The 57,671-nt window shown below is 74.1% G+C and carries 40 protein-coding genes and 2 pseudogenes (2 of these 42 cut by a window edge); 23 read left to right on the forward strand and 19 right to left on the reverse strand.

The window, feature by feature from the left end:
- The 3 genes from LPA54_RS06240 to LPA54_RS06250 form a co-directional block, all read left to right on the forward strand.
- A protein-coding gene (locus LPA54_RS06240) for a type I polyketide synthase (RefSeq protein ID WP_228974596.1) crosses the window boundary here: on the forward strand, window positions 1-7,052 show its 3' portion. 430 nt of this gene lie to the left of the window's left edge; only the last 7,052 of its 7,482 coding nucleotides appear in the window; its start codon lies off the left edge, out of view; it ends in the stop codon at window positions 7,050-7,052.
- A gap of 218 nt (window positions 7,053-7,270) precedes the next feature.
- Window positions 7,271-9,472 carry a DUF4139 domain-containing protein gene (locus tag LPA54_RS06245; RefSeq protein ID WP_228974599.1) on the forward strand — a complete coding sequence of 734 codons (2,202 nt, stop codon included), beginning with the start codon at window positions 7,271-7,273 and terminating at the stop codon, window positions 9,470-9,472.
- 6 nt (window positions 9,473-9,478) lie between these two features.
- Entirely contained in the window at window positions 9,479-11,047 is a 1,569-nt protein-coding gene (locus tag LPA54_RS06250) for a mucoidy inhibitor MuiA family protein (RefSeq protein ID WP_228974601.1), read from the forward strand.
- Between the two features lie 51 nt (window positions 11,048-11,098).
- On the opposite strand, the gene LPA54_RS06255 is transcribed toward LPA54_RS06250, so the two are convergent.
- The 4 genes from LPA54_RS06255 to LPA54_RS06265 form a co-directional block, all read right to left on the reverse strand.
- Window positions 11,099-11,434: a hypothetical protein gene (locus tag LPA54_RS06255; protein ID WP_228974602.1), complete on the reverse strand. Its 336-nt coding sequence runs from the start codon at window positions 11,432-11,434 to the stop codon at window positions 11,099-11,101.
- A 258-nt stretch (window positions 11,435-11,692) separates the two neighbouring features.
- Complete coding sequence (locus LPA54_RS06260; RefSeq protein WP_306806462.1) at window positions 11,693-12,541, reverse strand: DNA alkylation repair protein; 849 nt, start codon at window positions 12,539-12,541, stop codon at window positions 11,693-11,695.
- A 57-nt stretch (window positions 12,542-12,598) separates the two neighbouring features.
- Entirely contained in the window at window positions 12,599-12,784 is a 186-nt protein-coding gene (locus LPA54_RS42605; protein WP_306806463.1) for a hypothetical protein, read from the reverse strand.
- A 376-nt stretch (window positions 12,785-13,160) separates the two neighbouring features.
- Window positions 13,161-14,159, reverse strand: a complete 999-nt coding sequence (locus LPA54_RS06265) for an acetylserotonin O-methyltransferase (protein WP_228974808.1) — start codon at window positions 14,157-14,159, stop codon at window positions 13,161-13,163.
- Between the two features lie 1,433 nt (window positions 14,160-15,592).
- Here LPA54_RS06265 and LPA54_RS06275 point away from each other — a divergent pair.
- Complete coding sequence (locus tag LPA54_RS06275; protein WP_228974604.1) at window positions 15,593-15,787, forward strand: antitoxin; 195 nt, start codon at window positions 15,593-15,595, stop codon at window positions 15,785-15,787.
- Window positions 15,788-15,877: 90 nt separating this feature from the next.
- Here LPA54_RS06275 and LPA54_RS06280 read toward each other — a convergent pair whose 3' ends face one another.
- Both LPA54_RS06280 and LPA54_RS06285 read right to left on the reverse strand, forming a co-directional pair.
- Window positions 15,878-18,223, reverse strand: a complete 2,346-nt coding sequence (locus LPA54_RS06280; RefSeq protein WP_228974606.1) for a sensor histidine kinase — start codon at window positions 18,221-18,223, stop codon at window positions 15,878-15,880.
- Between the two features lie 26 nt (window positions 18,224-18,249).
- Complete coding sequence (locus tag LPA54_RS06285) at window positions 18,250-19,026, reverse strand: response regulator (RefSeq protein ID WP_228974608.1); 777 nt, start codon at window positions 19,024-19,026, stop codon at window positions 18,250-18,252.
- Between the two features lie 233 nt (window positions 19,027-19,259).
- Here LPA54_RS06285 and LPA54_RS06290 point away from each other — a divergent pair, with 233 nt between their 5' ends.
- From LPA54_RS06290 to LPA54_RS06300, 3 genes are all read left to right on the forward strand, one after another.
- Entirely contained in the window at window positions 19,260-19,643 is a 384-nt protein-coding gene (locus tag LPA54_RS06290; RefSeq protein WP_228974610.1) for a hypothetical protein, read from the forward strand.
- 19 nt (window positions 19,644-19,662) lie between these two features.
- Window positions 19,663-19,950, forward strand: a complete 288-nt coding sequence (locus LPA54_RS06295; RefSeq protein ID WP_228974612.1) for a hypothetical protein — start codon at window positions 19,663-19,665, stop codon at window positions 19,948-19,950.
- A gap of 325 nt (window positions 19,951-20,275) precedes the next feature.
- On the forward strand, window positions 20,276-20,560 hold the full coding sequence (locus LPA54_RS06300; RefSeq protein ID WP_228974614.1) for a hypothetical protein: 285 nt from the start codon (window positions 20,276-20,278) through the stop codon (window positions 20,558-20,560).
- Window positions 20,561-20,608: 48 nt separating this feature from the next.
- Here the strand turns inward: LPA54_RS06300 and LPA54_RS06305 are convergent, their stop codons facing one another.
- Entirely contained in the window at window positions 20,609-21,994 is a 1,386-nt protein-coding gene (locus tag LPA54_RS06305; protein ID WP_228974616.1) for an SMI1/KNR4 family protein, read from the reverse strand.
- Between the two features lie 209 nt (window positions 21,995-22,203).
- Here LPA54_RS06305 and LPA54_RS06310 point away from each other — a divergent pair, with 209 nt between their 5' ends.
- From LPA54_RS06310 to LPA54_RS06325, 4 genes are all read left to right on the forward strand, one after another.
- Window positions 22,204-22,707 (forward strand): GNAT family N-acetyltransferase, encoded by a 504-nt coding sequence (locus LPA54_RS06310; RefSeq protein ID WP_228974617.1) that lies wholly within the window; start codon window positions 22,204-22,206, stop codon window positions 22,705-22,707.
- A 239-nt stretch (window positions 22,708-22,946) separates the two neighbouring features.
- Window positions 22,947-26,504: a polymorphic toxin type 17 domain-containing protein gene (locus LPA54_RS06315; RefSeq protein ID WP_228974619.1), complete on the forward strand. Its 3,558-nt coding sequence runs from the start codon at window positions 22,947-22,949 to the stop codon at window positions 26,502-26,504.
- On the forward strand, window positions 26,504-26,956 hold the full coding sequence (locus LPA54_RS06320) for a hypothetical protein (RefSeq protein ID WP_228974621.1): 453 nt from the start codon (window positions 26,504-26,506) through the stop codon (window positions 26,954-26,956). The genes LPA54_RS06315 and LPA54_RS06320 overlap by 1 nt, the downstream gene beginning before the upstream one ends.
- Before the next feature lie 146 nt (window positions 26,957-27,102).
- Window positions 27,103-27,381 carry a hypothetical protein gene (locus LPA54_RS06325; RefSeq protein ID WP_228974623.1) on the forward strand — a complete coding sequence of 93 codons (279 nt, stop codon included), beginning with the start codon at window positions 27,103-27,105 and terminating at the stop codon, window positions 27,379-27,381.
- Between the two features lie 407 nt (window positions 27,382-27,788).
- Here the strand turns inward: LPA54_RS06325 and LPA54_RS06330 are convergent, their stop codons facing one another.
- The 4 genes from LPA54_RS06330 to LPA54_RS06345 all read right to left on the reverse strand — a co-directional run bounded on the left by LPA54_RS06330 (window position 27,789) and on the right by LPA54_RS06345 (window position 33,110).
- Window positions 27,789-28,940, reverse strand: a complete 1,152-nt coding sequence (locus LPA54_RS06330; RefSeq protein WP_228974625.1) for an SMI1/KNR4 family protein — start codon at window positions 28,938-28,940, stop codon at window positions 27,789-27,791.
- A gap of 213 nt (window positions 28,941-29,153) precedes the next feature.
- Entirely contained in the window at window positions 29,154-29,711 is a 558-nt protein-coding gene (locus LPA54_RS06335) for an XRE family transcriptional regulator (RefSeq protein ID WP_228974627.1), read from the reverse strand.
- Between the two features lie 6 nt (window positions 29,712-29,717).
- Window positions 29,718-31,955 (reverse strand): helix-turn-helix transcriptional regulator, encoded by a 2,238-nt coding sequence (locus LPA54_RS06340; protein WP_228974629.1) that lies wholly within the window; start codon window positions 31,953-31,955, stop codon window positions 29,718-29,720.
- A gap of 201 nt (window positions 31,956-32,156) precedes the next feature.
- The gene (locus LPA54_RS06345) at window positions 32,157-33,110 is read right to left on the reverse strand and encodes a helix-turn-helix domain-containing protein (protein WP_228974631.1); all 954 of its coding nucleotides are present in this window, start codon (window positions 33,108-33,110) and stop codon (window positions 32,157-32,159) included.
- Window positions 33,111-33,217: 107 nt separating this feature from the next.
- On the opposite strand from LPA54_RS06345, the pseudogene LPA54_RS06350 reads away from it, so the two are divergent.
- A pseudogene (locus LPA54_RS06350) lies at window positions 33,218-33,712 on the forward strand (DJ-1/PfpI family protein); the annotation flags it as partial.
- Window positions 33,713-33,897: 185 nt separating this feature from the next.
- Here the strand turns inward: LPA54_RS06350 and LPA54_RS06355 are convergent.
- Window positions 33,898-34,152 carry a hypothetical protein gene (locus LPA54_RS06355; RefSeq protein ID WP_228974809.1) on the reverse strand — a complete coding sequence of 85 codons (255 nt, stop codon included), beginning with the start codon at window positions 34,150-34,152 and terminating at the stop codon, window positions 33,898-33,900.
- Between the two features lie 309 nt (window positions 34,153-34,461).
- Here LPA54_RS06355 and LPA54_RS06360 point away from each other — a divergent pair, with 309 nt between their 5' ends.
- From LPA54_RS06360 to LPA54_RS06370, 3 genes are all read left to right on the forward strand, one after another.
- Window positions 34,462-34,857, forward strand: coding sequence for an excalibur calcium-binding protein (locus tag LPA54_RS06360; protein WP_228974633.1), 396 nt, complete (start codon window positions 34,462-34,464; stop codon window positions 34,855-34,857).
- A gap of 174 nt (window positions 34,858-35,031) precedes the next feature.
- Window positions 35,032-35,619, forward strand: coding sequence for a TetR/AcrR family transcriptional regulator (locus LPA54_RS06365; protein WP_228974635.1), 588 nt, complete (start codon window positions 35,032-35,034; stop codon window positions 35,617-35,619).
- On the forward strand, window positions 35,616-35,990 hold the full coding sequence (locus tag LPA54_RS06370; RefSeq protein WP_228974636.1) for a hypothetical protein: 375 nt from the start codon (window positions 35,616-35,618) through the stop codon (window positions 35,988-35,990). The genes LPA54_RS06365 and LPA54_RS06370 overlap by 4 nt, the downstream gene beginning before the upstream one ends.
- 179 nt (window positions 35,991-36,169) lie before the next feature.
- On the opposite strand, the gene LPA54_RS06375 is transcribed toward LPA54_RS06370, so the two are convergent.
- Window positions 36,170-37,000 carry a glycoside hydrolase domain-containing protein gene (locus LPA54_RS06375; protein ID WP_228974638.1) on the reverse strand — a complete coding sequence of 277 codons (831 nt, stop codon included), beginning with the start codon at window positions 36,998-37,000 and terminating at the stop codon, window positions 36,170-36,172.
- A 738-nt stretch (window positions 37,001-37,738) separates the two neighbouring features.
- On the opposite strand from LPA54_RS06375, the gene LPA54_RS06380 reads away from it, so the two are divergent.
- The gene (locus LPA54_RS06380; RefSeq protein ID WP_228974640.1) at window positions 37,739-39,367 is read left to right on the forward strand and encodes a M4 family metallopeptidase; all 1,629 of its coding nucleotides are present in this window, start codon (window positions 37,739-37,741) and stop codon (window positions 39,365-39,367) included.
- A gap of 391 nt (window positions 39,368-39,758) precedes the next feature.
- On the opposite strand, the gene LPA54_RS06385 is transcribed toward LPA54_RS06380, so the two are convergent.
- Window positions 39,759-41,147 (reverse strand): cytochrome P450, encoded by a 1,389-nt coding sequence (locus tag LPA54_RS06385; protein WP_228974643.1) that lies wholly within the window; start codon window positions 41,145-41,147, stop codon window positions 39,759-39,761.
- Between the two features lie 459 nt (window positions 41,148-41,606).
- Between LPA54_RS06385 and LPA54_RS06390 the strand changes: the two genes are divergently transcribed.
- Window positions 41,607-42,941 (forward strand): cytochrome P450, encoded by a 1,335-nt coding sequence (locus LPA54_RS06390; RefSeq protein WP_308112805.1) that lies wholly within the window; start codon window positions 41,607-41,609, stop codon window positions 42,939-42,941.
- A 139-nt stretch (window positions 42,942-43,080) separates the two neighbouring features.
- Window positions 43,081-43,375: pseudogene (locus LPA54_RS06395) on the forward strand (MerR family transcriptional regulator); the annotation flags it as partial.
- Window positions 43,376-43,505: 130 nt separating this feature from the next.
- Here LPA54_RS06395 and LPA54_RS06400 read toward each other — a convergent pair.
- Window positions 43,506-43,892, reverse strand: a complete 387-nt coding sequence (locus tag LPA54_RS06400) for a helix-turn-helix transcriptional regulator (RefSeq protein WP_228974646.1) — start codon at window positions 43,890-43,892, stop codon at window positions 43,506-43,508.
- A 94-nt stretch (window positions 43,893-43,986) separates the two neighbouring features.
- Between LPA54_RS06400 and LPA54_RS06405 the strand changes: the two genes are divergently transcribed.
- Both LPA54_RS06405 and LPA54_RS06410 read left to right on the forward strand, forming a co-directional pair.
- Window positions 43,987-45,963, forward strand: a complete 1,977-nt coding sequence (locus LPA54_RS06405) for a heavy metal translocating P-type ATPase (protein WP_228974649.1) — start codon at window positions 43,987-43,989, stop codon at window positions 45,961-45,963.
- Window positions 45,964-46,403: 440 nt separating this feature from the next.
- A complete protein-coding gene (locus tag LPA54_RS06410) occupies window positions 46,404-47,999 on the forward strand; it encodes a trypsin-like serine protease (RefSeq protein ID WP_228974650.1) in 1,596 nt (531 codons plus the stop codon).
- Between the two features lie 252 nt (window positions 48,000-48,251).
- Here LPA54_RS06410 and gap read toward each other — a convergent pair whose 3' ends face one another.
- The 4 genes from gap to uppS form a co-directional block, all read right to left on the reverse strand.
- The gene (gene gap / locus LPA54_RS06415) at window positions 48,252-49,250 is read right to left on the reverse strand and encodes a type I glyceraldehyde-3-phosphate dehydrogenase (RefSeq protein WP_228974652.1); all 999 of its coding nucleotides are present in this window, start codon (window positions 49,248-49,250) and stop codon (window positions 48,252-48,254) included.
- Between the two features lie 176 nt (window positions 49,251-49,426).
- On the reverse strand, window positions 49,427-50,383 hold the full coding sequence (locus LPA54_RS06420; protein ID WP_228974655.1) for a GlxA family transcriptional regulator: 957 nt from the start codon (window positions 50,381-50,383) through the stop codon (window positions 49,427-49,429).
- Between the two features lie 297 nt (window positions 50,384-50,680).
- On the reverse strand, window positions 50,681-52,150 hold the full coding sequence (locus LPA54_RS06425; protein WP_228974657.1) for an oxygenase MpaB family protein: 1,470 nt from the start codon (window positions 52,148-52,150) through the stop codon (window positions 50,681-50,683).
- Window positions 52,147-52,857 carry a polyprenyl diphosphate synthase gene (uppS, locus tag LPA54_RS06430; protein ID WP_308112811.1) on the reverse strand — a complete coding sequence of 237 codons (711 nt, stop codon included), beginning with the start codon at window positions 52,855-52,857 and terminating at the stop codon, window positions 52,147-52,149. The genes LPA54_RS06425 and uppS overlap by 4 nt, the downstream gene beginning before the upstream one ends.
- A 527-nt stretch (window positions 52,858-53,384) precedes the next feature.
- Between uppS and LPA54_RS06435 the strand changes: the two genes are divergently transcribed.
- The 3 genes in view from LPA54_RS06435 to LPA54_RS06445 are tightly spaced (each overlapping or abutting the next) and all read left to right on the forward strand, a layout consistent with a single transcriptional unit that may run on beyond the window.
- Window positions 53,385-54,461 (forward strand): LacI family DNA-binding transcriptional regulator, encoded by a 1,077-nt coding sequence (locus LPA54_RS06435; RefSeq protein WP_228974658.1) that lies wholly within the window; start codon window positions 53,385-53,387, stop codon window positions 54,459-54,461.
- On the forward strand, window positions 54,458-55,990 hold the full coding sequence (locus LPA54_RS06440; protein WP_228974660.1) for a sugar ABC transporter ATP-binding protein: 1,533 nt from the start codon (window positions 54,458-54,460) through the stop codon (window positions 55,988-55,990). The genes LPA54_RS06435 and LPA54_RS06440 overlap by 4 nt, the downstream gene beginning before the upstream one ends.
- A protein-coding gene (locus LPA54_RS06445) for a substrate-binding domain-containing protein (protein ID WP_228974662.1) crosses the window boundary here: on the forward strand, window positions 55,980-57,671 show its 5' portion. 258 nt of this gene lie beyond the right edge of the window; 1,692 of the gene's 1,950 nt are visible here — the first part of the coding sequence; it begins with the start codon at window positions 55,980-55,982; its stop codon lies beyond the right edge, outside the window. The genes LPA54_RS06440 and LPA54_RS06445 overlap by 11 nt, the downstream gene beginning before the upstream one ends.

Genomic DNA, 57,671 nt, shown 5'->3' on the forward strand with positions numbered 1-57,671 from the left:
TCCCGGAATCGGGCAACGCCTACACGGTCACCGGCATGGCCGGGGCCATCGCCGCCAACCGGCTGTCGCACTTCTTCGACTGGCGCGGGCAGTCCGTCATGGTCGACACCGCCTGCTCCTCCGCCCTGACCGCGGTTCATCAGGCGTGCGAGCACCTGCGCGCGGGGCGGGCCGGGGCCGCTGTCGCGGGAGGCGTCAACATCCTGCTCAACCCGCAGGGCTTCGCGGGGTTCTCGGCGGCGTCCATGCTGTCGCCGACCGGTCGCTGCCGGGCCTTCTCGGCGCGCGCCGACGGGTTCGTGCGGGCCGAGGGAGGCGGGCTGGTGCTGCTCAAGCGGCTGTCCGACGCCCGCGCGGACGGGGACCGCGTCCACGGGGTGATCGTGGCGAGCGGCACCAACAACGACGGCCGCACCCCCGGCCTCGCCCTTCCCAGCAGCGAGGCCCAGGAGGCGCTGCTGCGCGAGGTGTACGACCGGGCCGGGCTGTCTCCCGACGACGTGTCCTACCTGGAGGCGCACGGTACGGGTACTCCCGTCGGCGATCCTCTGGAGGCCCTGGCCATCGGTCGTGCCCTGGGCACCGGACGCCGACGGGGAGCACTGCCGATCGGCACGGTCAAGACCAACATCGGCCACCTGGAGGCCGCGTCCGGCATCGCGGGCCTGCTGAAGGCACTCCTCGTGCTGCGCCACCGACAGGTGCCCGCCCTGCTGCACGCGGACGAACTCAACCCGGCCATCGACTTCGACGGACTCAACCTGCGGCCGGTGACCCGCCCGCAGGCGCTGGAAGGCGGCGGTCCGCTCGTCGCTGGTGTGAACTCCTTCGGGTTCGGCGGCGCCAACGCCCACGTCGTGCTGGCAGCCGCGGACCTTGACGCCCCCAGCCGTACCCGGCCCGATCACCAGGGTGACGGCACCCGACGGGCCCTGCCCGTCGTCGTCTCGGCCCGCACACCCGCGGCACTGCGGGCGTCGTGCGAACGGCTGGCCCAGCACCTCCAGTTCACCGAGGACACAGACTTCCCGGACGTCGCCTACACCGCCACGGCACGGCGGCGGCGACACGAACACCGCGCCGCCGTCCTGGCCGCCACTCCGGGGGAGGCGGCGGACGCCCTGTTCGCCCTGGCCGCGGGGGAGGAGAGCGACCGTGCCGTCACCGACGTGGTGGCCCGGTCGGGGAAGGTGGCCTTCGTCTTCAGCGGCAACGGCGCCCAGTGGCCGGGCATGGCCGTGGACCTGCTGCGCGACGAGCCCGTCTTCGCCGCGGCGGCACAGCGGGTCGACGCGGAGATGGCACCGCTGCTGGGCTGGTCGGTGATCGACGAACTCGCCGCCGGTGCGCCCCGGCTCGATCTGACCGAGGTGGCTCAGCCGCTGTTGTTCACGGTGCAGGCGGCACTGGTCCGGTTGCTGGCGTCGTACGGCATCGAGCCGGACGCTGTGACGGGCCACAGTGTCGGTGAGATCGCGGCGGCGTACGCGAGCGGTTGCCTGGACTTGGCCCAGGCGTGCCGGGTGGTGGTGGCCCGCAGCGAGGTCCAGGCACTCACCAAGGGGACGGGACGCATGGCCGCCGTCGGCCTCGGGCTGGAGGACGCCCGGAAGGAGCTGGCTTCCCGGGACGGACGTATCGAACTCGCCGGCGTCAACAGCGGCCACGACGTCACGCTCGCCGGAGACGCCGCGGCCCTCGCCGAGCTCGGACGGGAATTGGCGGGGCGGGAGGTCTTCTTCCGTGAGCTCGACCTCGACTACGCCTTCCACAGCCGGGCCATGGACACGGTGCGACAGGACCTGGCAGACCGCCTCGGCCGGCTCCGCCCCGCCCCGCACCGCTGCGACTTCGTCTCCACCGTCACCGGCGGTCCCGCGGAGGGCGAGCTGCTCGACGCCGCGTACTGGTGGCGCAACGTGCGCGAGCCGGTGCTGTTCGCCGACGCCGTACGTGCACTGGCCGACGACGGTTGCACCCGGTTCGTGGAGATCGGACCGCACACCGTACTGTCCGGCTACCTGCGTCGACTCGTGGGCGCCGACGCGACGGTGGCGCTGTGCCGTCGTGACCGGCCCGCCACCGCCTCGGTGCGGCGCGGAGCCACCCGCCTGATCGCCGCCGGAGACCGGCCCGGCGGACAGGCCGCCGGCAAGGGCCGCGTCGTGTCGCTGCCGCCCTACCCCTTCCAGCGCGAGCGCTGCTACAACGGCGGTCCCGACTGGTGGGTGTCCGTTCCCCAGGACAAGACCCTCGTGCACCCCCTGCTCGGTCGGCGTGCCGCCGTCGCCGAGCCGTCCTGGCACCAGAACCTCGGTACCAGCCGCCTCGCCTGGCTGGCCGACCACCAGGTGGACGGCAGTGTCGTCGTGCCCGGGGCCTGCTACGTCGAAGCGTTCCTCGCCGCCGGCCGGAGTGGGCTGGGGACCGGCTGCGAGGTCACCGACCTCATGATCCTGCGCCCCCTGACGCTGCCCGGTGCCGACGACCCGAGCAGCGTCACGGTGCAGACGTCGCTGTCCCCGGAGGACGGCATCGCCTGGTTCGCCTCACGAAGGACGGCAACCGACGACTGGACAGCGCACGCCCGCGGACGGGTCCGGCGCTGCGTGGCACCGGCCCCCGCCCCGCTCGACGTCGCCGCGGTGCGTGCGCGCCTGTCCGGACCGGCGGTCGATGCCGCCACCCACTACGACGGTACGGCCCGGGCGGGGCTCGCCTACGGCGCCCGTTTCCGGGTCCTCACCCGGCTGCACCTGGGTGAGGCCGAAGTTCTCGCCGGATTCCGACTGGCTCCGGGCGACGACCGCTCCGCCTTCGAGGCGCATCCGGTGGTCCTGGACGGCGCGCTGCAGGCTCTGGCGCCCCTGCTGGCCGCGACGGCGGGCGAGCGGATGTTCCTCCCGACCGGCTTCTCGACCGTCCGGGTCTGGCACCAGCTGCCCGCGGAAGGGTTCGTACACGCCCGGCTCCGCGAGCTGGCCGGGCCGGACGTGCTCGCCGACATCAGCGTCACGGCCGAGGACGGTACCGTCTGCGCCGAGCTGACCGGCTGCCGACTGCGCGGGGTCGAGGCGGCAGGCGCGAGCCCGGCCCACCTCCAGGAGCTGACGCAGGTGCTGCGCGCCGCCGGACACCACGAGCCCCGTGGCGACCGCTGCCCCTGGCCCGCGCCGGGGGACGCCGTGGCCGCGACCGAGGAGCAGCGCACCCGCGTGGAGGCGGAGCACACCGACGGCTACTCCGCCTTCGCCCCCGAGGTGAAGCTCACCGCGGGTCACTGGGCGGCGGCCGCCTTCGCGCGCCTGCTGCCGCACGGCGGGGACTTCGGCGCTCCCGAGCTGCTGGCCGCCGGCGTGCGGCCGCACCACCTGCCGTACACCCGGATGCTGGCCCGGCTGGCCGAACGGGCCGGCCTGCTGGAACCGGTCCGCGCGCCGGATGCCCTTGAGCCGAGGTGGCGACCGGCCGGGAGGCCCGAACCGCAGGCGCTGACCCAGCGCCTGGCCGACCGGTTCCCCGACTGGATCACGGCCATCGCCGTCTACGCCCGGTGCGGCGTCCACCTCACCGACGTGCTCACCGGCCGGACCGACGCGCGCGAGCTGCTGTTCGGCGAAGCCGACCGCCACTTGGCGGAAGCCTTCTACACGGACAGCCCGCAACTGCGCCTGCACGGCCGTCTCGCAGCGATCCAGCTCGACCACATGCTCCGCGACTGGCCCCGAGGGCGGCCCTTGCGGATCCTCGAGGTCGGCGCCGGGACCGGCGGCCTCACCGGCCACCTGCTGCCGCTGCTGCCCGCTCACCTCACCGAGTACGTCTACAGTGACGTCTCGGCCGGCTACTTCCCGCGGGCCCAGGCCCGCTTCGCCGCCTACGACTTCGTCACCTACCGCGCCCTCGACCTCGACGCCGACCCGACCGACCAGGGCTTCGGCGCCGGCGAGTTCGACCTGGTGGTGGCGGCCAACGTGCTCCATGCCACCCGGGACGTGCGTGCCGCGTGCACCCGTCTCGCCCGCCTGCTGGCTCCCGGCGGGCACCTGATGGCCCTCGAAAGCCACGACGGGGACATCCTCGGCCCGTGCTTCGGCCTGCTGGAGCAGTTCTGGTCCTTCACCGACACCGAATCGCGCACCACGGGACCGCTCCTGTCCCGGGAGGCCTGGCCCGCCGTGCTGACCGCCTCCGGGTTCGAGGCCGTCACCCGCACGGGGACCCGGCAGGCCGAGGCCGACGAGGACTACTCCTTGCTGCTGGCCCGACGGGCCGCCACCGCGCAGCAGACGCCTGTACCGAGGCCCACCCCCGCGCCCGCCGGCGCCGATGGCGGTACGTGGCTGCTCATCACCGGCGTCGGCGGCCACCCGGCGGCCCGCCACATCCAGGAAACGCTGGAAGGTGCCGGCGCCCGGTCCCTGCTGCTGTCGGCGGCCGACGTGGAAACCAGCGACCTGGAGGCAGCGCAAGGCTGTCCCGGGCCGCTACGGGCTGTCGTCATGCTGCCGGAGCTCGCGGGCGGTGAGGTACCGAACGCCACCGATACGATCGCGCGATCCGCCGACCTGATCAAAACGGCTGCGGGTCTGTGCACCCCGGCATCCGACGGACGGTCCGCCCTCTGGGTGGTCACCGGCCCGACCGGCCTCTTCCCGGCGCCCGAGACCAGCACCACGGCTTCCCCGCTCCACGCCGCAGCATGGGGAATCGGCCGCGTCCTGGCCAACGAACGCCCCCTCCTCACCGTGCGTCGAGTCGCCCTCCACCCGACGGGCACCCCCGACGAGGACGCCGGCCGGCTCGTGCGCGAACTCCTGCGCGCCGACGAGGAGGACGAGGTGGTGCTGGCAGAGCACGGCCGCTTCGTGCCCCGGGTGACCGCCTGTCCGCCACCGGCGTCCCCCGCCCGTCCAGGTGAGCATTACCGTCTGCGCCTCGCACGGGCCGGCCGCACACCCCGCCTGGTCTGGGAACCCGCGCAGGAACGCACCCCCGGAGCAGGGGAGATCGTGGTACGGGTGCGGGCCGCCGCCCTGAACTACCGCGACGTGATGCTCGCCCAGGGCCTGCTCCCGCCCGGCGCCGAACCGGCGACCGCCGGCGGACCGCAGCTCGGTCTGGAGTGCGCCGGCGACGTCGTCGCGGTCGGACCGGGAGTGACGTCCCGGTCCGTCGGCGACCGCGTCTACGCCTTCGGGCACGGCACACTGGCCTCCCACGTCACCGTCGACGCCCGACAGACCGGGCTGATCCCCGGCACCATGAGCTACGCGCAGGCCGCGACGCTGCCCGCCGTCTACCTCACCGTCCTGCACTCTCTGGAGCGGTGCGCACACCTGCTGCCGGGGCAGACCGTGCTGGTACACGGCGGGGCCGGCGGCATCGGACTGGCCGCACTGCGCCACGCGCAGCACATCGGCGCCCGCGTCATCGCCACAGCGGGCAGCCCCGCAAAGCGGGACCTGCTGCACGCCCTCGGCGTCGAGCACGTCTTCGACTCCCGCAGCGTGTCGTTCGCCCACGACGTCACCGCGCACACCGATGGAGGCGTGGACGTCGTCCTCAACTCCCTCGCGGGCGAGGCCGTCGGCCGCAGCCTGGAATGCCTGCGGCCCGGAGGCCGCTTCGTCGAGCTCGGCAAGCGCGACATCTACGCCAACAGCCCGCTGCTGCTCTCCCCCTTCCGCAACAACCTCGCCTACTTCGCAGTCGACGTCACCCGCCTCCTGGCCGACACCCCTGACACGGCATCCGAAGCCTTCGCCGAGGTCACCGACCGCATCACGAGCGGCGTGTACCGGCCCCTGCCCCACCAGACCCACCCGGCCGGCCGCATCGACGACGCCCTGTCCGCGCTGCGCCACTCCCGGCACCTCGGCAAGGTCGTCATCACGTTCCCGGACACGGAACCGGTCGTCCTCACCCGTCCCGCCGACATCCCACCACCGCATGCGGAGGCCACCTACCTGATCAGCGGCGGACTCAGCGGTCTGGGCGCCGCGACCGCCCGCCACCTCGCCGCCCGTGGGGCTCGCTCCCTCGCCCTGGTCGGCCGGCGCGGGGCCGCCTCCCCCGAAGCCGCCCCCCTGCTGGACGGACTCAGGGCACAGGGCGTGGACGTCACCCCGTATGCGGCCGACATCACCGACCGCGAGGCCGTCGCCGCCGTGTTCGAGCAGGCCGCGCGGAAGGGACGACCGGTGCGCGGCATCGTGCACGCCGCCATGCAACTGGACGACGCACCACTGGACGAACTCGACACCTCCCGGGTCGGCGACGTCCTGGCGGCCAAGGTGCGAGGCGCGGAAGTCCTCGATGAACTCAGCCGGGACAGTGAGCTGGACTTCTTCGTCGTCTACTCCTCCGTCGCCGCGCTGGTGGGCAACATCCACCAAGCGCCCTACGCCGCCGCCAACCTCCACCTGGAAAGCCTGATGCGAACCCGACGCGCACAAGGGCGACCGGGCCTGGCACTGGCCTGGGGCGGTATCAGCGACACCGGCTACGTCGCCCGTAGGCTGCTCGCCGACACCATCAACCGTTCAGGCATCGGACTGATCGACCCCCGGACAGCGTTGGCGGCGCTCGACCGCCACCTCAGCCGGAACGAAGAGGCATCGGTCACCGTCGGCGTCATGGAGTGGGAACGCCTCAGCGACATCCTGCCCGCCCTGGGCGGCCCCCGGTTCGGCGCGCTCCTACGGCGCACCACAGGCGCCCGCGATCCACAAGCCTCGGCCGACCTGCGTCAGCGACTCGCAGCGGCGGAAAGCGACACCGCGCGGCTCGCTCTCATCATGGAGACACTGCGCGAACTGACGGCCGCCACACTCCACACCACGCCGGAACGAGTGAACCCCTCAGCCGGGCTGTCGGACCTCGGACTGGACTCCCTCATGGCAGCCGAGCTCAAGGTCCACCTCCAGCAGACCTTCGGCTGCGAACTGCCCCTCATGGAGTTCATGGCCGCCGGCCATCTGAACGGCGTCGCCGAACGCCTGCACCGTGCCCTGTCCCGCCAAGAGAGGGCAGCGGCCCTGACGCACTGAGACCGTCGCGTCCGGCGCGGACCCGGGTCGGATCCCGCTGCCTGGCCGTGGGCCGTGCCGAGGCCGGCAGCGCTTCGGGGTCGTGGGTGCGGGCCTTGACCACGACGCCGATGACCCCCGCGTTCGGACGGGCCCGCATTCCGACAGGCGGGGACGAGCGGACGGACCTCGTCGTAGGCTTCGCCCAGCACGGGACACGGTGGTGGGGGGCGGGGCGCATGACGGCTGGTACGGCTTCGGGGTGGACTTCGGTCCTCGACTCGGTCGTGGTGTACGCGCACGGCGCGGTCTGCCGCCGTCTGGCACGTGGCAGTGTGCCGCCGGACGGCCGGGTGCGGGTGACCGGACTGCCGCGCGCCCTGGACCCGGGCTCGCTGCGGGCCCGGGTGGTGGACGCTTCCGGAGCGCGCGTCACCGAGGCCCGGGTGGAGGTCCACGCCGAACCGTCCCACCCCGCCACCGGTACCGGTACGGGGACGCCCGAGGCCCTGCGGCGGGAGGTGGAGCGGCTGCGTGACGCGTATACGGCCGCGCGCGGGCGCCGGGACCGGCAGGCGGGCCTGATCGAGGAGGTCGCGGCTCTGCGCCCGGTACCGCCGGCCCGCAGGCGCGACGACCCCCATCGGCGGACCCCGGTCGACGCCTGGCTGGAGCTCGCCGACTTCGTGGACGAGCGGCTGACCCGACTGCACACCGGACTCGCCGAGTCGGAGGAGGACCTGCGCCGCGTCGAGCACGAACTCGGCGTCGCCGAGGACCGCCTCGCACGCGCCTCCACCGACGCGCCGGACGCGCACGTGGACACCACCGTCCAGGCGCTGCTCACCCTCACCCACCCCACCGGCCCGCCCCCCGCCGACGCGGACACCGACGCCGAAGCCACCCACTGCGAGGTGGAGGTGGAGGTGGAGGTGGAGTACGGCGTGCCCGGAGCCGTCTGGGTGCCGACGTACCGCCTCGCGTACCGCCAGGGCGACAGCGACGGCCTCCTGCTGCTGCGGGCGGCCGTCGCCCAGCGCACCGGAGAGGACTGGACCGGCGTGCGCGTCGCCCTGGCCACCGCCGACCTGCGGCGCGGCACCGACCTGCCGCGGCTCCGCTCGATCCGCGTCGGACGCCGCCAGCCGGCTCCCGCGCCGTCCGGCTGGCGCGAACCGCCGGCCGGGCTCGCCGACCTGTTCGCCGGGTACGACGCGGTGGGCCCGCGCCCTGCCGCGGTGAGCGCCGCCGTACCAGGCGCCGCCGAGGCGGGCGCGGCGGCGAGGCGTTCGGCGACCACCGGCGTGGTGACCACGGGGCCGTTCGCCGCGGCCGTCCCCGCTCCCGCGACCTCGACCGCCGGCCCCGCGCCCGGCCCGCCGCCGCCTCCGGCGCCGCAGGGGTACGGCGCGCCGCCCGCCGCCTTCGCGATGCCCGCCGGGGCCGTGCCGCAGCCCTTCGCCGGCGCGGCCCCGACCCCCGCCCCCGCGGCCCGCAGCGGGCCCGGCCCGGACGTCAGGCCGCGCACCGGCGGCAGGACGCCCGCGGCCCCCGGCGCTCCCGGATGGGCCGCGCCGCCCCCGCCCCCCGCCCCGGCGGCGGGGCCGCCCCGGCCGAGCGGTGCCGAACTCGACTACGCCGCGCTCGTCCTGTGCGGCCCCGACGAGCAGCCGAACCGCCGCGGGCGGCTGTTCCCCGACCCGACCCCCGACCCGGTGGCGGCCGAGTACCGCCGCCGCGCCGAAGCGGTCTGCGCACTGCCGCTCCCCGGCCACGCCGTGCGGCCCCGAGAATCGGCGGGCTCCTTCGACCACCGCTACGACTGCGCCGCCCGAGCCGAAGTCCCCTCCGACGGCACCTGGCACACCGTCACCGTCGGGGAGATCCCCGTGGGCCTGCGCACCGAGTACCTGTGCGTGCCGTCCGTGGAACCCACCGTGTACGCGACGCTGGTCCTCTCCAACGCCACCGACCAGGCCCTGCTGGCCGGCCCGGTGGACGTCACCCTCGACGACGAGTTCCTGCTCACCGCGGCGCTGCCCACGCTCGCCCCCGGCGGCGTCCGGCGTCTGGGGCTCGGCCCCGCCCAGGGCGTCCGGGTCACCCGCACGGCCCACCTCCACGAGTCGACGCCCCGCCTGCGCGGCAACACCACCGTGCTCGACCACCGCGTCCGCGTGGAGCTGGCCAACAACCTCCCGAGGCCCGTCACCGTCGAGGTCCGCGAACGCGTACCCGTCACCTCCGATCCGGACGTCCGGATCGAGGAGCGGGCCGACTGGACCGCGCCCGACGACGGCACGGGGCCCGACCGCCACGCCCCGGGCACCCGCGTTCGGCGGGTGGACCTCCCCGCGGGCGGCACCGCCGCCCTCGACGGCGGCTACGAGATCCGCATCCCGGCCGGCAAGGCCCTGGTCGGCGGCAACCGCAGGAGCTGACCCACCATGTCCCCATCCACGGGCACCGAACCGATCCCCCTCCCCGTCACCGCCGTGACCTGCCTGGAGGACCGCGCCCACGTCGAGCGCGCCGCCGTTGTGGACCTGCGCGCCGGGGTCCAGCGGCTGCGCCTCGGACCGGTCGCCGCGCCGGTCGTCGACCGCACCCTCCACGCCGAGCTGACCGCCGACCGGCCCGCGACCGTGCTCGACGTACGGATCGTCCGCACCTGGACGCCGCGCGGGCCGGTGCCGACCGCCGCCGACGACTCCGCCCTGCGCCTGCGCGAGCACACCCTGGGGGAGGAGCGGCGCGAGCTGGAGCGCGGGCGCGACCGGCTGCACGCCCGTCTCGACGCGCTCGGCGGCCTCGCCGCCGACCTCCTGCGGGACATCCGCGAAGGCGCGGGCGCCGGCGAGACCGACACGGCGCGCTGGAACCGCGAACTGGACCGGGTGGACGGCGAACGCGCCTCGTACGCCGAGCGGCTGCGCACGACGGACGCCCGGCTGACCGTCCTCGACGCCGAACTCGACGCCGTCCGCCAGGCCATGGCGCGCTCCGAGGAGGGCCCCGCGGAACTCGTCGGCCACATCGAGCTGACCGTGGACGCCGAGGCCGCGGGACCGGCCGCGCTGCGCCTGACCCACCTCACCCCGTGCGCGCTGTGGCGGCCGGCCTACCGGGCCGTGCTCGACGGCGACACCCTGACGCTGGAGACCGACGCGATGGTCTGGCAGCGCACCGGCGAGGACTGGTCCGACGTACGGCTGACCCTGTCGACGGCCCGCTCGGCGCTCGCCACCGATCCGCCGCCGCTGACGGAGGACCGGCTGACGCTCACCGACCGACCCGCCGCGGCGCGCCGCACGGTCGACGTCGAGCTGCGCGAGGAGGAGGTCGGAGACCTCGGCCCGACGCCGGTACTCGGGCTGCCGGGCGTGGACGACGGCGGCCGGACACGGGTGCTGCAGGCGCCGGCGCCGGTCTCCGTACGCGCGGACGGGCGGGCCCACCGGGTGCCGCTCTCCTCCTTCACCACGGCGGCGAGCAGCGAGTACGCCTGCTCACCGGAGTTGTCGCCGCTGGTCACGCGCCTGGTGAGGTGCGAGAACCGGTCCGGGCACGCGCTCCTCGCCGGGCCCGTGGACCTGGTCCGGGGCAGCGGGTCGAGCGGCCGCGGCACGCTCGGCTTCACCGCGCCGGGCGCCCCCGTCGAGCTGGCCTTCGGCAGCTGCGACGACCACCGGGTGGTCCGGCACACCGAGGAGTCCCGCGACACCGCCGGCCTCACCCAGCGGACCGTGGTCACCCGTTCGGTGCGCCTGCACCTGTCCCGGTTCTCCGCCCCCGGCGAGCAGGGCGACCGGGTGGTCGTCGTGCGGGAGCGCGTCCCGGTCTCCGAGGTGGCGGCGGTGGAGGTCCGGTTGCGGGGCGAGGCGTGCTCACCGCCACCCGACGAGGTCGACGCCGACGGCATCGTCCGCTGGGACGTCGCCCTCCCGCCCGGCGGGCGACGCACGGTCACCCTGGTGTACGAGCTGTCGGCGAGCGCCAAGGTCACCGGGGTCTGAGCCGGCCCCGCGCGGCACGCCCCGGAGCCGGGGCCGTGGCCCGCCGCCCGATCAGAGGTAGTCGCCCACCAGGGGAACGGTGGTGAGGCGGCGCCCGGTCGTGTAGTCGCGGCGGGGGCGGGTGACCGGGCGGGCCGGGTGGTCGAAGGAGTGGCGGCGCCGCCGGCGCCTCGCCGCCGGGCGGTCCTTTGGCTGTCGCTGTCGCCGGGACCGGCCGCCCGCCGTCTCCGCCGGCCGCGGTGCCGCACCGGCCGCGGCGCCCTCGCCCCACAGGGCGTCCTGGTGCCAGCTGAGACGGATGGCGGTCTGCCCGTCGAGCCGCGCCGGCGGCGCCTCGGACAGTTTCCGCTCCGCGGCCCGCAGCCGCGCCACGGCTGATGACGTCACACACACCCCTCCCACGGCGGTCCACCCGAGATCCGCCTTCCCCCTGTGCCGCCCCTGACGCCGGTGTGCGCGCACCCGGCCCGGGCGGGCCCGGCACGACGGTACCCCGGTCCGCTTCGGCGCCGGCCGGAAGGACCCTCTACCGGTGGGGAGCCCCGAACCACCGCGGCCCGGCCGGGGCGTGCCGCCCTGGCGGGGTGACGCGCCACCCTGCGCTCAGGTCCGGGTCCGGGTTCCGGTTCCGGCCCCCGCTCCCGTTCACGGGCCGGTGAGCGTGAAGTCGACCGGCCCGTAGGGGCGTCCGTTGACCTGGAGCTCCACCCGGTGGAGGCCGGGGTGGTACCTGCGGGTGCTGAGGGGGCGGAAGGAGTGGCGGCGCAGACCGGTCCGGCGTTCCTGCGGCGCCAGGCTGCGGGTGGTCAGCTTGAAGACCTTGCGGGTGAGGGTCCCGTCGGCCTTCCGGTGGTGGATGACGTAGTCGATGGCCAGGTCGGCCGTGCGCGGGCCGGTGTTGCTGACCTCGTAGCCGAAGACGAGGTGGTCCCCGCTCCGTACCCGCGGCGTGTGGACGTCGGGGCCGGTGACGTGGAGCGAGGCGTCCGGGTCGTGGCCGAGGAGGCGCAGGGCCTCCGGGTGACCGGCCTTGACGAGCGTGCGCAGGCCGTGCCGCGCCACGGCCGGTGTGGTGGCGGCGGGAACGGCGAGCCAGCGGGCGGCGGTGGCGACGGCGATGGCCGGGTGGTCGCGGCCGATGTCGTTGAGGTGGTTGGCGACGGACCGCCGGACGTACTCGGACGGGTCGCGGTGCAGCGCGTCCAGGACGGGCAGGGCGGGGGAGGGGTCGGTGACGAGTTCGGGCAGCCGGGGCGCCCAGGGCAGGCGCGGTCGCGTGCCCTCGCTCGCCAGGCGGCGCACGTGCGGATCGGGGTGGTCGGCCCACCGCCGGATCGTCGCCAGTGCCCGGGCGAGGTCGTGACGGAGGAAGGGCCGTACCGCGGACTCCGCCGTGAGGAGCGGGGTCAGTTCCGCGAGGAGGTCCAGGGCGGGCTCGAACACGCCCTCGGCGAGCGCGCGTGCGGCGACCGCCTCGCAGACGGGGTAGGTCATCCACCCGGTGAAGCGGGGCTGCCGCAGAGCCGCGCGGACGACGGCGGCGAAGCGCGGCTAGTCGTCCGGCAGGTCGGCCAGTACCGCCTGTCGCACCGCGGCGACGCGCCCGCTGAACGACAGGCCGTCCAGGCGGGCGCCGGCCTCGCGGAGCGAGGCGGCCGGTGGGGCGCCGGCCGCCGCCATGACGTCGGCCAGTGCTCCGATGGTGCGCGCGTCGAGCAGTTCCTCGGCCGTGGGCACGGCGCCCCCTCTCGTGGATTCCTGCCGTCAGTCTGCTGCACCGGGCCCCACGGGGGGTGGCGCGCCCCCACCCGGCCAGGCCGCTCCGCCCTGCGCCGTACGTCAGCCGTGGACCTCGCCTCCGCCTCCACGTCCCGCTCGGCCCCGCCGTCCACGGCGCGGCAGCGGCGCTGCACCGACCGGGCGGCGCCCGGCGCGTCCTCGCGGCCCTGCGCGCCGCCGACGGCGACCGCGGCGCGCTGCGCGACGCCCCCGTCCCCGTCACGCCGGTGGTCGGCGCGACCGACCCCCTGACCGGCCCGTCCCCCCACCCCGCCCGCACGGTTCCTCACCCACACGCGGCGGCCCGGCCCCCCGTGACCGGGCCGCCGCCGTCTCACTCCCGGGCGGCCACGGCCTCGATCAGTGAGAACGGCGCCGCGTCCGCGAGGGGGGTGACGGACGGGACGACCAGGCCCGCGCGGCGGCACACGTCCTCGAAGTCCTTGCGGGTGCGCTCCCTGCCCCCCACGTTCACCAGCATGTTCAGATCGCTGAGGTAGGTGGTCCCGCCGTCGGTGACCTCCGCCGCGGAACCGGAGTCGACGACTTCGGGCAGTACGGGCTCCACGATCAGGACGAGCCCGTCGGGGGGCAGCACCGACCGGCAGTGGCCGAGGATCGTCACGACCTGGCCGTCCGTCCAGTCGTGCAGGACGCTCTTCACCACGTACACGTCGGAGCCCGCGGGCACCGCGCGGAAGAAGTCCCCCGAGACCAGGGAGCAGCGGTCGCTCACCCCGTGCCGCTCCAGTGTCCCCGCGGCCTCGGCCAGGCCCTGCGCCGTGTCGAAGACGACACCGGTGAGGCCGGGGTGGGCGCCGAGCAGGCCGGCCAGGAGCGTGCCGTCCCCGCCGCCGACGTCCGTGATCCTGCCGAACCGGCTGAAGTCGAACGCGCCCGGCAGCGCGGCGGCGGTCTGCGCCGCGGCCTGGCTCATCGCCGCGTTGAACTCCGCCGACAGCTCCGGGTACCGGGCGAGATGACTGAAGAAGTCGGTGCCGAAGACCCCGTCGAACGCGACCTCGCCGGTACGGACGCTGTCGTCCAGGTGCTCCCAGGCCCGGACGATGGCCGGCTCGGTGAACATCCGCACGAACGAGGTGAGCGAGTCGGGGTGGCCGGGGTCGAGGAGGGCGCCGGACGCGGTCACCGAGAACGAGTCCCCCGCGCGTTCCTCCAGCAGACCGAGGGTGGTCAGGGCGCGCAGCAGCCGTCTCATGGGCTGGGTCGCGGTGCCCGCCCCGGCGGCGACCTCGGCGGCCCGGCGGGGGGAGGCGCCGATCAGCTCCACCACCCTCAGCCGCACGGCCGCGCGGAGCGTCTGGGCCGCCATGCTCCCGAACGCGAGCCGGACGATCCCCTCGGGGTCGGCGACGCGGGGCGCCACGGGTGATCCGGTGTCCGTCACTGGTTCTTCCCTTTCCTTCGTGTGGTGGTGCGTACGTGCGGGGGCCGGCGCGGGCGCTCGTGCCCGCCGCCCGGCCTCGGTCACTCGGCTCCACGGTGGTGCCGTGGACGCGGGGGTGATCAGTCGGTGGACGTGGCCCTGCCCGCCAGGGCGCGCGGCGTGCACCCGGCGAGGGCCAGGACGTCGCGGTGGAGGTGGGACTGGTCGGCGTACCCGCAGGCCGGGGCGACCTCGCCGGGGGTGCCGCCCGCGCCGCGTGGTCGAAGCGGATCAGCATGGCGGCACGCTTCGGGGTGAGGCCGACCTGGGCGGTGAAGCGGGACCACAGCCGCTTGCGGCTCCATCCGCAGGACGCCGCGAGTTCACCGACCCGTACGCGGCCCCGGCGGGCCACGATGGCCTCCCAGACGGCGGCGACCTCCGGCGACATGGGCGGCGCCCCGGCGGAGCGCTCCGCGAGGAACGCGTCGGTCAGCGCGAGGCGTTCCCGCCACGTCGTGGCGTCGGTCAACCGCTCGCGCAGTCGCGCCTCCTGCCGCCCCCACAGGTCACCGAGGCAGGCGAGCGACCCGCTCAGCTCTCGTGGGGGGACGCCCAGAACCGCGTGGGCGGCCCGCGGGGAGAGGCGTAACTCGACACACTCGACGCGTTCACCGCGGATGCGGACCGCACCGGGGGACAGCGGGGCGAGGATGCTCCGCATGGGCCGGTGCCCCGTGGCGCTCTCCACCGCGAACGGCTCGTCCCCGAGGCCGATGACGACGATCACGGCGGGCTGGGGGAGGACGCGCAGGTCGAACCCGGCGGCGGCGCGGTCGCGGAAGCCGGCCATCCGGACGCCGTCGAGCGACGCGCCGGCGGGCGGGCGGGCGACCTCCCATCCCTCTTCCGTACGGCGGTCCGTCGGTCCGTGCGGCGGCCCTGAGTCGTGACTGTGCATGCCCTCACGGTCGCCTACTCCAAGCGCCGTGTCTTGGACGGAAGTTCCCTGCGGACGATCGTCCCCGCCGCGGCGCCACGGGGGAGCGGGAGCGGTGGCCGACGGCGCCGGGGCGGGCTCAGCAGAACGACCCGCCGGGCAGTACCGGGCCGACGGGCGGCGCGGGCACGATGAGCAGTTCGCAGTCCTCGCCGGCCGCGACGAGCCGGCCGGTCGGCCGCGGGGTGTGGGGCGCGCGGACCCGGTCGTCCCCTCCACCCTGGATGTTCGCCCTGGACGTGCAGCAGCCCGCCGCGAGGCCACGTCGCAGGTGCGCGCCGCGGCCGAAGGGGAGGGCCGGGGGGGTCCGGAGGTGACAAACACGATCGAACGGGTACCTGCGGCCGGGTACGACAACGCACCATCGCGGGAGGTACCCATGGGCAAGTTCGGAGACATGGCGAAGAAGGCCAAGGAGATGGCGAAGGGCCACCCCGACCAGGCCGACAAGGGAGTCGCCGGCGCCGAACGGGCGATCGACGAGCGTACGGGCAACAAGTACGACGCCCAGACCGACAAGGGCGCCGACGCGGTACGCCGCTCCTACGGGAGCGACGGCACGGTCGGCCGCTGACCCTCACACCGACTCCGCCGGCTCCCCGGTACCGACGACACCGGGGAGCCGGCCGTACGCGGTCGCCCTGACGCCCCTTGCGGGCGGCGGCTACTCCGGCAGGACGACCTCCGCCCAGGTCAGGTCCGCCGAGTCCTCCAACGTGTACGTCACCGTGTACGGCGTCCGCTTCAGCGCCGCGCGGACCGCCGCGGCCCGGCCGGGGTCGCCCGGCATCGCCACCAGGCTGAGCGTCGGGCCCCGCGGCCCCGCCTGCACGCCGAGCACCAGCTCCTCAGGGGCGTCCCGGTCCACGAGGGCGGCGGTCAGCACGGCCCTCAGCAGCCCCACCCGGGCAGGGGTGACGACCGGCGGCGAATCGTCGTCGACCTGGGCGTGGACCGTCACCTCGCAACCCGCCTCCCGGGCCCGACCGACCAGGTCCCGCAGCGGGCCGTCGAACACGCCCGGCAGGTGCAGTTCGTCGCGGACGGACTGGGCCAGCCGGTCCGCCCGGGCCCGGACGGCGGCCGAGTCGGGCCCGTCACCGCCGCCGCCGGAGTGGTCGTCGGCGACCGCACGGAGGAAGGGCACGATCTGCTCGTCGATCTCCCGCAGCCGACGGCGGTGCTGCTCGCCCCTCGCCCGCGCGGCGGACTCGGCGGCGACGACGACCATGCGGTGCTCGTGGGCGTCCAGTACCGCCCCGCCCAACGTGACCAGAGTGCGCCGGATGACGAGCCCCATCACCACCCCCGTCGCCGGGGAGAGCATCGAAGGGAGCACCATGGCGACCGAGCCGGCAGCCGAACCGGCGACCGGCGGGTGCAGGGAGGCCAGGACGGCGATGCCGACCTCCTCGCACACCAGGGCGAGCATCACGTGGCGGACCGGGCGCACGATGACGAGCAGGGTCAGCAGCGGCGTCACCGCGCCGATCGGCCACGAACGGTAGTCCGTGATGGCCTCCGGGGGGATCACCAGCAGGCAGCTCACCGCACCGGCGACCGCGACGACCAGCAGGGGGACGGCCACCCGCCCGCTGATCCGGCGGTCGGCCCGGAAGAGAAGCCCGCAGGTGGCGGCTGCCAGGGCGAGGTACCACAGGAGGTGCCCCAGAAGCGTCGGCGTCCCCCGGGCCTGCACGGCTCCGACGACGGCCATGACCCCCAGGTGCGGCAGGCACACCGCCGCCAGCGCGCCGCGCACGTCCCCCACCGCGGCGCGCAGCGTCTCCGCCTGGCCGCGTGGACGCCGCGGCGCGCCGCCGGGCGCGTCCGGCACGGCGTTCCAGCGGAGGGTCACCGTCGTGCCGTGCCCGGGCCGGCTGCGTACGTCGGCCGTGCCGCCGACGTCGGTCATCCGCCGGCCGATGGAGTCACGCAGGCCCAGCGCGGTCCGGCGCACCTGGGACGGGACGAACCCGCGGCCGTCGTCCGCCACGGTCAGTTCCAGGCCGCGGTGGTCCCCGCTCAAGCGGACCGCTACGTGCGCGGCGCCGGCGTACCGCACGTTGCGCAACGCCTCCACGGCGGCTCCCGCGCACGCGGCGGCCACCTCGTGGGGTACCGGCAGCGCCGCTGCGAAGTCCGTCGTCAGGCGAGGCCGGGGGAAGCCGACCACGGAGGTCGCCACCAGCCCGGCCAGCAGCGGCACGAGGTCGGTGACCGCGCCGCCCACCGGCTCACCGCCGCCCGCCCTGCCTGCCCCGCCCCCGCGGCCCGCCCGGCCTGCCCCGGCTGCCCCGGCTGCGCCTGCCGCCCCGGCAGCCCCGGCCGTCAGCGCGGCCACCGCGCGGCGGGCCTCGGCGCGCCGCTCCTCGGCGGGTACGCCGCTCATGCCCGCCACGCGCAGTGCCGACCCGACGTCGTCGTGCAGCAGTCGCTGGAAGTCGCGCCGGCCCCGCCGGGCTGCCCGCTCCCGCGCGGCGGCCTCGCTGATGTCCTCGTCCCCGCGCATGGCCGCGTCCGCGCGGTCCCCGGCGGCACGCAGCACGGGGGCCAGGACCGCGGCGGCGACGCCCGCGGCGAACGCCGGCCAGACCTCCTCCAGAGCGGCCCCCGCGCCGTGCCGCCACTCGGAGGCCACCTGCGCGGCGAGCGCGATGACCGCCGCCGCCCGGCCCCGGGCCGGAGGCAGGTACGCCACCGCGACGAGAACGGCCGTGGTCGTCACCATGCAGCGCAGGCCCACCACCAGCTCGGCGGACCGGTGCGTGGCGTAGGCAGTGTGCACCACCACGGCCACGGCCACGGCGGACAGGGCGTCGACCGGACCGATGCGGACGAAGGCACCCCGGTAGGCCCACACCGTCGCGGACGCGGCGAACAGCACCGCGACCGCCACCGGCAGCGGGTGCCGGTCGTCCGGGACGGCCAGCGAGACAGCCACGAGCCACCACGCGAGCCCGAACAGCAGGGAGAGCCCGGCGAAGGAGCGGCGGAAGGCGGTCTCCACCCCCGCTCGATGGGTACCGCGCCGGGTCACCCGTCGGCACCCGGGGACGGAGCACCGGGCTCAGCGGTGCCGGTGCCGTCGCCTTCCGCGCGGTCGGCGACGGTGGCGGGGCCGTCACCGGTCGGATCCAGGTCGATGTGGCCGTCCACCAACGAGCGGTACAGCAGTTCGGAGGCGCTGGCCAGCCGGGTCTCCGGGATCTTGGCGAACGCCTCGATCGCCCGCCGCCGGTAGGTTCTGACGGTCTCCTCGCTCATGTACAGGCGGCGGGCGATCACCGCGGGCTTCAACCCCCGGGCCAGCAGCTCCACCACTTCCAGCTGTCGCGCGCTCAGCCGCACCCTGCCGCGCGGGTCGTGGACGATCTGGTGGGCCAGCCGGCTGGACACGTACGCCTCCCCCGCGTGTGCCGCGCGGATCGCCTCGGCGAGCTGGGCGTCCGGGTCCTCCTTCAACACCAGGCCGAGCGCCCCCGCTTCGATGCCCCGACGCACCACCACGGGGCGGTGCTCGCGGCTGAACAGCATGACCCGCGGTCCCCAGGCGCGCAGGCGGGTGACGTTGGCGGCGACGTCGCTGCCGTCGTTCAGCTCGATGTCCAGCAGGACGACCGAGGGTGACGCCGTCACCCGGGAGGGCAGTGCGGTGACGCTCCCGGCACTGCCCACCCATTCGATCTCGGGTGCCGAGCCGGCGAGGCACGCCCGGATGCCGTGCAGGATCACCGGATGGTCGTCGACCGCCGCCAGGCGCGGTCCGGTCGCGGCGCCGCCGCCGGTGCGCGATGACCGTGTGTCCTCCATACCGTCCCCCTCCTCGCGGCCCGCCGGCCGCCCGGCCGGACCCGGCCGGGCCCGGCGCGGACCAGGTCTACCATCCGCCGCCGCCCGGCGTCTGTCCCCGCCCACGGGGACAGACAGGCGGACGGCCCGGGCGTCAAGGTGGGCGAACCGGCGCCCCACGGCGGCCGTTCGCCACGACGGCCGGGACGGGGAGCCGACGACACAGGGCACCACCACCACATCGGGAGGACGTCATGGGCAGGTTCAGCAAGCGGGTCGGGAGCTTCGACTCGCCGCACTCGGTCGAGGACACGCTGCAGGTCCTCTTCAACGGCGTGGCCGAGCAGCTCAGCACCCCCTCGCCGACCGTGTCGGCGCCCGGGGTGGAAGCCGCGATCTACCTGAGCCGCTTCGACACCAGCGGCATCACGGTGACCGCCGGCAACAAGATCGAGACCTACTTCGCCTTCTCCGTCGACCTCACGCCCACCGCCGGCGGATGCACCGGCGAGGCGTACTTCGACCGGCGGATGGGAGCGATCAGCCGCTGGATGGGCAACGCCATCGGGCTGACGGGCGGCCTGTCGCTGGTGTTCCAGCGGTGCAGCGTGCGCACCCGCGGCTGGACCATCGCCTGACACGCCAGGAGGAGGAGACATGAGCCAGATCAGGTGCAGGTGCGGTCAGCAGCTGGAACGGTGCTGCTCCCGGGGGTGCGGCCGCTGCACCTCGGGGCAGCGGTGCCCGCGCCACGGCAAGGACTGGGCCGTCACGACAGGCGGTGGCCTGTTCAGCGCGGGACGGTCGGGCAGCGGCGCCACGTGCCGCAAGGACCGGGTACCGGTCGTCAACTGCCCCCACTGCCGGGGGCAGCGGGGCAGGACGTGCAACACCTGCGGCGGCACCGGCCAGACCTGCCCGCACCACGGCCGCTTCTGGACGTGACCCCCGGCGAGCCGGGCGAGCGCGGCGCGGTGCGGCCCGTCCCGGGCCGCACCGCGCCACCGACCGGACCTGCCACCTGCCCCGCGCCGCGGCGGAACGGCCGGTGAGCCGAACGCCCGCGTCCCGAGCGCGGGCGCGGTGGGGGAGGGGCGCCCGGCGGGCCGGCGGCAGGGCGTGTCCCGGCCCGCTGTGAGGCGTTGTCGGTATGGCGCCGCCCCTCACCCGAACTTCGGCCCCGGCCGAGGGCGGCGCCGCGCAGCCCGGACCACCCGCGCCCCGCCGAGCCGCGGGGGCGTCCACCACCACCTCACAGGGACACCCGCGTATGAGCACCGCCACCGACAGCGCCCGCCCAACCGATCACGCCCGAGTGCGGGAGGCCGCCGCGCGACTCGTACCCGCCCACAGCGAGTACCCGAACCCCAACCGCGCCTGGTACGCGCTGGTCGGCACCAACCTCTACTACGTCCGGGACCTGCTGCGGGAAGCCTTCGGCGGCACGCCGCCCGACGTCGAGACCTGCCGCAGGCGCCTGGACGAGCTGGGCTTCCCGGTGTTCGCGCTCGGCTACGGCGAACTGCTGACCGACGGCCACCCGGCCCACCGCTAGGGGGTGTTCGTCGATCATGCCGGGCTCGCGGCGGGGGCCGCCGCGGGCTCAGGCGGGTGGCAGCGGGCCGAGGTCGCCGTCGATGACGGTGCGGACGATCGGTGGGCGGCCCCACAGGGCCAGGATCTCGTTGGAGAGGTCCACGAGCCGCCCGTGGTCGGGCAGGCCGTGCGTGGTGATGTCAGCCGCCGCGAGGCCGCGCGGGACGGCCCCCGCGTCCAGGAGCGCCCGCCACTCGTCCGGCCCGACTTCCAGATACTCCAACCCGGTGAGCAGGCCGATCTGCCGAGGGTCGGCCAGAGTGCCCGGGTAGGCCGTGAGGGTCCGCAGGCGGGGCAGGCCGACCACGGGGGTGAGGTCGACCGGCGGTCCGTCCCACACCCCGATGGAAAGGACCTCCAGCTCCGGATGGGCGGCGGCCTCCACGCTCCGCAGATGTGCCACGTTGACGTGGGCCACGGCCGGCCCCTCGCCCCGCCCGTACCGCCGGCCCCGCGGCCTGACGCCGTGTACCAGGTCGGTGAGCGAGTCGGCGACCGGCTCGGCGCCGATGTACGCCTCGTGGCTCAGCAGCACGATCTGGCCGGTCCGGCCCGCCGGGCCCGGGGTCAGGTCGACGGCGAGCCGGTCGCCACCGCCGTTGTCGCCGAACACGATCCAGCCGGGCGAGCCGACGAGGTGCTGGACGGCGGCGTCGGGCGGTGTGACGGCCGCCTCGCAGGCGGCGAACCGCCACGGGGCCGGCCGGGACGCGGCGTCGGCCACGTACACGTCGTCCAGGGGGAGGAGTTCGCAGCCGACGGCCTCGTACACCGCGTCGCCCGTCCCCGCGTCCCCCGCCCAGTCCTCCCACCGGCCCCGCACGACCCGGTACAGGGCCGTCAACTCGTCGGGGAGCGTCCGTCCCAGACGTGCTTCGGCGGCGGCGATCTCCTCGTCGCCGGCCCCCACGGCGCCGGGCAGCCGTTCCCGCAGCCGCCGCGTCAACGCCGCCGGGTCCGCCGACCGGGCCGGCCGCGCGTCCGGAGCCGGGTCGGGCAGCCGCCGCCAGGGCTCGGGGACGGCGCCCTCGACCAGCAGCAGCGCTCCGCCGCCCGACACTCCGTGCTCCACGGCGGGGCTGGGGCCCGCCACCCGCAGCCGCGTCCGCCGCGAGGGGGCGACACGCGCGGAGAACGTCACGGACTCGGCGCCGGCCGCCACGAGGGCGTCCCGCACGGTCTCGATCGCCGCCTGCTCGGCAGCGGAGGCCCGCCCACGCGGCCGGACCCCGGACGACGACCTCCAGCCGTCCCGCCCCACGGCGCCGGCGAGGCGCACGGTGCCGTCCTCGCCCCCCGCGCGCGCCCCGTCCGCCCACAGGCGCAACAGCGGCGCCCACGTCTCGAAGGAGTTCAGGGCATGCGGGGACGGGGCGGGGGCCGGCTCGCTCATGCGGCGACCCTAATCCCGTCCCGGCCCCCTTCACCCACCGGGCCCCGACCGAGTCCCACCGGGCCCCGACCGAGTCCCGCCCGCCGCGCCCGCCGGACTGCCGCCCCGCCCGCGGACTGCCGGTGCGCCCACCGAACGCCGGCTCGGCGCCGGGTGCTCCAGCCGTGACGCCGGCCGACCCGTGACGATCCGTGAGGAAGAGTGGGGCCATGTCCACGTACGAGACGATGTCGCTCCACCTGGAGACCGAGCGGCTGACACTGCGGCCCTGGGCCGAGTCGGACGCCGACGACCTCCGCGCCCTCCACTCCGAGCGCGGCAACGGGACACCCACGGTCGAGCACGCCCGGGCGCTCATCGCGAAGCAGCTCACGGCGACGGCGGCCACGGGAATCGCCCTCCTGCCCGTCCAGCGCCGTGGCGAGGGCGACTTCATCGGCTACTGCGGCCTGACCGTCGGCCGCGCCGCCCTGCGGGAGCCTGGGATCGCGTACGAGCTGTTCCGGCGCGCGCACGGGCGCGGCCACGCCGCCGAAGCGGCCCACGCGGTACTCGCCGCCGCTGCCGCGACCGGGCGGACGCGGCTCTGGGCGACCGTCGGCACAGGGAACACCCCTTCGTTCCGCGTCCTCGCGAAGCCGGGCTTCGAGCGGCGTCACGTGGCCGTGGACGATCGCGGCGAGCACGTATGGCTCACACGCTCGTTGCCGTGACGCGGCGCCGCGCCGCGCCGGGCCGCGTGCTCGATGACAGCCGGCGCCCGGGAACCGCGCGGTCATACGGAACGCCGGTTCCGGCGCCGGGGGTCGACGCGAGGGGTCCCGGGCCGCACGGCGACCCAACGGTGCCGGGCCCCTCCTCTTACCACCTTCGCCTGTGTGATTCTTTCCGGGTACACAAAGGGGGGCGGGGGAGAACCGGTGTCCCCCTGACCACGAGGGAAGAGGGGGACATGGACCCGATCACCACGCCACGCAGACGGCGTTCGCGGCCCGCGTTGTTCGCGGCCACGGCGCTCACCGTGGCCCTGAGCGTGTTCGGCACGACCGCAGCCGGGGCTGCCCCGGCACGGACCGGCTCCGACCAGCCGGCGCCGAGCGGCCGTGCCCAGGTCGTCGAAGCATGGCAGAAGGGGGGTCCGGCGACCCGGCTCGCCGCCGAGCAGGCGCTCGTCGGCACGGACGCCGACATCCGGGAGTTCCTGGACACGGCGATGCGCGTCGCGGCCGAGGAGGACGACCGCCTGACGGCCCTGCGGATGCTCAACACCGCGGGCCCCGGCGTGCGCGAGGCCGCGCAGCAGGCGCTGAGCGGGACGCCCACCGCGCTGCGGGCGTTCCTGGAGTCGGGCATCCCCGGCCCCCTCCAGCACGACCAGCGCGCCGAGGTCCTGCGCGTCATGAACACCGGTGACCGCGCCGTGCGCACCGCCGGGCAGGCCGCTCTCGACGCGGGTACGCCCGAGGCGCTCGGCGCCTTCCTCAACACCGGGCAGCACAAGGCCCGCGAGGAGGACGAGCGGTTCCGCACCATCCAGATCATGAACGCCGGCGGCCCCCTCGTCCGGCAGGCCGCCGGCGAGGCGCTGTCGGGCAGCGCCGCCGACATCCGGGAGTTCCTGGACAACGGGCAGCACGCCGCCCGCGCGCGCGACCAGGAGAGCATGACGGTCGCCCAGCTCGCCGAGGTGGCCGCCGAGGCGAGCAAGCGCGCCAAGCGGGAGACCGACCTGGCGAAGGCCGCCTCCAGCAAGGCCCAGGCCGCGGCGGAGGAGGCACGCAAGGCCGCCGTGCGCGCAGCCGAGGAGACCGCCGCAGCCAAGGACGACGCCAAGAAGGCCAGCCGGGCAGCGGGCCGCGCCGCCGAGGCCGCGCAAGGCGCCGCGCAGGCCGCCCGTACCGCGATCGGCGCGGCCAACCAGGCCACCTCGGCCGCCCGCATCGCGGCGAACGCGGCCACGGCCGCCGCCTCCGCCGCGGCCGCCGCCGGCCAGGCCGCCTCCCGCGCCTACCACTCGGCGAGCGCCGCGGTGAAGGACGCGGGACAGGCCGCAGCCGCCCGTCAGGCCGCGCAGGACGCCCGTACGGCGGCCGCCGGCGCGCGTACCGCGGCGGGCGCCGTCCTGAAGGCGATCGAGGCGATCGGCCAGGCGGTCAACTCCGCCCGCGCCGCGGCCAGCGCCGGCGCCAACGCCGCTGCCGCCGCCGCTGCCGCCGCCGAGGCGGGGACGCACTCGGCGACGGCGGGCGCCGAGGCCCGCCGGGCCGCCGCCGCCGCGGCCGAGGCCCGCCGCGCCGCCTCCATCGCGAACAGCGCCGCCAACCGCGCCGAGTCGCTGGCCGCCCAGGCCGCCGTCGCGGCGCAGGAGGCGCGCACCGCCGCCGACAACGCCGCCAGGCACGCCGACGCCGCCGCCGCGGCGGCCGAGGACGCCGCCGCTCACGCCGGCCAGGCCGCCGACTGGGCCAACAAGGCCACCGCCCACGCCAACGCGTCCCTCACCGCCGCCAAGGAGGCGAGGTCCGCCGCCGACCAGGCCCGCAAGACGGAGGCGCTGGCCCGCGAGACGGAGGCCGCGGAGCTGGCCGCCGACAAGGACCAGGCCGTACAGACCGCGGAGGACCTGAAGAAGAAGTACGAGGCCCAGCAGGCGCAGGTCGCCTGGGACGAGGCCGAGGCCGCCCGGCGCGACGCGGAGACCAAGCAGCTCCTCGCCGACGCCGCCGCGCCGTCGACCGAGCCCGCCGCCGCCCTGGCCAAGGCCCGCAAGGCGGCGCTGAACCTGGCCGCAGACAGCGGCCCGTGGACCGGGAAGGCCGCGGAGGAGGCGCTCGCGGGCAGCGACGCCGCCGTCATGACGTGGGTACGGACGGGCCGCCAGGTCGCGGAGGAGCAGGACGACCGCGCGCGGGTGACCCACCTTCTGCTGACCGGGAACGAGGCCATGAAGGCGGCCGCCGAGACCGCGCTCGCCGGGGACCACGCACGCGTCAAGGAGTTCCTGGAGACCGGCCAGCACACCGTCATGGCCGACGACTACCGGGTGCGGACCCTGGAGATCATGCGGACCGGCGGTCCCGCCGTACGGCGCGAGGGCAGCGCCGCGATCGACTCGGGAACCACCGAGGCCCTGCGCGACTTCATCAAGACCGGCCAGCACAGGGCCCGCGAGGAGGACGACCGCGCGGAAACGCTGCGGATCATGAACGGCGGCGGCGCCCACACCAAGGCCGCCGCGGAGATCGCGCTCGCCGGCCCGCCGCCGCTGCTGCGCACCTTCGTCCAGTTCGCGCAGCACAAGGCCGCCAAGAAGGACTACGACACCGCCATGCACGTGGCGTCCGTCCGGCGCCTGGTCGCCGACGCGGCGCTGTCCGCCGCCAAGGCCGAGCAGCAGGCCGCGGAGGGCGCGAAGGCCGCGGCGGACGCACGCGGTGCCGCCGAGGCGGCGGCGGGCTACGCCCGACAGGCCAAGGCCGCCTCGGACGCGGCCCAGGTGTACGCCGCCGACGCCGCCCGGTCCGCCGAGCAGGCCGAGGCGTCCGCCAAGCAGGCGGCCGAGTCCGCCCGGCAGGCCAGGGCCGCCGCCGACCGGGCGAACGACGCCGCGGCCGCGGCCGGACGCTCCGCGAGCGAGGCGGCGGCCTCCGCCGTGCGGGCGGCGGCCTCCGCCGACTACGCCTACCAGCAGGCCGACCGTGCCGCGGCCGCCGCCATCGCCGCCGGCAAGGACGCCGCCGAGGCCGCGGCGGCGGCGTACGAGGCGGTCCTCATCGCCGTGGTGAAGCTCATCGAGGAAGCGAAGAAGGACGACGGCACGGAGATCGGCACCGGCGAGCAGGACTACCCCGGCGAGGGCGAGGACCTGACCGGTGAGGGCGGCCTGTCCGCCGCGGACAAGGCCACGCTGGTGCTCGACATCACCGGCATCTTCGACCCGTCGCCCGTCAGCGACGGCGCCTCGGGGCTGCTCAGCCTCTTCCGCGGCGACTTCGCGGGCGCGGGCCTGTCGGCCGCCGCGCTCATCCCGTACGCGGGCGACGCGCTCGCCAAGCCGGCGAAGTTCGCGAAGTACCTGGACAAGTTCGAGAACCTCGCCAAGCACGCCACCGACCTCGACTGGGTCGGCAAGGCCGCGCACAGCCTGAAGCACCTCTCGCCGAACCAGTGGCACGACGCGCTCACCAAGATGAACAAGCTGTCCGGTGACGCCGCGAAGATGTACCAGAACAAGCGGTACGTGCAGGCCGCCGACAAGTTCGGACTGCCCACCAACGGGCCGGTGCCGTTCGTCCCGCGCAAGGACTGGGACGTGAACCGCCCGCAGGTCAGGGGCGGCGGCTTCGAGGACAAGTACGGCAACATCTGGACCCGGGCCAAGGACGGCAAGGACGAGTGGGACGTCCAGATCCCGAAGGGCAAGGGCTTCGAGACGTTCGCGGGCAGCAAGAACCAGGGCAAGGACTACTCCCACGCGAACATCTCCAGGGACGGCAAGGTGACCCACTGATGTTGTTCAAGCCGACGGACGTCGTGGCCCGGGTGTTCCTCAACACCCGGGACGCGGCCACGGCGGACGCGTCCATGCGCGAGTGCCTGGACCTGGTGGCCGAGCTGGCGCCGGTGAGCGTCGCCTTCGAGCAGGCCGATCCGGCGGGGCTGCGCCACGGGTTCCTCGTGGAACTCATGGTGGTCCTGCCGCCGGCCCCGGCGGAGCGCCCCGACGAGGTGCTGCTCACCACGGTCCGGCCGCTGATCGGGCGGCTCGGTCTGGACGAGGCGCTGTTCGCGCTCGACGACCCGTCCGGCAGGACCGGCGGCATCCTCGTCCCCGAGCACCACCGGGACGAACGGCGCACGGCCTGCGGCGCGTACTGGATGCTCGCGGGCGTCGGCGTCGACCCGCTGACCGGCCAGGACACCGACGAGGCGGACTACGAGGGCGACGGCGACGACCTCTGACCCGTGTCCGTGCCGCTCCGGGCGGCGGGGCCACCCGGCCCCGCCGCCCGGAGCTCTTCTCTTCGTGGGGGAGGCTCACGGACAGCGGTGTCAGTGGTGCGTGATGGGATGGCCGCACTCTGCCGTCGTTCCACCGGGAGGCCCCTGTGACGCCCTCGTACCCGTCCCTGACCCGCGCGCTGGCCGAGATCCTGGTCGATGTCCTGCACTTCGTCGACGGCAGCGATGACGAGCAGATGGACCAGGACGACGCGGTCAAGGTCATGGAGGGTGTCGCCTACGTGATCAGCGCGTTGCCGAGCGATCAGCGACAGGAGCTGACCGAACTGGTCGGGGTCATGGCGGACGCCGAGTGCGACCCGGCTCGCCGCGAGTTCCTGCAAGAGTTCCCGGAGACCTTCGGGCTGATGGACGACGAGTTCTGAGCGGGCTTCCCGGGGGAGCAGGACCGCGCTCGCGGGGGAGTCCACAGCCGGCGCGGCCGACGCGGTGTGGGTGCTCGACGTCATGTACGAGCACGGGCGTGCCCCGGCCGACGTGTCGTACCACGAGGACCGCCCGTCCCGTCCGGCGGACGTGACCATCCTGCCCCGCGCCTCTTCACGGGCATCGGCCTCTACCCCGGCGGTGCCACCACCGGGGGAGGACCGGGCCCCGCGCCCGCCTTCCGTGCCCCGGCCGGCGAGGGACGGCTGCGCTGGGCCCATCCCGCCCGGTGGGCCGGCGACCCGGCCGTGCCCGACGGCCCGCTGCCCTCCCGCCATCGCTTTCCCTCAGCCGGGACGGACGGCCGCCGCCCGCCGGATGCGCTCCCGCCGACGCCCTCCGGAGGTCAGCCCTGCTCCTGGGCGTACTGGGCCGCGTACCAGCCGGAGTCGACGGCGGGGTTGCGAAGGGCCCCCCAGAAGCGGTCGTCGGGTATCGGTGGCAGTGGCGGGTCGCCCAGGTCAGCGTGCAGGTCCGCACGCCAGTCGACAGTGAGGCGGCTGCGGATCCCCGCGCTCTCGTACACGGATCGGTAGGGGGAGCCCCAGATCCCGTGGGCCATCTTCTCCGCGGCCCATCTGCGATGGTCGTCGCGGTGGCTCTTCGCCTGCACCAGCACCTTGCGCAGGCGCAGGACCAGCGGGTGGGTCTGTTCCGGTCGTGGCGGGGCTTCGCCGCGATCCCACGCGTCCAGGGCCGACCGGATCTCCGGGTACGTGTGCAGGCCCGTTTCGACGGCCAGTCTGCGCAGCTGCTTCCGCGCGGCCTCAGCCACCCGCTCACGCGGCAGGACCGCGAGCAGCGCACCGAGTTCCTCGAATTCGTCCAGGAGGCTCGCGTGGAGGAGGTCGGTGGGGCCGCAGGACAGATCCAGCTCCGGCAGCTGCTCGTCGGGTCCGGGAAGGGGTTCGTCGGCGCTGCCCCATTCCGGGCGGGCAGGGCGGGCCCACTCCCACAGCAGCCGGCCGTTGAAGGTGACGGCGCCCGAGTCCCGGCCGCGCTCGAGCTGGTCGGCCAACTCTGTCAGATACCCGCCCAGGGAGTCGGCGTGCCCGAAACCGGTACCGGTCTCGTCGAAGAACCGTCCGACCGCACCGAAGGAGTCCCGCCCAGGGCGACAGTCGACCACGAGACCGTCGGAGGTCGCCCCATGGGAACCGAACTTCACGAAGCCGTGGTGCCAGTAGGACTCGGCGTCCTCCTCGTCGCGGTCTTCGGCGACGTGGCGCATGAACCTGGTGTCCTCGACGATCCCACCCACTCCGAGCAGCCGATCGTGCGTACGGAACAGGAAGGTCTCCGCGCCGTCCACTGCCCCGTTGTGCCGGAGCAGTGACGCGACCAGGTCGGGAGGGAAGGTGACGCCCAGTTCCTCCTGCGCTGCCGCTATCTCCTCGTGCGCCGCGGGCGGCCCGAGCGTCGCGAAGGTGCGAGGTGCATGCTCGCGCAGCCACTCGTCGATACGGTTCCAGGCATCCTGGACCAGGTCTTCTGTCATGAGGCCGACCTTAAGGACGGACACTGACAGCCTGATCACCGCCCACCCGCGCCGCCCATCTGCCCCGCCCGTCAGCTGCGCCACCCGCCGCCGACTCGGGTGCTCACTGTCCGAGGTGAAACGCCCGGTCCCACCCGGTGACGGCAAGCCGCCCGGTGACAGCCGCCGTGCTCCGGCTCCGCTGCGGGTGGCTCACGGACTGTCAGGGGCGGCCTACAGGTCGAACTCCAGGTGCTCGATGTCGGTGAAGCGGACCTCCTCCAGGGAGCCGGCGCGGCGGCCGCCGTCCTGGAAGTACGTCTCCTTGAGCGCTTCGGCGGTGATCTGCCGGAGGCGGTCGTCGGTGGCGCCCTGGTCCCGGGCCTCGAAGAGGCGGGCGGCGTGGCGCGGCGGCAGGGCGACGGTCAGGTGCCGGACACGGTCCTCGTCGGTCGATCCGATCGGCGCGACGTAGCCGAGCCTGGCCCGGGTGTCGATCAGGATCCCGTCGGTGGTCGCCGCCTTCTTCTTGGCCCTCGCGCGGACCTGCGGCTGCCACCGCTTCTTGACCTCCGCCTCCATCCGGGCGGCCAGCTCCGGACGCGGCTGCTTGAGCCGGCCCTTCACATACCGTTCGACGGTGCGCTGGGAGATCCCCAGCATCCCCGCGACGGCCCTGGTGCTCTTCAACTGCCTGACCAGGTACCGCATCTGCGCACCGGCGGACTTGGGGGCGGGGCGGGTGAACGCCTTCTGCACCGCCTTGTCGAGACCGTCCCCGACCGTGCTCATCCGCTGCTACTCCCCGCTGTCGACGTCGGTGACGGTGCCGTCCTTGATGTACCGGGCGAGGTTGAGGTCGGGGGCACCGAACTGCTCGCGCACGCCTTCGCCCCACAGCACGCTCTGCGTGCCCTCCCACTTGACCAGCCCGGGATTGACACCGAGCTTGAAACCGCCCGGCAGCGGCTTGCCGTCACGGTAGGGCAGGAAGTCCAGCGGACTCTCGCCGTCGGCGGCGTAGACGACGCAGTCGGACAGGACGGCCACGGGGTACTGGCCGGTGGCCGCCGCGTGACGGACGATCTTGCGGTGGAGGTTGACGCGGGTGCGGGAGATGACCGCGGCGCGGATGTCCGGCCGCCAGGTCGGACGCGCGAGGGCCCGCCACGGCTCGCCCGGACGCCAGCCCTCACCGCGGGGCCGCTCGCGCAGCTTGCCCAGGCCGCCCTTCACGGTGGCCTTGATCGCGGAGACGACGACGGCGAGCTGCGGGTCGCGGCTGCGGTAGCCGTCCATCGCCGCCAGGAAGTCCTCCGGCGACAGGTCGGCGCGCACCCCGAGGTCGGCCATCGTGGCGAGGTAGGCGTCGCGCAGCCGGTTGTACCAGCCGTCCAGGTAGCGGCCGTTGTCGTACCGGACGTACGCCTCGATGGGCTGCACCTCGTAGCCCAGTTCCACCGCGTACGCCACGGTGGGGGTCGCGTACCAGGCCGGACCCCCCGGCCGGTCGCCCCTCGGGGTGAACGGGCTCGGCAGCAGCGAGCCGTCCAGCGCCACCCACTCCTTGCCGGCCTTCACACGGCACAGGTCGACGTGGGAGAGGTCCACCAGCCACGAGCCGGGGAGCTTCGGGTCGAAGACCGGCTGCTCGACGTGCGTGGGCGCGCCGAGACCGACCACCAGGCCGTTCGCGCCGGCGGCGAAGGCCAGGTTCACGTCGATGCCCACGAGGTGGCGCCGGGTGCACTCGGCGTCCGTCATCGGCCGAGCCCAGTCGTACGCCTCCTCGAAGAGCTTCTCGTCGGGGCCGCGGACGTGGAACCGCGGCAGGCCGGCCAGGAGCGGGTGCCCGTCGGGTGCCTCGCACGGCGCCGGGTCGACCGGATCGCTGCCCAGGGACCCCGGGTTCTTGCCGTCGGCCTGCCGGAACGTGCCGGTGGCCACGTCGCGCACGGCGTACGTCGGAGGGTGCAGCGCGGTCATCAGTTCCAGACCGGTCACCGCGGTGGAGCCGCGCGGCGTCATCACCCGCGTCGCGTAGACCCCCAGGAGCCGGGCGAGTTCCGCCGGCGCGAGCGTGGCGGCGTCACCCCAGTGCCGTGGGTCGAGCGCCTGCCAGGCGGGGACGCACAGCTGCACGCACTGACGGTCCGAGCCCTGCGCGGGGCGGTAGATCCGGGCCCACGGCCCGAACCCGCGCTTGGTCAGCCTCCACTCGGCGCGGGCCAGCTGCCTGACGACCTTGTGGCTTTCCGGGATCCTCCCCGCGAGCCGCTCCTCCTCGCTGAGGGCGGTCGGCAGGCCGTAGCGCTGGAGCGCGGCCGTGGTGAGGACGACGAGCGGGTCACCGTCCTTGCCGGGGCCGGACAGCTTCGGCTGACCCAGCCCGGCTTCCCTCACCGCCCATTCCACGAGGGTCGGCAGGCTCTTCGCGGGCACCTCCAGGACCAGGCCGTCGACGCAGTACGCCACGGTCCGCCCGTCGGCGTCGACGTCCACGACGGCGAGCGGCCCGTGCTCGAACCGTGGGTCGGCCGGCTGTAGGGGAGCACCGGCCGCGGCGGCTTCCCGTACGCCGGAGCGGCGGGGCGCCGACGTGCGCCCGGCAGCGCGCGCCGGACGGGCAGCGGGGGCGGGGACGGCGGGGGCGGTACGGGTGTCCTCGGCGCCGGTCGGGGGCGTGGATTGCGGTCCGGGGCCCGTCGGCAGGGCCCGCGCTTCCTGCGCCGGGCCGTCGCACGTCCGCGGGGCCGCCGTGCCCTCGTCCGGCGCGGCGGTGGTGTCCTCCGGCGGGGCGGGGTAGAGCTTCGCGAGTCCTTCGAGGAGGCGGGCGTAGGCGTCGCGCTCCGGCGGGCGGGGCTCGGTCTTGCCGGCCTCCCAGCCGCTGACGGTGGCCCGCCGTACCCGAAGTGCGGCGGCCACCTCGTCGACCGTCAGCCCGTGGGCTCTCCGCAGCCGCTTGCGCTCCTGCGGAGGCGGCAGCGCGGCACGGGACACGAGCAGTGCGTCGACCGCGTCGAACAACTCGGACATGAACACCTCCCGGCAGCAGCCTATCCGAGAGCGACGCACGGATCGCGTACATCGAGCGTACATAGGGCGTACGTCGGCCGGGGTCCGGGCAGCGCCGTCCATCGTGCGCGCACGCGTCGACCGGCGGCAGCCGAAAGGCGGGCGGCCCCGGTGCGGCGGTGTGGTGCCACGGCGCGACCGACGGTCCGGGCGGGTGCCGGGTCAGCCCCGGAACTGGCGCCGGTAGGCCGACGGGCTGACGCCCATGGTCACCCGGAAGTGGTGGCGGAACCCCGCGGCGGTCAGGCCCACCCGGCCGGCGACGTTGTCGATCGGATGCTCTGCGGCCTCCAGCAGCGCGGCGCCGGCGCGGACCCGCTGGTGGGTGAGCCAGCGTCCCGGCGGCAGGCCGACCGCGTCGACGAAACGCCGTTCGAACTGGCGCACCGACAGGTGGGCGACGCCGGCCAGCTCGTCGACGGTCAGACGCCGATGCAGGTTGGCCAGCGCGTGCCGCATGGCGCCGCTGACCGGGTCGTCGGACGGCTGCCTGCCCACCGGGTGCTCCGCGAACTGGGCCTGGCCGCCTTCGCGGTGCGAGGCCACGACCATGCGGCGGGCCACGCGCGTGGCCACGTCGGCGCTGTGGTCGCGGCGGATGAGGTGCAGGCAGACGTCGATGCCGGCGGCGGTGCCGGCACCGGTGATGACGGATCCCTCGTCGACGTAGAGCACCGACGCGTCGACCGCCACCCGCGGATACCGTTCCCGCAGCAGGCGGGCGTACCGCCAGTGCGTGGTCGCCTCCCTGTCGTCCAGCAGACCGGCTGCGGCCAGCACGAAGGCACCGCTGCAGATGGACACCATTCGGGCCCCTCGCGCGTACGCCTCGCGCAGCGCGTCCAGGACCGTCGGGGAGACGGGGCGGCGCACGTCCGGGATGCCCGGGACGATGACGGTGTCGGCGTACCGGAGCCGGTCCAGGCCGTGGTGCACCACGATGTCGAAGCCGCCCACCACCCGGTGGGGCCCGGGCGCCTCGGCGCACAGCTCGAACCGGTACCACCAGTCCACGTCCAGCTCCGGCCGGGGTACCGCGAAAACCTCGGCGACTGTGGCAAGTTCGAACGGGGGCATCCCATCGAAGGCGAGGCAGGCGATCCGATGACGACGCATGACGGAATCCTAGCGACGTGTGCCGTTTCCGACACTGCCGGGCGGTGTCCGCGAAGCGCCAGCCTGGTCCCATGAACCCGGACACCACCGTTCCGCTGACCTTCGGGATGCTGCTCTTCGACGGGGTCGAGGTGCTCGACATGGGCGGCCCCTTCGAGGTCTTCAGCACCGCCGGCCGACTGGCCCGCACCGCCGCCGACGAGCCCCTGCTGCGCGTGCTGACCATCGCGGCGACCGACCGCCCCGTCCGCTGCCGCGGAGGGCTGAAGGTCATGGCGGACCACACCCTCGACGGGCACCCGCCCTTCGACGTGCTGGTGATCCCCGGCGGCGTCACCACGGCGGCCGAGGCGGACGAGGAGGTCATCGACTGGTTGGCCCGGCGCCGACGGACCTCCGCGCTGACGTTCAGCATCTGCACGGGGGCGTTCCTGCTGGCCGCCACCGGGGCGCTGGACGGCCGCCCGGCCACGACCCACTGGGAGGACCAGGAGGAACTGGCCCGGCGCTGGCCGGAGATCCGGGTGCGTACCGACGTCCGCTGGATCGACGACGGCGACATCGTCACCTCGGCCGGGATCAGCGCGGGCATCGACGCCAGCCTGCACATCGTGAGCCGCCTCTTCGGCGCCCGCCTCGCCCGCCGCACCGCCACCCAGATGGAATACGAGTGGACGGCCGAGCACACCGCGAAGGCGCGTCCCGTCGAGGCGCAAGCCGTGCGGCTGAGCCCGCGCGGCCCGGATCCGGGCGCCACTCAGAGGCGGTCGGCGGTGCGGGGCTCCGCTCACGCGCCGGCGAACAGGGCGCCGAGGATCATGCCGCCGACCAGGCCGAGGGCGCTGACCACGATGGCGACCGTGGAGAGGCGCTCGTGCCGAACGGTCTTGGCGACGATGGCCAGCACCAGACCGACCACACCGAACACGATCGGCAGGAAGATCAAGGCGACCACACCCAACACGATCGCGACGATGCTCAGCGTGTTGTTGGCCGACGCGCGTTGCTGTCCGGTGGACTGGTTGCCGTACTGCGTGGTCATCTGCCACTCCTTCGGGACGATCACCCTGAGCCCCGATCCAGGGACGAACCGGGCCTCCACCCGCTTACCCCCAAGTGCATGCGGGACACGGCTACTTGAGGGAGCGTGCCGGGAGCCCCTCGGCGCCGGGGCCGCCCGGGCCGGTCTCCGGGGGCGCCTCTCTCCCCGGCGTGGGGATCGATCGTCAGCCGACGCGCTGCCTCGGCGCGGACTCCCGACGGGGTCACCCGTTCGGCCCACGTCCGGGCGCGCTCTCCCGGCGGTCCTCCCTAGGGTCGAATCGACCTCTCGGGGATCGAGGAGGCCCGCATGGACCGTCGTACCGCCGTAGCCTGCATAGTCCTCGCTCTTGCCTCCGTCGCCCCGTTGTCCGAGACGGCGCGGGCGCAGACGGACCTGGACTGCCGTGACTTCCGCTTCCAGGAGGACGCCCAGACCGTCTTCGACACCGACCGCAGTGACCCCCACCGGCTCGACGAGGACCAGGGTCCCGATGACGGGATCGCCTGCGAGGCGCTGCCCAGGAGGGGGGCCGCCGCCACGCCCGCACCGGTCAGGCCGAGCGCGGTGCCCACGCGCGGTGCCCGCGGAGGAGTGGGGGGTACGGCCGGGCCCGGCCCGCTCGAGATCGGCGTCGGTGCGGCCCTGGCCGCGGGTGCCGCCGTCGGCATCGGGTACACCGCCCTGCGGCGGCGCCGGGCCTGAGCGAACCGGGTCGGCCCGGGTGCTGCGGACGGTCCTCCCGGCCGGGGCCTCCGGTGGAACGGCTGCCGCGGTGCACGGGGAGGAAGTCCCCTCCCGTGGGCGGGTCGGCGCCTCCGCAGGCAGGGTCGGCCGAGAAAATTCCATACGGGTCGACCCGTATGGTAAAGATGAGGCATGACTTCCTCCCCTGTGGGCCGAGGCCGCCCCAGAGACGAGCGTTCCGGTGCGGCGATCACCCGGGCGGCTGCCGAGCTGGTCGCGGAGAGCGGCTACGCGGCGGCGTCCATCGGTGCCGTCGCCGCGCGGGCCGGTGTCGGCAAGGACACCATCTACCGCCGCTGGTCCGGCAAGCCGGAGCTGGTCTACGAGGCGGTGTTCACCGCGGCCGACACCGCCGAGCTGCCGGACACGGGGACGCTGCACGGGGATCTGACCGCCGTGGTCCAGTCGCTGGTCGATGAGTTGTCCGCACCGGCGGCTGCGGCGGCCCTCCCCGGCCTCCTCGCCGACTTCGCCGCCGCCCCGAGACTGCGCGCGACGATCCGCTCCCGCTTCCTCCAGCCCGCCAAGGAGCGGCTCGTCACGGTCTTCGAACGGGCCGAGCAGCGCGGCGAGACCGGCGCGCACACGCCGGTCGACCTCGTCCTGGACACGCTGGCCGGGGCCGTCTTCTTCCACCTGGGCATCATCGGGGAACCCCCCGGCCCGGACCTGGCCCGGCGCATCGCCGTGCTGATCACCGAGGGGATCGAGACCCGGTGAACGGCTGGCTGCTCACCGCAGGGATCGTCGCCGCCGTGACCACGGTGATCCACGTCATCGCCGGCGGTCGGTCGGTCGTCCGCCCACTGCTGGGCAGTGAGGTGGCCGCCGAGCCCAGGCGCACCCTGCACGTCGTCTGGCACATGGTCACCGCCGACCTGCTGATCAGCTCCGTAGCGCTGCTGGCTCTCGCCTTCGCGGCAGCACCGAGTACCGCGCTCGTGCTGTTCATCGCCGCCCAGTACCTCGCGTACTCGGTGGTGTTCGTCACCGTCGCGCTGGCCGCCGACTGGCCGCGGCCGCTTCTGCGGCTTCCGCAGTGGATGCTGCTGCTGCCCGTCGGAGTCCTCGCCCTGCTGGGCAGCCGGTGAGCACGCGCCCCGCGAGGGCGGCGCCGTGCCCGTGGGCGCGCGCCCGGCCGGGTTCGGCCGGGCGCGCGCCACCTCCCCCGGCCGGGGCGGCCACCGGACACGCGCACCCCTCGACAGCGCCCCTGTGCCCACCGCGGATCAGGCCGTCGAGCCGACCGCCGGGCCGAGGAGGCGACCGGTCAGCCGATGATGGCGACCGGGGCGTCCCAGGCGTTGCGGTCGACGTTGATGGTGTGACCGCCGCGGGTCTCCTTGCTGTTGGCCTTGTACTGGTGGCCGCGGCTGTGGCCGGTGTACAGCTTCGGGTCCCAGGGCCAGTCCCTGGTGGTGGTCTCCTGGCCGTTCCACAGGGCGTACCAGAGGTTGCCCGGCATATCGGTGCGGTCCTTGGCGGTGGCGATCGCCTTGGCGCTGGAGCTGCTGAAGCCGTAGAGGCCGGCGCGGTACGTCTTGGCGCGCAGGGTCTTGGTGAAGGACCGCACATAGGCGAGGGTGGCGTCGTTGCACGCCTTGTCGGCGATGTCGTACGACTCCATGTTGAGGTAGATGGGGCTGCCGGCCCGTATGCCGAGCGTAGAGGCCTTGGCGACCGCGTCGTTGGCGTTGCTCACCCCCACCGAGGCCGCGGTGGCCGCGGTGAACCTCTCCTTGTTCCGGCTCTTCTGGCACGGCGGCTGGGCGCCGACGTACAGCGGGATGACCCGCCAGCCGAGGGCGTCGACCGACTTCACCCAGGACCTGGTGAGGTTGGGCTGGGCGCAGCCGCGGTTCTTGCCTCCGACGTAGACCGCGACACCGCCGTAGTAGGCGTCCTTCTTCCATGCCTTCATCGCGGTGAGCGAGGGCGCGGTGCAGGCGTCGAACGCCCGGCCCGTGTAGGTCTTCTGCGCCGGCCACGCCGGAGCGGCCACGGAGGTCTGCGCCGCGACCCCGGCACCGGCCACGACGACGACACCCGTAGCGGCCAAGGCGATGTAACGGTTCTTCCTGGACAACCGGTGCTTCGACATTCCCCACCCCATACGCCATTTCGAGCCCCGCTCCGGCACTTCGGAGCGGGACGGCAACCCATGCGGGCCAGTCTCGCAGGTCGCGTCAGCGACCGTCCCACCGGCGGCCCGTCGCCGTCACGGCGCTCACCGGTCCGCGAACCGGACCATGACGCGCGGGCGGGGTGCCCGCCGACCGTCCCACTCCGGAGTCCCTCCGCGCCCCGGCCCGGCCCGGCGGGAGTGGGGGCTGCCGCTCACCTCCGACGGCGCGTACGACCCGCGTCCCGGGCCGCCGCCTGACGCGGAGCCGCGCCGTGCCGGAGGAGAGTACCCGCCGGGTCGTGCGAGCACTGCCGCCGGGACGGGTCGGCGGGGCCCGGGCGCCCTCGGGGGGCCGTCGTCCGCCGGCTCCTGCTCCGAACCGGGTGCTCGGCCGCGGAACCGTCATCTCGTATGAGGTATGGGGCGCCGCCGTGTCGTGTCGGGAACATTCGTGATTCGCCCCTAAGTTCGCCACGTCACCCGGTGAACCGGGAAGTGGCTGCCGACCAGCGCAGCGGGGCTTGCCGCGCTGCGCTCCGGTGCGGCCGCCGGTATCCGTCCCCCTACCCCACCAGGCCCCCCGACAGCAGCAGCCGGGCAGGCGGCACGGCCCGCCCAGGAAGCCGCTGCCCCCCCCACGCGGTACGGCCGGTGCGAGCGTCGCACGACCTCGCGATCGGCTGCCCTCACCCCCCACAGACCGAAGGAGTCGCCATGCGCCGACCCATGCTCGTCGCCTCGACCACGATCCTGACGGGCGTCGTGTGCTGCGCCACCCTCACGCTTCCCGCGCAGGCCCACCAAGTCGCGACCCCCGCGCGGGCGATGATCCCGACCGCGGCAGACGGCAGACAGTCGCGCGAAGACGAGGCGATCACCCGGGCCGAGGCCAACGTCACCCGGCACCCAGCGACGTTCGGCTTCGGTACCGGACAGGAACTGCGGGTCAGGGATGTCCTCATCGACCAGGACGGCACCGAGCACGTCCGGTTCGACCGTACGTACCGGGGGCTGCCGGTGATCGGTGGCGACTTCGTCGTCCACCAGGGCGCCGACGGCCGCCTGAAGGGCGCCAGCCGCGCCAAGGCGGGCGCGGTGGCTCTGAGATCGGTCACGCCGACGGTCTCCGCGACACGGACGGAGACCTCGGCACTGAGCCACGCGCCCGGGATCACCGCCGCCGAGGCGACCCCCGAGCTCGTCGTCTGGGCGGCCGACGGCGCACCGCGCCTCGCCTGGCGCACCACCGTCCGCGGTGTCGGTTCCCACGGCCAGCCGGACGGGGAAGTGATCGTCACGGACGCCACCACAGGCAGGATCATCGAAGAGTACGACGCCGAACGCGAGGCCAGGGGGGCGGGGCGCTCCGAGTACACCGGCAGCGTGCAGCTCGACACCACTCTCCGAGCCGACGGCACCTTCACCCTGCGCGACCCTGTACGTGGCCACGTCACCAAGGACGCGCTGAACAAGCCGGATGACAGCCTGACGAGCCAGTCCGGAGCCCTCTTCACGCGCAAGGTCAACATCTGGGGCGACGGCAGGAAGTTCTCCACCGACCGGACCACCGCGGCCGTCGACGCCCACGCCAACACGGCCTGGACGTACGACTACTACAAGACGTCGTTCGGCCGCAACGGCATCAAGAACGACGGCAAGGGCGCCACCGTCTTCGTCCACGTCGGCCGCAACTGGGACAACGCCGCGTGGTACGACGACTGCTTCTGCATGATGAGCGGCGACGGAGACGGACGCAACCATCCTGAGCAGGTCGACCTGGACACCATGGGCCACGAGATGACCCACGGCGTCACCTCCGCCACGGCGAACCTGCGGTACGTCGGCGAGTCCGGCGGGCTCAACGAGGCGACCTCCGACATCTTCGGCACGATGGTCGAGTGGTACGCCGACAACCCGATCGACAGGCCCGACTACCTGTTCAGCGACCAGTCCACACCGCCCTGGGCCCGCCGCTTCGACAAGCCGTCCCTCGACGGGCGCTCAGCCGACTACTGGTCTCGCAACGTCGGCCGGCTCGACGTCCACTACTCCTCGGGCGTCGGCAACCACTTCTTCTACCTGCTGAGTGAGGGCAGCGGCGCCAAGACCATCAGGGGCGTCCGGTATGACAGCCCCACCCACGACGGCTCCGCCATCACCGGCATCGGCAACAAGAAGGCCGCCGCCATCTGGTACCGGGCCCTGACCACCTACATGACCTCCACCACCGACTACAAGGCCGCGCGCACGGCGACGCTGAACGCGGCCAAGGACCTGTTCGGGACCGGCAGCACCGAGTACAGGACCGTGCAGTCGGCCTGGACCTCGGTCAACGTACGCTGAGCCCCGGCGGGCGGGCGCGGCGCGTTCGGCGGCACCGGCCGGGCCTCCAGATCCGGCAGCAAGTCCACGACACGCCCGACGCCCCGGAGCCGGTGCCCCGGTGAGCGCAACGCCGAAAGGTGTACCGCGACCGGGGTGTCGGGCCTCCGGCCCGTGCTCCGCCCCGGGCAACGGCTCCCCGCCGCCGGCAGTCCACGGCGACCGCCCGGGGCCCCGGGTGCTTCCACAGCCGGCTTCGGCGACCTGCTGCGGGAAGCCCTCGGGGCCCCCACGCGCTGCCGACCTCCGGCCGGCCGTGGAGAAGGCGCTCGGCGCGTCCTCGGGGCCCGCTGCCCGGTACGCGGAGGGTGAGGAGCGCCCGGAGCGGGGTGCGTGCCGGTCCCGTCGTCGCTCAACGCCGGCCGAGGGCGCGCCACCACGGTGTCTTCTCAGCGGGCGGGGTCGGGCGCGAGGTGCCGTTCGCCGCGGGTTCCGTGGCTTCGGGCAGCGGCTGGGCGCGCTCCGGGGCGGCCGGCTGACTGAGGGGCGGGGTCAGCGAACGCGGGGGAGTGAAGGCCACGGGCAACGACGACGGGCGCCGGGTGAGCCAGTCCGCCGTGATGCCGATGTCGTCCGGCAGGACGGAGAGGCGCACGTCCGGTAGCAGCGACATCAGCTCGTCGATGCCGGTGTCCGCGATCGCACGTCCGATGTCGCCACCGGGGCATTCGTGAGGGCCGGCGCTGAGCGCCAGATGTGAACGGTTGCCGTGCACGGGGGCGCTCAGGTCCGGCCGCTGCTCGGGGTCGACGTTGGCCGCCCCGATGCACAGGAGGAGCATGTCGCCCGCTCTGATGTCCTGCCCGCCCAGAGTGGTGTTGCCGGTGGCCCACCGGCCGGGAACGACGTCGATCGACGGGTTGTCCCACATGACCTGCTCAAGGGCGTCCGGAAGGGTCATGTGGCCGCCGGAGAGGCTCCCCCGGAACCGGGTGTCGGTCAGCATCAGCCGCAGGGTGTGGGCGATCAGGTTCACCGTGCCCTGGTGGGCGGCGACGAGGACCAGCCGCAGGTGTTCGACGATCTCCGCGTCCGTGAGGTTCGACTCGTGGGATATGAGGCGGGACGCCAGGTCAGGGCCGGGCTCGACCTTCTTGCGGGCGACGAGGTCCTGCAGGACCTGGGTGACCATGGCGTTGCTGGCCGCGGCGCTCTCGGTGCCCCGCATGAGGTTGAGCGTGGGTTCCACCAGCACGGGGCCCTCCTCGGGTGTCATGCCGAGGAGACGGCTGACGACGAGCATGGGCAGGGGTTCGGCGTAGTCGCGGACCAGGTCGGCGGTCCCCGACTGCGCGAACCCGCGGACCAGTTCCCGGGTGTGGTGGGTGACGTACTTGCGCATGCCGCGGCGGTTGAAGCCGGCGAGCCCGTCCACGACGGCGCCCCGCAGCCGTGCGTGTTCCTCACCGTCGGCGAAGACGCACAGCGGCTGCCAACCCACCATCGGAAGGAGCGGGGAGTCGGCGGGCACGAGTCCGTCCCGGAAGGCGGACCACCTGCGGGAGTCGCGGGAGAACTTGCTCGGGGTCTTCATGACCTCGAGGTTCTCCCGATAGCCGAGGACCAGCCAGGCGGGCAGGTCGCCGTGGAGAAGGACGGGAGCGACGGGTCCGTGCTGACGACGCAGCTCCTCGTACATCGCCGCCGGGTCGGTCGCGTCGGCCAGACGCACGGTGCCGTGGGCGGGGCAGCCGGGAGGGGGGAGCTCTCCGTACGGGGTCGCGGGGTGGTGGACGGACATGCGGGCCTCCGGGGGTGAGGGAGCGCCCCGTCACCCAGGCCGTCGGGGCACTCAAGCTGGTCTTCGCTGACGGGGGAGCGTGGGGCCGGACGTGGAGCTTCCCACCGCAGCGAAGATCAAGATCGCGGTGCAGCATATCCCTAGGAGACGGCCGCCCGGACGGAACGTCAGATGGCCGCCGCACCAACGTCCAGCGCCGCCCGATGGCGCTCGGCAAGGCCGCGAGGAGCTCGGTCCGCCTCCGTGCCGGGCAGCGGACGCGCGTGCCCGTCATCCCGGCGGCCCGGGCGTACCGCAGCGGATCCACGTCCGAGGGTCGAGCGCCCTGTCGAGGTGATCGCGGTTTGACTACTGTGCCGCTTAGTTGATCGTTCCGGGGTCGCCGTCCCCCTGCGCCATCACGGCCGGCGCGTCGGGCCGGCGCCGGGGGCGGTGCCCGATCGTTTCGAGAGGAACCTCGTGTCACTCACAGCCATACCGCGAGCCAGGGGAAGGGTCCCCGGCCTCGGCCATGTGCCCCGCCTCCTCCGTGATCCGCTGACCGTCATCCGGTCGCTGCACACCGAGGGCCCGCTGCTGCGGCTGGACATCGGCACCATGCCGGTGATCGTGGCGACCGACGCGCAGACGGTCAACGAGATCCTGGTCAAGCACGCCCGGTCGTTCAAGAAGGGCCGGCTCTTCGAACGTGTCCGTCCGCTGGTCGGCAACGGCCTCGCCAACTCCGACGGACCGCAGCACATCCGCAACCGCCGACTCATCCAGCCCATGTTCTACAAGGAGAGGCTGAACGAGTACGCGGAGATCATGAGTGAGCGTGCCAGGCTCCTCGCGGACTCGTGGACCGACGGCCAGGTCATCGACGCCAACGAGACCATGGGCACCTACGCCATCGAGACACTGAGCGCCACGCTCTTCAGCGCCGACATCGGCGGGCCGGCCGTCCGGTCCGTCCGCCAGGACCTGCCGGTCATCCTGCGCAACATGCTGCGCCGGGCCCTGGCCCCGAGGATCCTGGACGGTCTGCCCGTCTGGCGTTCCTTCGACACGGCGGTGAGCCGCATGCGCGGGGTCATCGACGACGTCATCACCACCACACGGAGGTCCGATCCCGAGGGCCGTACCGATCTGCTGTCCCTGCTGCTGTCCGCGCGCGACGAGGCGGGTGAAGGCCTCACGGACGAGGAGGTGAGGGACGAGCTCACCACCATGCTCTTCGCGGGCACGGAGACCATCGCCTCGACGCTCGCCTGGGCGCTGTACCACCTCGCCGAGAGACCCGACATCGAGGAGCGCCTGCTCAGCGAGATAGCAGAGGTCGTCGGTGACCGACCCGTGGCCTTCGCCGACGTGCCGCGGCTGTCCTCGGTCACCCGCGTCCTCGACGAGGCGATCCGGCTGCACGGGGTCGTGACGTTGATGCGCCGTACGGTGGAGCCGGTCACGATCGGCGGTCATGAGCTTCCGGCGGACACCGAGGTCCTCCTCAGCCTCTACGCCCTGCACCGGCACCCCGGCCTGTACCCGAACCAGGACAGCTTCGACCCCGACCGGTGGTTGCCCGAGAACAGCGAGGGCCGGCCGCGCGAGCACTTCGTACCCTTCGGCGCGGGAAGCAGGAAGTGCATCGGTGACAAGTTCGCGTGGATGGAGGCCGCCATCACCCTGGCCACCATCCTCCCGCGGTGGAAGCTGACGCCCGTCCCGGGCAGTCGACCTCCCAGGGAGTCGACCGCCTCCATGGCCCACCCCGACCGGGTACCCATGGTGGTCCGTCACCGCGGTGGTCACTGACCCCAGAGCGCGGGTGCGGTCGGTCCCGCGCCCACCGGCGGCGGTCCCATGCGACCGTCGGCCGGTGCGGGCACTCAGCGGTTGCCGGCGCGGTGATCGGTGTTGACCTTCGAGTCGGTTGAAGGTCGACGATGGCGGGGTGTCGAACACTGAATTGACGCCCATCGGGGTCTTCGCCCGGCGCACTGGTCTGACCTCCAGCGCCTTGCGGTTCTACGCCGACTCCGGCGTGCTGCCCCCCCGGCACGGTCGACCCGGTCTCGGGCTACCGCTACTACGACGCTGATCAGGTGCCACGGGCTGTCGAGCTTCGTCGGCTCCGTGAGATCGCCATGCCCCTCGGCTCTGTCGAGGCGGTCCTCGGCGCCGGGGCCGACGAGGCGTCCCGGCTGATCGACGAGCACGTCGCGGCGGTCCTGGACGATGCCGAGGCGGTGCTTACTCCGGGTGGGCGTGAAATCCGAACGTTCCCCCGCGCTTCGACATCCGAGTCTGCGTGGTGCCTGTGGGGCGCAGGGGTGAGGGAGGCCCGGAGCGTACGGCGTGGCTGTTCCGGTGGTCGGCTCAGTCGGCGTCGACCGGTTCGGGGGTGGGGGCGGGGGTGTCGCGGATTCCGAGTCGCAGGTGTTCGACGTGGTACAGCGCCTGGTCGAGGAGTTCGGCGACGTGGTCGTCGTACAGGGCGTAGATGATGGAGCGGCCGTGCCGTTCGCCGGTGACCAGGCCGAGGTTGCGCAGGAGGCGCAGCTGGTGGGAGCAGGCGGAGGCCTCCATGTCGACGGCGGCCGCCAGGTCGCCGACGGAGCACGGTCCTTCCTGGAGTCGGGCCAGGATGTACAGCCGGGAGGGCGTGGCCAGGGCCTGCAGGGTCGCGGCGACGTCGGCGGTTCCGACCGCGTCGAGTCGCTCGCGAGCGGTTGCGCTGCTGGTGGTGTCGGTTCCGTGGCCCATACGGCCATCGTACCCGCCACACATGAAGACCTATTCAGTCATTCATGTATGGTGAGGGCCCTGCCACCGTCCGCCCGTGAGGGGTTGCTTCGTCATGTCCTCTGTTCTGGACCACCGGTCCGCGCGGCCCTCCGCGCCGGCCCCCGGGGCTCCTTCGCGGCGCCGTACCCGCGTGCTGGCCCTGTCCGAGGCGCGCTGGGCGCTGGCCTCGTCGGCGCTGTTCCTGACCGCCCTGCCACTGGACCTGCTCGGTGCCCCGGCGTGGACGTGGGGGCCGCTGTTCGCCGCCACCTACGTCACCGGCGGTTGGGAGCCGGGGTGGGAGGGGCTGAAGGCGCTGAAGGACAAGACGCTCGACGTGGATCTGCTGATGGTGGTCGCCGCGCTGGGTGCCGCAGCCATCGGGCAGGTACTCGACGGGGCGCTGCTGATCGTCATCTTCGCGACGTCCGGCGCCTTGGAGGCGGTGGCGACCGCCCGTACCGCGGATTCGGTACGCGGTCTGCTGGACCTGGCCCCGCCCACCGCGACCCGGCTCCTGCCCGACGGCGGCGAGGAGACGGTCCCGGCCGAGGAGGTGAAGGTCGGGGACACGATCCTGGTGCGGCCCGGAGAGCGGGTCGGCGCCGACGGACGGGTACTCACCGGAGAGAGCGACGTCGACCAGGCCACCATCACCGGTGAGCCGCTCCCCGTGGCCAAGCAGCACGGGGACCAGGTCTTCGCCGGCACGGTCAACGGCACCGGCGCCCTCCGCGTACGGGTCGAACGCGACCCGTCGGATTCGGTGATCGCCCGGATCGTGAGGATGGTCGAGGAAGCCTCCGAGACCAAGGCCCCCACCCAGCTGTTCATCGAGAAGATCGAGCAGCGGTACTCCGTCGGCATGGTGATCACGACCCTGGCCGTCTTCGCCGTCCCCCTGGCCTTCGGCAGCGACCTGCGGTCCGCGCTGCTGCGGGCGATGACCTTCATGATCGTGGCCTCGCCGTGCGCCGTGGTGCTGTCCACCATGCCGCCGCTGCTCTCCGCCATCGCCAACGCCGGACGCCACGGCGTCCTGGCCAAATCCGCCGTCGTCATGGAGCGCCTTGGACAGATCGACACCGTCGCCCTGGACAAGACCGGCACCCTCACCGAAGGCACCCCGCGCGTCACCGACCTGCGCCCCCTGCCCGACTCCCTCCTGACCGAGGAGGCACTGCTGGCCCTGGCGGCCGCAGCCGAGCACGCGAGCGAACACCCCCTCGCCCGCGCGGTCGTCGACGCCGCCCGCGAACGCCACCTGCCCCTGCCCACGGCCGCCGACTTCACCTCCACGCCCGGTCGGGGAGTGAGCGCAACCGTCGACGGCCACACCGTCCGCGTCGGATCCCCCGCCCGACTCCAGCCCGCCGCCACCGGGCCGGTACAGGAACTGGTGCGGGAAGTGGAAGACGCGGGACGGACCGCGGTGCTGGTGCTGCGCGACGACACCCCGGTCGGCGTGCTCGGCATCGCCGACCGGCTGCGGCCGGACGCCGCCGCCACCGTCGCGGCCCTCACCGCGCTGACCGGCCGGCCCCCCGTCCTGCTCACCGGCGACAACGAGCGGGCCGCCGAGCACCTGGCCGCCCAGGTCGGCATCACCGACGTCCGGGCCGGTCTCCTGCCCCAGGACAAAGTGACGGCCGTACGGCAGTGGGAGAGCGAAGGCCGCAGGGTGCTGGTCGTCGGCGACGGCGTCAACGACGCCCCCGCCCTGGCCGCCGCGCACTGCGGCATCGCCATGGGCAAGGCCGGCTCCGACCTCGCCCTGGAGACAGCCGACGCCGTCGTGGTCCGCGACGAACTCGCCACCATCCCCGCCGTGGTCGGCCTCTCCCGGACCGCCCGGCGCCTGGTCGTCCAGAACCTCGTCATCGCGGGCGTCTTCATCGCCGCCCTGGTGGCCTGGGACCTGCTCGGCACCCTGCCGCTACCGCTCGGCGTCGCCGGCCACGAGGGCTCCACCGTCATCGTCGGCCTCAACGGCCTGCGCCTGCTGCGCGAAGCGGCCTGGAAGAGCCCGGTACAGGCAGACGGCCCGTGAGCCCACGCTCTCGCCGCGCCGCCGCCCCCACCACCGGGACAACGGCGGACCGCCGCCCGGCCCGGCCTGCCGGGGCCACTGCGGCACCCCCGAGGACCGGGCCACCATCGCCCTGCCCACCCCGCGTCCCGCGCCGAGCAGGCGACGGCACGACGGCCGCACGGCTGACCGGCCGTCTCGACGCCCGCGAGCCTGCCCCGCCACCGTCGCCCCCACCACCGTCGCCCGGCCCCCACCACCGTCGCCCGACCCCGGCCGGGGTCGCCGGCGAGCTGCCGCCGTTCCGCTGCCGGAACGAGCTGGGACGAGCTGCGGTCGCGCACCCGTCCCGCCGCTGCCCCGCCGCTGCCCCTCCGGCACCCCTACAACCCTTCGCCCCGTTCCCTGGTCCTTGATCGTGAAGGCCGGTTGGCGGCTCATGTGAGGGGAACATGATGAGATTGTTCGGCAGGTACCTGCCGGTGGCGGCGGTCACGGCCGCCCTCGTCGGCGGGATGGTGACCACGACGCCCGCGCACGCCGTGGTCGGGGGTGGAGAGGTGGGCGGCGACGGTGACTGGATGGTGCAGGTCCACGTCACCCTCCCCGACGGCGCGAAGCGGGTCTGCGGCGGCGCCGCCGTCGGAGGGAACCTCAAGGTGCTCACCTCGGCGGGGTGCGTGGCGGGAGCGAAGGAGATACGCGTCGCCTCCGGCATCGCCCGCCTGGCCGGGGACGCGGACTGGCCACCGCAGTACGAGGACCTGGCCATGGCCGGTTCCGACGCCGAACTGTCCTGGGTGCACCCGCAGTACGACCCGGCCACCGGACGCAACGACGTGGCGCTGGTCGCCGCGCTGGGCCATCTGAACACGCACGAGACCATCCGGCTGACGGCCTCCGACGACAGCGCCTCGTACGCGCCCGGGACCCCGGCGACGTTCCGGGGCTGGGGCAGCACCAGCGGTACCTCGTCGCAGCCCGCACCCTCGGTGCGCGAGGCCACGCTGCCGATCCGCCCCGACGCGGAGTGCGCCACCGCTGTGGGGGCCGCCTGGGAGCCCGGCCGGATGGTCTGCGCGGGCGAGCCGGCGACCGGCGCGGACACGGGTACCGTCGCGCCGTGCACCGGTGACGAGGGCGGCCCCCTGGTCGTCGGCGGCCGTCTCGTGGGCGTGTTCTCGCGCGGTACCGGGCCCGGGTGCACGTCCGAGGGCGGGCAGGCGGTGTTCACCAAGGTCAGCGCGTTCGTCGGGGAGCTCGCCCCGCGCATCCAGGCCGTCAGCCTCGACGGCGACCACCGGGCCGACCTGTTCGCCATGACCCCGGACGGCACGGCGTACCACTACGACAGCACCGGCAACGGCCTGTCCGCACCGGTGCGCCAACCGCGACTCTCCTCCACCTACACCCGCTTCCGCCAGGCCGACCTCGACGGGGACGGCGCCCAGGACTACGTCTTCCGCGACGCGGCGGGCGACCTCTACTGGCGCCACTGGGCGGTGGTCGAGATCGACCCGTGGGGCTACCCGGAGGCACGCGAGGAGTATGAGACGAAGCTCGGCTCCGGGTTCGGCGCCATGCGCTCCATCACGATCCCCGGTGACGTGACCGGCGACGGTTCGCCGGACATCGTCGCGGTGGACGCCGACGGCGTCCAGTGGGTCTACCCCTTCAAGGCCCCGTGGGGCGGACTGCACCCCCGGATCAAGACGGGCACCGGCTGGGGCAGCCTGACCTCGTTCGGCAGCGGCGACTACACCGGTGACGGCAAGCCCGACCTCCTCACCCGCGACACCGACGGCAGGCTGTGGCTCTACCGGGGCACCGGCATCGCCGCCACCCCGTGGCAGAACCGCGTGCAGATCGGCACGGGCTGGAACTACACCGCCTACGCCGCGAGCGGTGACGTCGACGGCGACGCCAAGGCGGACTTCTTCGTCCGTGACTCCGCCGGGTACCTCTGGCTCTACAAGGGCACCGGCAACCTCGCCGCGCCCCTTCGGAACCGGGTGCAGGTCGGCGGCGGCTGGAACGCGTACAGCCTCATCGGCTGACGGAGCCGGCAGGCGCGGCCGCGGCTGCCGACGCGTGCTCCACCGCGGAGCGGGGCCGGCCGGGCCGTGGCCGCGGCGGCCCTCGTCGCAGGGCGTCGAGTTCGCGGGTCCGCGCTCCGCCCGCCCGCCTTCGTCGCGCGCCGGCCGCAGCCTGTCACCGAGCGCTCCGGTCGGCCGACGGCCGACCGGAGCGCTCGAAGGACGTGCCGGCCGCGACGGCCGGCGAAGGCGGGACGCCACCCCGGCGTCCGGTCAGCGGGTGGCGAGGAGTTCCAGCGTGTCGATCACCCGGTTCGAGAAGCCCCACTCGTTGTCGTACCACGCCACCACCTTGACGTGGCGGCCCTCGACGCGGGTGAGGGCCGAGTCGAAGATCGACGAGGCGGGGTTGCCCGTGATGTCGGACGAAACGAGCGGGTCCTCGGAGTACTCGAGGATGCCGGCGAGCGGCCCCTGAGCCGCCGCGCGGTACGCCGCCAGCACGTCGTCGCGTGTCACGTCGCGGGCGACGGTCGTGTTGAGCTCGACGATCGAGCCCACCGGCACCGGCACGCGGATCGAGTCCCCCGACAGCTTGCCGTCGAGGTTCGGCAGCACCAGACCGATCGCCTTGGCGGCGCCGGTCGTGGTCGGCACGATGTTGACGCCGGCGGCCCGGGCGCGACGGGCGTCGCGGTGCGGACCGTCCTGCAGGTTCTGCTCCTGCGTGTAGGCGTGCACCGTCGTCATGAACCCGTGCTCGATGCCGGCGAGTTCGTCGAGGACGGCGGCCAGCGGCGCGAGCGCGTTGGTGGTGCAGGAGGCGTTCGAGACGATCGTGTGCACGGCCGGGTCGTAGGCGTCGGTGTTGACCCCGAACGCGAGCGTGACGTCGGCCCCGTCCGACGGCGCGCTGACGAGCACCTTCTTCGCGCCCGCGTCCAGGTGGGCGCGGGCGGCCTTGGCCGAGGTGAAGCGGCCGGTGGCCTCCAGGACGACGTCGACGCCGAGGTCGGCCCACGGCAGCCGCGCCGGTTCACGCTCGGCCAGCACCGTGATCCGACGGCCGTCGACGACGAGGGTGTCCCCGTCGGCGGTCACCGGGCGCCCGAGCCGGCCGGCCGTGCTGTCGTAGGCGAGCAGCCGGGCGAGAGTGGCGGGCTCCGTCAGGTCGTTGACGGCGACGATCTCCAGGGCGCTGTCGCGCTCCAGCAGTGCGCGCAGCACGTTGCGTCCGATGCGGCCGAAACCGTTGATGGCGATACGAGTCATGAGTGGTGTCCCTTCCTTCGCCACCAGGCTCGCCCGCCGTACGCGCCGGTGACAGTGGCGGGATCGCCACGGTTCACAAGGATCCCGCCACACGGCGCCGGGCGGACCACCCACCCGTCACCCATCAACCGGTCACCCCGGCCCCACCCGGCTCACCCGCCCCGGCCTCACCCGGGTCAGCCGCCCCGGGTGAAGGTGCGCCGGTACTCGCTCGGTGTGGTGCCCAGAACGCGTTGGAAGTGCAGGCGCAGGTTCGCGCCGGTGCCCAGCCCGACGTCGGCGGCGATCTGTTCGACGCCGCGCTGCGAGCGCTCCAGCAGCTCGCGGGCGAGGTCGACGCGGGCGCGCATCACCCACTGCATCGGTGTGTAGCCGGTCTCCTCGACGAAGCGGCGGGAGAACGTACGCGGCGAGACCCCGGCCTGCCGCGCCAGTACGTCGAGGGTCAGGGGTTCACCGAGCCGGTGCAGCGCCCACTCGCGGGTGTCGGCGAACCGCTCGCCGAGCGGCTCGGGGACGCTGCGCGGCACGTACTGGGCCTGGCCGCCGCTGCGGTAGGGGGCGGCGACCAGACGCCGCGCCGCGTGGTTGGACGCGGCCACTCCGAGGTCGCGGCGCAGGATGTGCAGACACAGGTCGATGCCCGAGGCGGCGCCGGCGGAGGTGAGCACGCTCCCCTCGTCCACGAACAGCACGTTCTCATCGACCCGGACGAGCGGATGCCTGGCCGTCAGCGCCCGCGTGTAGTGCCAGTGGGTCGTGGCGCGCCTGCCGTCGAGCAGGCCCGTGGCGGCGAGCGCGAAGGCACCCGTCGAGATGGCGGCGAGCCGCGCGCCCCGGGCGTGGGCGGCGATCAGCGCGTCGACGACGGCCCGCGGCGGATCCTCGCGGTCCGGGGACCGGTAACCGGGGACGAAGACGATGTCGGCCCACGCCAGCGCGTCGAGACCGTGGGCGACGTCGTACGCGAGGCCGTCGCCGCCGGTCACGAGGCCGGGTGTCGCCCCGCACACCCGCACCTCGTACGGCATGCTCGCGCGGGTCGTGAAGACCTGCGCGGGGATGCCGACGTCGAGGGGCTTCGCACCGTCGAGCACGAGGACGGCGACGCGATGCAGACGGGAGGCTGGCACAGGAAGAGGTTACGCGGAGCGTGACGCCCGCCCGCCCACCGCGAGAAGTGGGCGGGCGGCACACCGGCCGGAGCGCCCTCGGCACACCTGCCACCGTGGAGGAGGCGCCGTGTCGGCGTTTCGGCAGAGTCGGCCTCGCGCGGCCCTCCCGTACCGCCAGGGACGATGGGGCCCCTGCCTGTCCGCGGAACCGCGGGCAGCCTCCTGTCGCGAGGGGCCTGGCCGGTCCGGCCGTCCGGGCGGCCAGGCGGGCGGCACCGGCACGGTCAGGCGGTCGGGCGGGCGGCTCCGGCGCGGTCAGGCGTCGGCGAGGACGGGGTCGTACGGGGTGCTCGTGCGGCGGCCCGACATGAAGGCGACGAAGTCGCCCACGAAGGCGCTGCGGCCGTACCCGCCGTCGTCGGCGGCGAGGTCGCGGTGGAAGGCGGTGCGGAAGAGCGTGCGGTACTCGTTCGCGTCGATGGTCCCCCCGCCGTCCTTGTCGGTCGCTTCGAAGAGCACTTCGGCGACGCGGATGAGAGCGGGACCGGCGAGGGAGGGGACCGCGGCGGCGTACTCCTGCGCACTGACGCGGCCGTCGCCGTCGGAGTCGAGGGCGGCCTGGAGCTCGCGCCACCAGGCGGCGAAGGCGTCGTAGAGCCGAGTCTCCTCCGGTTCGTCCAGGTCCAGGCGGGTGGAGAGTTCGCGGGCCATGGCGGCGAGGTCGGGCCAGTCGAGGTGGCCGTCACCGGTCTGGTCCAGCACCTGGCGGAAGAACTCCTCCGCCGAACGCCGCCCCTGCCCCGTACCCGCCGAAGCCGTGGGCGCCGGGTCGGCGTCGAGGTCGGCGCCGAGCGGGGTCAGCAGCCGGAGCAGGGCCGAGGCCCGCTTCATGCGGGCGCGCAGGGCCGCCACGGTCCGGGCGCGGGGGTCGTCGCTGCCGGGCGAGAGGGAGAGGACTTCGATGATGCTCTCGGCGTTGATCCAGCCCTCGGGCAGGAAGCGGGCGAGCCCGGCGGCGAAGTAGGCGCCCTGCATGAGGGTCGGGGCACCGGGCATCTCCGGCAGACCGGCTCGGCGCCGGTACGGCGCGGGGAGCGAGGCGACGGTGATCGCGCCGAGGAGCGGACCGACGACGGCCCGGCCGGCGGCCCACAGCGTGGGCGCGCTGTCGAGCAGCGCCGGGGCGGGCAGGTTGTCGAAGAGCCGGTAGAGGATGACGCGGGCCGCCTCGGTGTTCTCCAGCTCGTTCTCGACGACCCGGTCGAAGTACGACCAGAAGTCGTGGAGCGCTTCGGGGAGTTCACCGGCGTCGCCGTCGAGCGCGGCCAGGTACGCGCGGTACTCGCCGTACATCCGCTCCATCGTGTCCTGGTCGAGCGGCTGGCCGCTCAGCCTGCACATGGTGACGGCGCTCTCGAAGAGGGTGGCGATCACCCAGGCGCGGGTCGCACGGTCCATCGCGTCGTAGGGGCGGCCGCGGGAGTCGGAGCCGCTCATGCGGGCGTGGAGCCGGTTGAGCCGGGCGGCCTCCCGTTCGCGCACCGCGGGGTCGGCGCCGAACATGCGCCGCATGCTGAGGAAGGTGTTGCGGAGCCGGCGCCAGGGGTGGGCGACGAAGGTGGAGTTGTCCAGGAGGGCGGCGCCGACCTGCGGGTGCGCGGCCTCCAGGACGGTGGCGCGGATCATGGCCAGCGCCCAGCGCGGGTCGTCGAAGAAGGCGGCGAACTGGGACTGCGGGCCGAACAGGGGTGCCTCGTCGGCCGTTCCCGTGGTTCCGGTCGTCATGCGGGGGCTCCGTTCGTCCGTGGCGGCACGCCGCCGAAGCGGCGGTCGCGGCGCTGGTAGGTGTGCAGGCAGGAGAGGAAGTCGGGGGCCCGGAAGTCCGGCCAGAGCACTTCGGGGAAGACCCACTCGGCGTAGGCGACCTGCCAGAGCATGAAGTTGGAGATGCGCTGCTCGCCGGAGGTGCGGATGACGAGGTCCACGTCGGGCGTGTCGGGGAACGGCAGGTGGTCCGCGAAGAGCCGCTCGGTCACCTCGTCGGCGGGTGTCCCGCTGCGGATCAGCGACCTCGCGGCCTCGACGATGTCCCGGCGCCCGCCGTGGTCGAAGGCGACGGTCAGCGTCATGCCCCGGTTGTCGGAGGTCAGCGTCGTCAGGTCGTCGAAGTCGCGGGCCAGCTCACGGGGGATGCGCGGGTCGGCGACGCCGAGGAAGCGGCAGCGGATGCCGCGCGCGAGCAGCAGCGGCGCGTGCTTCCGCACGACCTGGCGGACCAGTCGCATCAGGTAGTCGACCTCGGTACCGGGGCGGTTCCAGTTCTCGGTGGAGAAGGCGTACAGGCTGAGCCACCCGACGCCGGCACCGCGGGCCGCCTCGATGATGTCGATGACGGTGGTCTCGGCGGCCCGGTGGCCCGCGGTGCGGGGAAGCGAGCGCAGCTGCGCCCAGCGGCCGTTGCCGTCCATCACGCAGGCCACGTGCCGCGGCACCGCCCGCGCCGGCCCGTCGTCCCGCCGCTGCCCGCCGGGTCCGTCGCCGTGCTGCCGTCCGCCCGGCCGGTCCTCCGTCGCCGCGCGTACGGCCTGGATACCGTGGTCCGTCAAATCTGGCCCAGCCCCGTCCGCGGCGACACGATCGGTCGCCCAGTCCTCGGTCACACCCACCCCGGCTCGCCGCCCTCGCCTCGCCCCGCGCGCCCCGCGCGCCACTCCGTTGGGAGTCTGGCAGCGTGGAGGGTCCCGACCGGCCGAAACCGGTGGCCGTCACCCTTGGCTCGTACGTCCGAGTCACTCGGCCGCATCCGGCATCCGGCGTCCGGCAGCTGCCGGACGCCGTGACCGGCTGTCCTTCCGCCCGCTCCGGGAGCGCCCCGGGGACATCACGATCCGGTCAAGAGCTGTCTCGGGGGTCTTGATTCACCAGCGTGGAATCGATTCCATGCTGGTGTCGGTGTAATCGATTCCACACGTGCCGGCCCCGCGCTCGCACGACTGATCCACAAGGAGGTGGAGCGGCGATGGCAAGCATCAAGGACGTCGCGGCGGAGGCCGGGGTCTCCGCGGCCACGGTCTCGCGCGTCCTGAACGACCACCCGTCGGTCAGCGCCGACGCACGCACCCGCGTGCTGGCCGCCGTCGAAGCCCTGGGCTACCGCCCGAACGCCGTCGCACGCTCCCTGCGCACCGACCAGACGCACACCCTGGGCCTGGTCATCAGCGACGTGCTGAACCCGTACTTCACCGAGCTGGCACGCTCCGTCGAGGAGGAGGCCCGCGCGCTCGGCTACAGCGTCATCATCGGCAACGCCGACGAGCGGCCCGACCTCCAGGACCACCACGTACGCAACCTCCTGGACCGCCGGATCGACGGCCTGCTCGTCTCCCCGACGGACGGCGGCTCGCCGCTGATGCTGGACGCCGCCCGGGCCGGGACGCCCATGGTGTTCGTGGACCGGTGGATCCCGGGCGTGGACGTGCCGGTCGTCCGGTCGGACGGGCGGGCCGCCGTGCGGGACCTCGTGGCGCACCTGCACGGGCTCGGGCACCGGCGGCTCGCGATCATCGCGGGCCCGGCGGCGACCACGACCGGCCAGGAGCGCGTGGCGGCCTTCCGGGAGGCGCTCGGCGCGTACGGGCTCGACCTGCCCGAGGCCTACACAGGGCAGGGCGACTTCCAGGCCGAGAGCGGTCGCCGGGTCACCGAGGGGTTCCTCGCCCTCCCCGAGCCGCCCGAGGTCGTGTTCGCAGCCGACAACCTGATGGCGCTCGGCGCACTGGACGCGGTACGCGCGCGTGGCCTGCGCGTACCGGACGACCTCGCGCTGGCCGCGTTCGACGACATCCCGTGGTTCGTGCACACCGATCCGCCGATCACGGCGATCGCCCAGCCGACGGGCGAGCTGGGCCGGGCCGCCGTACGGGCCCTGGTCGACCGCATCGAGGGACGGCCCGGCGAGTCGGTGACCCTGCCCGCCCGCCTCGTCGTACGCCGCTCCTGCGGCGAGAACCCCGGCGGGAACCCAGGCGGGAACCCAGGTGAGAACCCAGGTGAGAACCCAGGTGAGAACCCCGTGACGAACAGGAGCCGGTCGTGAGCGACGCGGACGAGTTGCTGCGCATCGAGGGCATGCGCAAGACCTTCCCGGGTGTCGTGGCGCTGGACGGCGTCGACTTCGACCTGCGTCGGGGCGAGGTGCACGTGCTGCTCGGTGAGAACGGCGCGGGGAAGAGCACCCTCATCAAGGTGCTCTCCGGCGCGCACACCCCCGACGCCGGGCGGATCCTGGTCGGCGGCGAGGAGAGGCGCATCCGGGGCGCGCAGGACTCCGAGCGGCTCGGGATCGCCACCATCCACCAGGAGTTCAACCTCGTACCCGACCTGACGGTCGCCGAGAACATCTTCCTGGGGCGCCAGCCGCGCCGCTTCGGCATGATCGACCGCAAGAGGATGGAGGCGGACGCCGAGGCCCTCCTCGCACGCGTGGGCGTGAACGTGCCACCCCGCGCGCGGGTGAGGGAACTCGGCATCGCCCGTCTGCAGATGGTCGAGATCGCCAAGGCGCTCAGCCTCGACGCGCGCGTGCTGATCATGGACGAGCCGACGGCCGTGCTCACCTCCGAGGAGGCCGACAAGCTCTTCGCGATCGTGCGCAGGCTGCGTGAGGACGGCGTCGGGATCGTCTTCATCACGCACCACCTGGAGGAGATCGCCGCCCTGGGCGACCGGGTGACCGTCATCCGCGACGGCCGGAGCGTCGGGCAGGTCCCGGCCTCCACACCCGAGGACGAACTCGTACGGCTCATGGTGGGGCGCTCGATCGAGCAGCAGTACCCGCGCGAACGGACCGACCGGGGCGCCGCGCTGCTGTCCGTCGAGGGGCTCACCCGGGACGGCGCCTTCCACGACGTCAGCTTCGAGGTGCGCGCCGGCGAGGTCGTCGGCATCGCGGGGCTCGTCGGAGCCGGCCGTACGGAGGTCGTACGGGCCGTCTTCGGGGCCGACGCGTACGACCGGGGCACCGTGCGGGTCGCCGGCACCCCGATCGCCAAGTGCGACGTCAACGCGGCGATGACCGCCGGCATGGGGCTCGTCCCGGAGGACCGCAAGGGGCAGGGCCTGCTGCTGGACGCGTCGGTCGAGGAGAACCTCGGCCTGGTGACGCTGCGGTCGGCCACGCGCGCCGGGCTCGTCGACCGCAAGGGCCGGCGCGAGGCCGCCGCGCGGATCGCCGGGAGACTCGGCGTGCGGATGGCCGGACTCGGCCAGCACGTGCGGACGCTCTCCGGTGGCAACCAGCAGAAGGTCGTCATCGGCAAGTGGCTGCTCGCCGACACCAGGGTGCTGATCCTCGACGAGCCGACGCGCGGTATCGACGTCGGCGCCAAGGTCGAGATCTACCAGCTCGTCAACGAACTCACCGCCGCCGGCGCGGCCGTCCTGATGATCTCCAGCGACCTTCCCGAGGTGCTCGGCATGAGCGACCGGGTGCTGGTGATGGCCCAGGGCCGGATCGCCGGTCAACTCTCCGCCGAAGAGGCGACCCAGGACGCCGTGATGGCACTCGCCGTCAGCACCCCGACGACCCCGAACACAACCGGAACGGAGGCCACCGGTGGCCACTGACACGCTCAAGAGCACGACGGGCGCGGGTGGCGCCTCGGGGGGCCTGCGCCGCCTCCTGCTCGACAACGGCGCCCTCACCGCGCTCATCGTCCTCGTCATCGCGATGTCGGCGCTGTCCGGTGACTTCCTCACGACGGACAACCTCCTCAACGTCGGCGTCCAGGCGGCCGTGACCGCCATCCTCGCCTTCGGCGTCACCTTCGTGATCGTCTCGGCCGGCATCGACCTGTCGGTCGGCTCGGTCGCCGCGCTGTCGGCCACGGTCCTCGCCTGGAGCGCCACCTCGGCGGGCGTCCCGGTCTTCCTCGCCGTGCTCCTCGCCGTGGCGACGGGCATCGTCTGCGGCCTGGTCAACGGCGTCCTGATCTCCTACGGCAAGCTGCCGCCGTTCATCGCGACGCTGGCCATGCTGTCGGTGGCCCGCGGCCTGTCCCTCGTCATCTCCGAGGGCTCCCCGATCGCCTTCCCCGACTCCGTCTCCCACCTCGGGGACACGCTCGGCGGCCTTCTGCCCGTGCCGGTGCTGGTGATGGTCGTCATGGGCCTGATCGCCGCCTTCGTCCTCGGCCGGACGTACATCGGCCGCTCCATGTACGCGATCGGCGGCAACGAGGAGGCCGCGCGACTGTCCGGCCTGCGCGTGAAGAAGCAGAAGCTCGCCATCTACGCCTTCTCCGGCGTCTTCGCCGCCGTCGCCGGTGTCGTCCTCGCCGCCCGGCTCTCCTCCGCGCAGCCGCAGGCCGCCGACGGCTACGAACTGGACGCGATCGCCGCGGTCGTCATCGGCGGCGCCTCCCTCGCGGGCGGTACGGGCAAGGCGTCCGGCACGCTGATCGGCGCGCTGATCCTGGCCGTGCTGCGCAACGGGCTGAACCTGCTGAACGTCTCCGCGTTCTGGCAGCAGGTCGTCATCGGCGTCGTCATCGCGCTGGCGGTGCTGCTCGACACCGCCCGCCGCAAGGCCGGGGCGACGCCGTCCGGGGCCGGCGCCGGCGGCGGAAAGGGCAGGCAGGCGGCGACGTACGCGCTCGCGGCCGTGGTCACCGTCGCGATCGTCGGCGCCACGTCCTTCCTGCACAACGGCTCGTCCGCCACGAGCGGCCCGAGGGTGGGCCTGTCGCTGTCCACGCTCAACAACCCCTTCTTCGTGCAGATCCGGGCGGGCGCCCAGGCCGAGGCGGAGAAGCGGGGCGTGGACCTGACCGTCACGGACGCCCAGAACGACGCCTCCCAGCAGGCCAACCAGCTGCAGAACTTCACCAGCGCCGGCCTCGACGCGATCATCGTCAACCCGGTCGACTCGGACGCGGCCGGCAACGCGGTGAACGCGGCCGGCAAGGCGAGGATCCCGGTCATCGCGGTGGACCGGGGCGTCAACAAGGCTCCCGTGGCCGCGCTCGTCGCCTCCGACAATGTCGCCGGCGGTGAACTCGCCGCCAAGACCATCGCCGACAAGCTGGGCGGCAAGGGCAAGATCGTGATTCTGCAGGGCCAGGCCGGCACCTCCGCCGCCCGCGAGCGCGCCCAGGGCTTCGCCAACGGCCTCAAGGCCCACCCGGGCATTCGGGTCGTGGCCCAGCAGCCCGCCGACTTCGACCGCACCAAGGGCCTCGACGTGATGTCCAACCTGCTCCAGGCCCACCCGGACGTCCGGGGCGTCATCGCCGCGAACGACGAGATG

Origin of the sequence: Streptomyces sp. DH12 (assembly GCF_020873895.1) — a bacterium.
Taxonomy (GTDB): domain Bacteria; phylum Actinomycetota; class Actinomycetes; order Streptomycetales; family Streptomycetaceae; genus Streptomyces.

What these genes read in the sequence shown, in the direction of transcription:
- LPA54_RS06260 (WP_306806462.1), bottom strand. Translation starts at nt 12,541, where the DNA reads ATGACCTACCCCGTCTGCGAGGCGGTCGCCGCACGCGCGCTCGCCGAG.
- LPA54_RS06330 (WP_228974625.1), bottom strand. Translation starts at nt 28,940, where the DNA reads ATGACAGAAGACCTGGTCCAGGATGCCTGGAACCGTATCGACGAGTGG.
- LPA54_RS06310 (WP_228974617.1), top strand. Translation starts at nt 22,204, where the DNA reads ATGTCCACGTACGAGACGATGTCGCTCCACCTGGAGACCGAGCGGCTG.
- LPA54_RS06265 (WP_228974808.1), bottom strand. Translation starts at nt 14,159, where the DNA reads ATGGCGGCCCAGACGCTCCGCGCGGCCGTGCGGCTGAGGGTGGTGGAG.
- LPA54_RS06315 (WP_228974619.1), top strand. Translation starts at nt 22,947, where the DNA reads ATGGACCCGATCACCACGCCACGCAGACGGCGTTCGCGGCCCGCGTTG.
- LPA54_RS06335 (WP_228974627.1), bottom strand. Translation starts at nt 29,711, where the DNA reads ATGAGCACGGTCGGGGACGGTCTCGACAAGGCGGTGCAGAAGGCGTTC.
- LPA54_RS06435 (WP_228974658.1), top strand. Translation starts at nt 53,385, where the DNA reads ATGGCAAGCATCAAGGACGTCGCGGCGGAGGCCGGGGTCTCCGCGGCC.
- LPA54_RS06345 (WP_228974631.1), bottom strand. Translation starts at nt 33,110, where the DNA reads ATGCGTCGTCATCGGATCGCCTGCCTCGCCTTCGATGGGATGCCCCCG.
- LPA54_RS06320 (WP_228974621.1), top strand. Translation starts at nt 26,504, where the DNA reads ATGTTGTTCAAGCCGACGGACGTCGTGGCCCGGGTGTTCCTCAACACC.
- LPA54_RS06400 (WP_228974646.1), bottom strand. Translation starts at nt 43,892, where the DNA reads ATGGGCCACGGAACCGACACCACCAGCAGCGCAACCGCTCGCGAGCGA.
- LPA54_RS06375 (WP_228974638.1), bottom strand. Translation starts at nt 37,000, where the DNA reads ATGTCGAAGCACCGGTTGTCCAGGAAGAACCGTTACATCGCCTTGGCC.
- LPA54_RS06365 (WP_228974635.1), top strand. Translation starts at nt 35,032, where the DNA reads ATGACTTCCTCCCCTGTGGGCCGAGGCCGCCCCAGAGACGAGCGTTCC.
- LPA54_RS06245 (WP_228974599.1), top strand. Translation starts at nt 7,271, where the DNA reads ATGACGGCTGGTACGGCTTCGGGGTGGACTTCGGTCCTCGACTCGGTC.
- LPA54_RS06285 (WP_228974608.1), bottom strand. Translation starts at nt 19,026, where the DNA reads ATGGAGGACACACGGTCATCGCGCACCGGCGGCGGCGCCGCGACCGGA.
- LPA54_RS06385 (WP_228974643.1), bottom strand. Translation starts at nt 41,147, where the DNA reads ATGTCCGTCCACCACCCCGCGACCCCGTACGGAGAGCTCCCCCCTCCC.
- LPA54_RS06305 (WP_228974616.1), bottom strand. Translation starts at nt 21,994, where the DNA reads ATGAGCGAGCCGGCCCCCGCCCCGTCCCCGCATGCCCTGAACTCCTTC.
- LPA54_RS06290 (WP_228974610.1), top strand. Translation starts at nt 19,260, where the DNA reads ATGGGCAGGTTCAGCAAGCGGGTCGGGAGCTTCGACTCGCCGCACTCG.
- LPA54_RS06360 (WP_228974633.1), top strand. Translation starts at nt 34,462, where the DNA reads ATGGACCGTCGTACCGCCGTAGCCTGCATAGTCCTCGCTCTTGCCTCC.
- LPA54_RS06300 (WP_228974614.1), top strand. Translation starts at nt 20,276, where the DNA reads ATGAGCACCGCCACCGACAGCGCCCGCCCAACCGATCACGCCCGAGTG.
- LPA54_RS06275 (WP_228974604.1), top strand. Translation starts at nt 15,593, where the DNA reads ATGGGCAAGTTCGGAGACATGGCGAAGAAGGCCAAGGAGATGGCGAAG.
- gap (WP_228974652.1), bottom strand. Translation starts at nt 49,250, where the DNA reads ATGACTCGTATCGCCATCAACGGTTTCGGCCGCATCGGACGCAACGTG.
- LPA54_RS06250 (WP_228974601.1), top strand. Translation starts at nt 9,479, where the DNA reads ATGTCCCCATCCACGGGCACCGAACCGATCCCCCTCCCCGTCACCGCC.
- LPA54_RS06340 (WP_228974629.1), bottom strand. Translation starts at nt 31,955, where the DNA reads ATGTCCGAGTTGTTCGACGCGGTCGACGCACTGCTCGTGTCCCGTGCC.
- LPA54_RS06380 (WP_228974640.1), top strand. Translation starts at nt 37,739, where the DNA reads ATGCGCCGACCCATGCTCGTCGCCTCGACCACGATCCTGACGGGCGTC.
- LPA54_RS06425 (WP_228974657.1), bottom strand. Translation starts at nt 52,150, where the DNA reads ATGACGACCGGAACCACGGGAACGGCCGACGAGGCACCCCTGTTCGGC.
- LPA54_RS06295 (WP_228974612.1), top strand. Translation starts at nt 19,663, where the DNA reads ATGAGCCAGATCAGGTGCAGGTGCGGTCAGCAGCTGGAACGGTGCTGC.
- LPA54_RS06405 (WP_228974649.1), top strand. Translation starts at nt 43,987, where the DNA reads ATGTCCTCTGTTCTGGACCACCGGTCCGCGCGGCCCTCCGCGCCGGCC.
- LPA54_RS06355 (WP_228974809.1), bottom strand. Translation starts at nt 34,152, where the DNA reads ATGACCACGCAGTACGGCAACCAGTCCACCGGACAGCAACGCGCGTCG.